Here is a 55083-nt window from a genome sequence, read left to right as displayed (position 1 = left end):
GGTGCCCAGTGCCAGCAGACGCTGCACGGCCCAGTCGTCGTTGACGGTGTAGCTCAGGGTGCGCATACCGATCGCCTTGGCTTCGGCCACCGTGACGGTGTTCCACAAACCCTGGTTGCAGACGATGGCAGCGCAGCCCAGGTGAGATGCGGTGTCGAGCCAGCCATCGGTCAAGGTGTCGAGCAGCAAGCCGCGTGGCAGATCGGGCTGAGTGGTTGCAGCGCCTTCGAGCGCTTCGACCTGAAACGATGTCAGCAGCGGTGGGATGGCCGCGTCTTGCCAAAGACGAGCGGCATGCCAGGCCACGACTTGCCCCGTCTCGCGCTCGCTGCCGGGCGTCGGCTTGATCTCGATGTTGAGGAAGTAGTCGTTCGCCAGGCAGAAGCGAGCGACGCTCTCGAGCGTGGCGAGCGGTTCGCCGGCAAAGGCGCGCGAATGCCAGCTGCCGGCATCGAGCAGCGCCAGATCGCTCCACGGTAATTTGCCGCCGGCGCCCTGACCGCTCGTGGTGCGTTCCAGCGCCGCGTCGTGCATCAGAAAAGGCACGCCGTCGGCGCTCAGCTTGGCGTCGCACTCGAACATGCGGTACCCGTGCGCTGCACCGACGCGGAACGCGGCCAGCGTGTTTTCAGGCGCCAGCTGGCCCGCACCGCGGTGCGCGACCCAGCACGGATAAGGCCACTGTTTCAATCTGCGCGCTTCCCTGAGCCGGCATCGAACCAATGCAGCTTGTCTTGCCGCGCCGCGATCTTCACGGTGTCGCCGGCAACCGGTGGATGGTCGCCCTCGTCGGTACGCATGATGATTTGCTCGTCGCCGATGCGGCCGTACACCAGGCGCTCGGCGCCCAGCAGTTCGACCTGCTCGACCTGCACCGACCATCCGTTTTCGTCGAGCTTCATGTGCTCGGGCCGGATGCCGAGAATATGACCCGACCTGACGCCCGGTGCATGCCGCAGCAGGTTCATCGGCGGCGAACCGATGAAGCTCGCGACAAAGGTGGTGGCAGGGCGGTTGTAGACCTCTTCGGGTGTTGCGAACTGGTCCATCACGCCACCGTTCATCACGATGATCCGTTGCGCCAGCGTCATTGCCTCGACCTGGTCGTGCGTGACGAAGAGCGATGTGATGCCGAGCTCGCGGTGCAGCTTCTGGATCTCCAGACGCGTTTGAGCGCGCAGCTTGGCGTCGAGGTTGGAAAGCGGTTCGTCGAACAAAAACACCTGCGGTTGTCGCACGATGGCGCGACCCATCGCCACGCGCTGCCGCTGGCCTCCGGAAAGCTCGCGCGGCTTGCGTTGGAGCAGGCTGCCGAGTTCGAGAATTTTGGCGGCCTTGTCGACACGCGTCTTGATCTCGGGCACCGGCACCTTGGCGATTTTCAGGCCGTAGGCCATGTTGTCGAACACGCTCATGTGCGGGTACAGCGCGTAGTTCTGGAACACCATCGCGATGTCGCGCTCCGACGGCTCGAGGTCGTTGACCACGCGGTCCCCGATGCGGATTTCGCCCGCTGAAACTTCTTCGAGCCCCGCGACCATGCGCAGCAGCGTCGATTTGCCGCAGCCCGAAGGCCCGACGATGACGATGAATTCATGGTCGGCAACCTCGGCGCTCACGCCGTGGATAACCTGATTCGCCTTCGGCCCGATGCCGTAGCGCTTGATGACGTTGCGTAGTGAAAGAGAAGCCATATTTTCTTTGTCTTATTTTTCAGTGTCCACGAGGCCCTTGACGAACCACTTCTGCATCAAAACCACGACCAGCGCGGGCGGCAGCATCGCGAGGATCGCGGTCGCCATCACCACGTTCCAGTCGTTGGACGCGTCGCCTCCGGCCATCATGAGCTTGATGCCGACCACCACCGGGTACATGTCTTCGCCGGTGGTCGCCAACAGCGGCCAGAGGTACTGATTCCAGCCGTAGATGAACTGGATCACGAAGAGCGCCGCAATCGAGGTTTTCGACAACGGCAGCAGCACGTCGATGAAGAAACGCATCGGGCTCGCGCCGTCCATGCGGGAGGCTTCGGTGAGCTCGTCCGGCACCGTCATGAAGAACTGCCGAAACAGGAAGGTCGCGGTGGCCGATGCGATCAGCGGGACCGTGAGGCCGGCGTAGGTATTGAGCATGTGCAGGTTCGACAGCACCTGGTAGGTGGGCAGGATGCGCACCTCGACCGGCAGCATCAGCGTCACGAAGATCATCCAGAACACGATCTTCCTGAAGCGGAACCTGAAATACACGATGGCAAAGGCCGACAGTAAGGAAATGCTGATCTTGCCGATCGAGATGACCATCGCGGTCACGAAGCTGACCCACATCATGTGGGCCACCGGCGCGTTCGATCCATTGCTGGTTTCGCGGCCGAAGAGCGCCGACTTGTAGCTCTCCCACATGTGGCCGCCGGGCAGCAACGGCATGGGGGCTTGCACGATCTCCTGTGCCGTGTGCGTCGATGCGACGAAGGCCAGGTACAGCGGGAAGCCGACGATCAGCACGCCGAGGACCATGACGACGTGGGCCAGGATGCCGTGGGTGCCGCGTTTTTCGACCATGTCAGTAATTCACTTTCTTCTCGACGTAGCGGAACTGCACCACCGTCAGCGCCACGACGATCACCATGAGCACGACGGACTGCGCGGCGGAGCCGCCCAGGTCCATCGCCTTGAAGCCGTCGTGATAGACCTTGTAGACGAGGATCGAGGTGTCTTGGCCTGGGCCGCCTTGCGTGGCCGCATCGACGATCGCGAAGGTGTCGAAGAACGCGTAGACCACGTTGATGACCAGCAGGAAGAAGGTGGTTGGCGTCAGCAAGGGGAACTGCACCGTCCAGAAGCGGCGCCACGGTTTGGCTCCGTCGATGGCCGCGGCTTCGATCAACGATTTCGGGATCGACTGCAGGCCTGCCAGGAAAAACAGGAAGTTGTACGACAGCTGCTTCCAGATGGCCGCCATCACGATCAATGCCATGGCCTGGCCCGAATTGAGCAGATGGTTCCAGTCGATACCGAACTTGCCCAGCGCATACGACACCACGCCGAGCGAGGGCGAGAACATGAAGACCCACAGCACTGCGGCCACCGATGGTGCGACCGCGTACGGCAGGATGAGCATCGTCTTGTAGAACATGCCGCCACGCACGATGCGGTCTGCGAAAACGGCCAGCATGAGTGCCAGTGAAATACCGATGCTGGCGACCAGTACCGAGAAGAAAGCCGTCGTCTTGAAAGACGCCGCATAGCTCGGGTCGGCGATCAATTGCCTGAAGTTGTCGAAGCCGACGAATTCGATCGAGGTGCCGAACGCATCCTGTTGCTGCAACGACTGAAAAACGGCTTGGGCGGCCGGCCAGAAGAAGAACACCAGGATGACCACCGCCTGCGGCAGGATCAGCAGCCAGGGCAGCCAGCTCGATCGAAAGACGACGCGTTTTTCCATGGGGTCCCTTACGTAAAAATCCCGCCCGGCCGTCCTGAGAGAAGGACCAACGGGGCGGGCGATATTAGCCGGAGCCGGGCACGGCGCCGGACGCGGGCCCGGCGAGGACGACCGCGAGAGTCAGCTCTTGTTTGCCTTCTGGAAACGCTCGAGTTGTTCGTCGCCGCGCTTGACGATTTCGTCGAGCGCTTCCTTGGCGGTTTTCTTGCCGTTCCAGACCTGTTCGAGCTCTTCGTCCTCAATGGTGCGGATCTGCAAGTAGTTGCCCAGGCGAATGCCACGGCTCTTGTCGGTCACCTTGCGGATCATCTGCGTCACTGCGACATCGGTGCCCGGCTTTTCCTTGTAGAAACCCGACTCTTCGGTCAGCTTGTAGGCCGCCGTGGTGATGGGCAGATAGCCTGTGCGCTTGTGGCTGGCCGACTGCACTTCGGGTTGCGAGAGGAAGGTGAAGAACTTGGCGACGCCCTTGTACTTCTCCGGCGTCTTGCCCGACATGACCCAGAGGCTGGCGCCGCCGATCACGGTGTTTTGCGGTGCGCCCGGTACGTCCGGGTAGTAGGGCAGCGGGGCCAGTCCGTAGGCGAACTTTGCGTTCTTGGCGACGTCGCCATAGAAGCCGGACGAGGTCTGGATCATGGCGCACTCACCCGAGGTGAACGACGCTTGCGGCACGCTGCTGCGGCCCTTATAGACGAACAGGCCCTGCTTGGCCATGTTGGCCAGGTTCTCGATGTGGCGCACATGCAATGGCGAGTTGACCTTCAGGCGCGCGTCCAGGCCTTGCAGTCCGTTGCTCTTGCTCGCGAACTCGACGTTGTGCCAGGCCGAAAAGCTTTCGAGCTGGGTCCAGTTTTGCCAAGCGGTGGTGAACGGACATTTGTGGCCGCTGGCCTTGAGCTTGGCGGCGGCGGCCACCACTTCGGGCCAGGTGGTCGGCGCCTTGTCGGTCGGCAGGCCGGCCGCTTTGAAGGCGTCCTTGTTCCAGTAGAAGATGGTCGTCGAGCTGTTGAACGGAAAGCTCAACATCTGGCCGTTCGGCGCGGTGTAGTAGCCCGCCACCGCAGGAACGTAGCCGCTCGGATCGAACTTCTCGCCGGCGTCCTTCATAATTTTTCCGACCGGCACGATGGCGCCCTTGCTGGCCATCATCGTCGCTGTGCCGACTTCGAATACCTGCAGAATGTCGGGAGCGTTACCGGCGCGAAAAGCCGCAATGGCCGCGGTCATCGACTCGGCATATTCGCCCTTGAAGGTCGGGACGATCTTGTATTCCTTCTGGCTTTCGTTGAACTGCTTGGCCAGATCGTTGACCCATTCGTTGTTGACGGCGGTCATCGAATGCCACCACTGGATTTCGGTTTGGGCGTGTGCCGTGTGGAACAGCGTGGCGGCCAACGCCGAAACCAAGGCGAGCGTCTTGAATCGCATGAAGACTCCTGAAAATTGGGAAAACGAAGGGGCGGATGCTAGGTCATCTTTGTGACGGTTCCGCGTTGCTGTTTGTCGCATGGAAGACTTGCTGCAACCAGCCGGGGAAACCCTTTTTGAAGCGCCGCCATCCCGACCGGAGCCCTGCTTGCTGCGATGCACCATGCTAGCCTTTAGATATGAGCAAGACTTCCCTCGACAAAAGCAAAATCAAGTTCCTTCTGTTGGAAGGCATCCATTCTTCGGCACTCGAAGTGATCCGCGGCGCGGGGTACACGCAAATCGAAACCGTGCCCAAGGCGCTCCAGGGCGAGGAGCTGAAAGCCAAGCTGGCCGACGTTCATTTCCTGGGCATACGCTCGCAAAGCAAGCTCACGGCCGACGTGCTGTCGGCGGCGCCCAAGCTGGTGGCGGTGGGGTGCTTTTGCATCGGAACCAACCAGGTCGATCTGAATGCGGCCCGCGAGCGTGGTGTGGCGGTGTTCAACGCGCCGTATTCGAACACCCGCTCGGTCGCAGAACTCGTGCTTGCTGAAGCCATTCTTTTGCTGCGCGGCATCCCCGCCAAAAACGCGCTGGTGCATCGCGGCGGATGGATGAAGTCCGCCGCCAACTCGCATGAAATTCGCGGCAAGACGCTCGGCATCGTCGGCTATGGGTCGATCGGCACGCAGTTGTCGGTACTGGCCGAAGGGCTGGGAATGCACGTCACGTTCTATGACGTCGTGAGCAAGTTGCCGCTGGGCAATGCGCGTCAGATTCCGCAACTGCACGACCTGCTGGCGCAGAGCGACATTGTGAGCCTGCATGTTCCGGAGTTGCCGTCGACGAAATGGATGATCGGGCCAGCCGAGATCGCCGCGATGAAGCCGGGCGGCATTCTGATCAACGCGGCGCGTGGCACGGTGGTCGATATCGATGCGCTGGCCGAGGGCATCAAGAGCCAGAAACTCTGGGGCGCGGCCATCGATGTGTTCCCGGTCGAACCTGGCAGCAACAACGAAGAATTCCAGTCGCCGCTGCGAGGTCTGGACAATGTGATTTTGACGCCGCACGTAGGCGGCTCGACGATGGAGGCACAGGCCAACATCGGCGGCGAGGTGGCTGAAAAGCTGGTCAAGTACAGCGACAACGGCACCTCGGTTTCGTCGGTGAACTTTCCGGAAGTGGCGCTGCCGGCGCATCCGGGCAAGCACCGTCTGCTGCACATCCACCATAACGTGCCGGGTGTTCTGTCGGAGATCAACAGGATCTTTTCGGACAACCACATCAACATCGCATCGCAGTTTCTGCAGACAAATGAAAAGGTCGGGTACGTGGTGACGGACATCGATGCGGCTTCTTCGGATCTGGCTTTGGAGAAGTTGGCGCAGGTGCCTGGGACCATTCGAAGCCGGGTGTTGTTTTAGTTGTCGTCGGTGGGGAGCGTTTTTGTCGATGGTTGGCGGGTGGAAGCTCTGCTGCTGCTCCCCTCGGAAAGCGGGGTCCGCGCAAACATCGGACGCGAAGCGCATCAACACCACCGCTGACCTAAAATCACAGCCCCGGCAAGAGGGTGCGCAGCGCCCGACCGAGGCCCACTTTCCCCGATGAATGCACCGACCGCTTTGACTGCGTTGTTGTCGCAGGCCGCAGAGCCCGCACGATTGCGTGAGATCCCGTACAACTACACCAGCTTTTCCGATCGCGAGATCGTGATTCGCCTGCTGGGCGAACGCGGCTGGGAGTTGCTGCAGAACCTGCGATCCGAGCGCCGCACCGGCCGCTCCGCGCGCATGCTTTATGAAGTGCTCGGCGACATCTGGGTCGTGCAGCGAAATCCATACCTCGTCGACGATCTGCTCGACAATCCGCGCCGCCGCGGTCAGCTGGTCGATGCGTTGAACCACCGGCTGACCGAGGTCGGCAAGCGCCGCACTCCTGATGTCGATGCCGAGCGCGACGCGTTGGTTGGCGAACTCACCGCGCTGGTGAGTCACGCCATCGTAGCGTTCGACGCCATGTTCCGCGATGTCGCCGCCTTGCGTCGTAAAGCCACCCGCGTGCTGCGCCGACTGACAGCCAAAGACAACATCAAGTTCGACGGACTCTCGCGCGTGTCGCACGTGACCGACGCGACCGATTGGCGGGTCGAGTATCCCTTCGTCGTGCTGTGCCCGGACACCGAGGCCGAGATGGCGGGCATGGTCAAGGGCTGCATCGACTTGGGCCTGACCATCATCCCGCGCGGCGGCGGCACTGGCTACACCGGCGGCGCGATTCCGCTGACCTGGAACAGCGCGGTCATCAACACCGAAAAGCTCGAAGCCATGACCGAGGTCCAGGTGATCGCGCTGCCCGGCCTCGACGCGCCAGTGCCGACGGTCTGGACCGAAGCCGGCGTGGTGACGCAACGCGTCGCCGATGCGGCCGAGCGCGCGGGCTACGTGTTTGCGGTCGACCCGACTTCGGCCGAAGCCTCGTGCGTCGGCGGCAATGTCGCGATGAACGCGGGCGGCAAAAAGGCCGTGCTGTGGGGCACCGCGCTCGACAATCTGGCTTCGTGGCGCATGGTGACGCCACAGGCCGAGTGGCTCGAAGTCACGCGCATCGGCCATAACCTCGGCAAGATTCACGACGCCGAAAACGCCGTGTTCGATCTGCAGTATTTCGCCGCCGATGGCACCACCAAACTGCGCAGCGAGCGCCTGACGATTCCGGGCAAAACTTTTCGCAAGGAAGGCCTCGGCAAGGACGTGACCGACAAGTTTTTGTCGGGCCTGCCGGGCATCCAGAAAGAGGGCTGCGACGGGCTGATCACCAGCTGCCGCTGGATCGTGCACAAGATGCCGGTGCACACGCGCACCGCGTGTCTGGAGTTTTTCGGCAACGCCAAGGACGCGGTGCCCAGCATCGTCGAGATCAAGGACTTCATGTTCGCCGAGCAAAAGCGCAGTGGCGTGCTGCTGGCCGGCTTGGAGCATCTGGACGATCGCTACCTGAAGGCGGTCGGCTACGCCACCAAATCGAAGAAGCACGGTGGCTTGCCGAAGATGGTGCTGTTCGGCGACATCGCCGGTGACGACGCCGACGACGTGGCGCGCGCCACCTCGGAAGTGGTGCGCATCGCCAACTCGCGCAACGGCGAAGGTTTCATCGCCATCAGCCCGGAAGCGCGCAAGAAGTTCTGGCTCGACCGCAAGCGCACGGCCGCCATCAGCAAGCACACCAACGCCTTCAAGATCAACGAAGACGTGGTGATTCCGCTGCCGCGCATGGCCGAGTACACCGACGGTATCGAGCGCATCAACATCGAGTTGTCGCTGCAGAACAAAATCGCATTCGCGGATGCGCTGGAAGCGCTTTTTACGCGCGGTAGTCTGCCGCTCTGCAAGACAGACGACGCCAACGACATACCTTCGGCAGAACTGCTCGAAGACCGTGTGGGCCAGGCGATCGATCTGGTCCGAGAAGTGCGCGCGGTGTGGGCCGGATGGCTCCAAAGCGTCGATGCGCTCTTCCCACAGTTGCAGGACCATTCGTTGCGCGCCAGCTGGAAGACGCAGATCCGTCTGCCGCTGCAAAGCATTTTCACCGGCGCGGAGTTTCAGCCGATCCTCGACGAGTGCAACGCCATTCACCAGCGTGTGCTCAAGGGCCGCGTGTGGATCGCCCTGCACATGCATGCCGGCGACGGCAACGTACACACCAACATCCCCGTCAACAGCGACAACTACGACATGCTGCAGACCGCGCACGCCGCGGTGGTGCGCATCATGAAACTGGCGCGGGATCTGGACGGCGTGATCTCGGGTGAGCATGGCATCGGCATCACCAAGCTGGAATTCCTGACCGATGAGGAACTGCAGCCGTTCACCGACTACAAGATGCGGGTCGATCCGGAAGGGCGGTTCAACAAGGGCAAGCTGTTGCGCGTGACAGCGCAGAGCGCGCTCCACGCGGACCTCACCAACGCCTACACGCCGAGCTTCGGTCTCATGGGCCATGAGTCACTGATCATGCAGCAGAGCGACATCGGCGCCATTGCCGATTCGGTCAAGGATTGCCTGCGCTGCGGCAAGTGCAAGCCGGTCTGCGCGACCCATGTGCCACGCGCCAACCTGCTCTATTCGCCGCGCAACAAGATCCTCGCGACCTCGCTGCTGGTCGAGGCCTTTCTGTACGAAGAGCAGACGCGGCGCGGCATCAGCCTGAAGCATTGGGAAGAGTTCGAAGACGTGGCCGACCACTGCACGGTTTGCCATAAGTGCCTGTCGCCGTGCCCGGTCAACATCGACTTCGGCGAGGTCTCGATGAACATGCGCAATCTGCTGCGCAAGATGGGGCAGAAGAGCTTCCGGCCCGGCAACGCAGCGGCGATGCTCTTTCTGAACGCGACCAATCCGCAGACCATCAAGGCGATGCGCGTCGGCATGGTCGGTATCGGCTTCAAGGCGCAGCGCCTGGCAAACGACCTGTTGCGCCGCGTCGCGAAGAAGCAGACCGCCGCGCCGCCATCGACGCTAGGCCCGGCACCGATCAAGGAACAGATCGTCCACTTCATCAACAAAAAGATGCCGGGCGGCCTGCCGAAGAAGACCGCGCGGGCGCTGCTCGACATCGAAGATGCGGACTACGTGCCGATCATTCGCGACCCGAAGACGACGACGTCGGAAACCGAGGCCGTCTTCTACTTTCCGGGGTGCGGATCGGAGCGATTGTTCTCGCAAGTCGGCCTCGCAACGCAGGCGATGCTGTGGCATGCCGGTGTGCAAACCGTGCTGCCGCCGGGTTACCTGTGTTGCGGCTACCCGCAGCGCGGCAGCGGCCAGTTCGACAAAGCCGAGAAGATGATCACCGACAACCGGGTGCTCTTCCACCGTGTGGCCAACACGCTCAACTACCTCGACATCAAGACAGTGGTGGTGAGCTGCGGCACCTGCTATGACCAGCTGCAGGGCTACCAGTTCGACAAGATCTTTCCGGGCTGCCGGATCATCGACATCCACGAGTACCTGCTCGAAAAAGGCATCACGCTGGCGGGTGCGGTCAATGGCGCAATGAACGGTGCCAAAGATGGCGCGGCAGGCGGCTACCTGTACCACGACCCTTGCCACAGCCCGATGAAACTGCAGGACCCGATGAAGACCGTGAGAGCGCTGGTCGGCAACGCAGCTGGAGACAACGTGCTGAAGAACGACCGCTGCTGTGGCGAATCGGGCACGCTCGGTGTCACGCGGCCCGACATCTCCACTCAGATCCGCTTTCGCAAGGAAGAAGAACTGAAAAAAGGCGAGACCGACTTGCGGGCGACCGGCACGGTCGCGGCACAAGGCAACGTCAAGATATTGACCAGCTGCCCAAGCTGCCTCCAAGGCCTTAGCCGCTATGGCAACGACCTGAACAACGGCTTGCTCGAAGCAGACTACATCGTGGTCGAAATGGCCAATCTGATCCTCGGCGCAGACTGGCTGCCGAACTACGTGGCCGCGGCCAACCATGGCGGCATCGAGCGCGTACTCGTATGAACAGGAGTTTCTGATGGCAGGTTTGAAGGTCGGCGCACCGACGCCAGAATCGATCACCGTGCATGGCCAGTCGCGCGTGCTGGAGGTCGGTTTCTCGGATGGGGCGAGCTTCCGGATTCCGTTCGAGCTGATGCGTATCTATTCGCCGTCGGCGGAAGTGCAAGGTCACGGGCCGGGTCAGGAGGTGCTGCAAACGGGCAAGCGCGAGGTGACGCTGGTCGAACTCGAATCGGTCGGCAACTACGCGGTCAAGCCGGTGTTCAGCGATGGGCACGAGTCCGGCATCTACTCATGGGACTTGCTGTACGAACTGGGCGCTAGGCAGGACGACTTGTGGGCTGAGTACGAGCGTCGCCTTGCCGCTGCGGGTGTCGATCGCGATGCACCGATGCCCGGCAAGGGCGGCCATGCCTGCGGCAGTCATTGACGCTCTGGGATCAGTGTCACTGAGGCAGTAGCCATTGGCTTTGCGGGGTCGTCGTCTTGATGTCAATGCTTCCGCCCTAACATCGGGCGCATGAGTACCACCCATTTCGGCTACGAGAAGGTCGACGAGAAAGAGAAAGCCAGTCGCGTGCGCGGCGTTTTCGACTCGGTCGCGACACGCTACGACCTCATGAACGACCTCATGTCGGGCGGCCTCCATCGCGCATGGAAGGCCTACACCGTGATGGTCGCCAACGTCGGTGAAGGCTCCAAAGTGCTCGACATCGCGGGTGGCACCGGCGACCTCGCACTTGCGTTTGCCAAGAAGGTCGGCGCAACCGGCGAAGTGGTACATACCGACATCAACGAAGCCATGCTGCGCACTGGCCGCGACCGCCTGCTCGATGCCGGCGTCGCATTGCCGACGATGGTGTGCGATGCAGAAAAGCTCCCGTTTGCCGACAACCATTTCGACGTCGTGACCGTGGCGTTCGGTCTCCGCAACATGACTCACAAAGACGTGGCACTGAAGGAAATGAACCGCGTGCTGAAGCCGCGCGGCAAGCTGCTGGTGCTGGAGTTCTCGAAGGTCGCCAAGCCGCTCGCCAAAGCCTACGACTGGTATTCGTTCAAGGTGTTGCCGGCCCTCGGCAAACTGGTGGCGGGCGACGACGCGAGCTATCGCTACCTTGCCGAATCGATCCGGATGCACCCCGACCAAGACGACCTCAAGACCCTCATGAAAGAGGGCGGTTTCGGGCACGTGGACTATCACAACATGACTGGTGGCGTGGTTGCCTTGCATGTTGGAATCAAATGTTGAAAAGGCGATTTTTCGCCGAAGAGGAGACGATATGAACAAGCTATGGACGGTATTGGTTGCAGGCGCCCTGGTGCTGGGCAGCGTGCAGGCCGACGCGGCTCGACTGGGCGGCGGCGGCAAGTCTTTCGGGCGCCAGTCGGGCAACGTGACGCAGCGTCAGGCGACCGTGCCGGCTACGACGCCAGGCTCGCCTGCGGCGCCGGCGCAGAACGCCAGCCCGACGGCACCGCGTCCGGCCACGCCCACGCCCGCCGCTGCGGCACCGAAGCGCCCTTGGGGCGCCATGCTCGGTGGCCTCGCCGCAGGTCTCGGCCTGGCGTGGCTCGCGCACTCGCTCGGTCTCGGTGCCGGCTTCGGCAACATCCTGATGATCGGCCTACTCGTGCTGGCAGCCGTGGTCGCATGGCGCATGTTCGCAGCCCGTTCGCGCAACGGCGCATCGGCTGGCGGTAACCGGCAGGGCGGTCTGGCTTTCGAAGGCGCAGGCGACCCGGCCAATGTCAGCACCCCGGTTCAGTACAGCCCCGGCAACGTCGGCAACGACGCATCGGCACGTCCTTGGGAGCGTCCTGCGCCCGCTGCTTTCGATGCGACGCCGGCTTCGTCCGGGCTTGGTGGCAGCAGCTTGTCTGCCGCTGGTGCGGCAGCCGGTGCAGCTGGTGGCAGCATGATCGGTTCAGCACTGGGCGGGTCTCAGTCGTGGGGCATCCCGTCCGGCTTCGATGTCGACGGCTTTCTCATTGCGGCCAAGCGTAACTTCGTGACCCTGCAAGATGCCTGGGATCGTACCGACGTGTCCATGCTGCGCTCGATGATGACGGACGACATGGTCGAAGAAATTCGCACCCAGTTGGCCGATCGCGCCGGTCACACCGGTGGCGCATCGAACAAGACCGACGTGGTCGCGCTCGACGCCAAGCTGCTCGGCATCGAAGAAATGCCCGACGTCTACCTGGCCAGTGTCGAGTTCTCTGGAATGATCCGCGAAGACGCTTCTTCCGGGCCAAGCCCATTCCGCGAAGTCTGGAACATGACCAAGCCGACCAGCGGTACCAGCGGCTGGCTCGTGGCTGGCGTGCAAGCCCTGCAATAGCCGACGGCCTACGCGCTGGCGGCTCACTCGAGTCGCCCGCTCACGCAATAATGGGGACATGGTCAAACCGTCGTCCCCATTCGCTTTTCTGAATGATCTGCTCAACCGCGTCGGAAGTAGATTGCAGCCGCCGCCGTGGGCCGTCCACGAGGTGCAACACCGCGCCGTTCTGTTCCTCAACCACGTCCTGCAACAAGAGCCCGAAGCTCAGCAGCGAGTGTTGCGGCAGCAGGGCAAAGTGGTGCAGTTTCAGTGGCGCTTTGTCAAGATGGCCTTGGTCGCGACGCCGGCCGGCCTGCTCGACTTGGCTGCCGAAGGCGCCGTGCCCGACCTCACGCTCACACTGACCGAGGCATCGCCTTTCGACCTCGCCCGTACCACCTTGAGCGGCGATAAGCCGCCGGTGCAAATCGTCGGCGACGTGCAACTGGCGGCAGAAGTCAACTGGCTGGTCGACCATGTGCGCTGGGACGTCGAAGACGACTTGGCGCGCGTCATTGGCGACGTGCCGGCACACACGGTCAGCAATGCGGCGCGCCGCGGGGTCCAGGCCTTGCGCAAGTTCGTTGGCGACCGCCGCGCCGCCACCGGCGCAGCCCCGGGCACCGACGCGGGCAGCGTCGGGCCCTCAGGCACCGCATGAGTCGTTTCTATCGGGGCATCTTCATCGTCTGGGTGGCACTGCGCTACGGCCTCGACGAGATGGTGCTGACGAGCTTCAAGAAGCCTTGGCTGGGCGTCCTCGCGCGCATGATTTCGGTCGGCCGCAACCTCGATGCACCTCGCGGTCAGCGCTTGCGCGAGGCACTCGAGCGTCTCGGGCCGATCTTCGTGAAGTTCGGGCAGGTGCTGTCGACCCGGCGCGACCTGCTGCCGCCAGACATCGCCGACGAGCTGGCCTTCCTGCAAGACCGCGTGCCGCCGTTTGCTTCGTCGATCGCGATTGCGACCATCGAGCGGGCGTTCCGGCGGCGGGTGAGCGACATCTTCGTGCAGTTCGACGAGACGCCGGTCGCCAGCGCGTCGATCGCGCAGGTGCACTTTGGCAAGGTGCTACTGCGCGACGGCACGTTGCGCGAGGTCGCGGTCAAGGTGCTGCGGCCCAACATGCGCGGCATTATCGAAAAGGACCTTGCGCTGATGGCCATGATGGCGGGCTGGCTGGAGAGCCTGTCGGCCGACGGCAAGCGGCTGAAGCCCCGCGAAGTCATCGGTGAGTTCGACAAGTACCTGCACGACGAGCTCGACCTGGTGCGCGAGGCGGCCAATGCCGCCCAGTTGCGTCGCAACATGGTCAAGCTGGAGCTGGTGATGATCCCGGAGATGTTCTGGGATTTCTGCCACCCGGAAGTCATCGTGATGGAGCGCATGACCGGCGTGCCGATCGCACAACTCGACCGAATCCGGGCGGCCGGTGTCGACATTCCCAAGCTGGCGCGCGATGGCGTGACCATCTTTTTTACCCAGGTATTTCGCGATGGCTTTTTCCATGCCGACATGCACCCCGGCAACATACAGGTCAGTCTGGAGCCGGCAACCTTCGGACGCTACATCTCGCTGGACTTCGGGATCATCGGCACGCTGACCGAGTCCGACAAGGAGTACCTGGCGCAGAACTTCGTCGCGTTCTTCCGGCGCGACTACAAGCGGGTGGCGGAGTTGCATCTGGAAAGTGGCTGGGTGCCCGAGGGCACACGCATCGACGAACTCGAAGGCGCGATCCGTACCGTGTGCGAGCCGTACTTCGATCGGCCGTTGCGCGAGATCTCGCTCGGCATGGTGCTGATGCGGCTGTTCCAGACCTCGCGCCGCTTCCACGTGGAGATTCAGCCGCAACTGGTGCTGCTGCAGAAGACACTGCTCAACATCGAGGGGCTCGGTCGCCAGCTCGATCCTGAGCTTGATCTGTGGGCGACGGCCAAGCCGTTCCTCGAGAAATGGATGGTCGACCAGATCGGCCCGCGCAAGCTCTTCGAGCAGCTCAAAGCAGAGGCGCCGCGCTACGCCAAGCTATTGCCGCAGCTGCCACGGCTTTTGCACGACTACCTGGAAAATCGCCCCGCCGACCATCGTCGCGAGCTGATGGAATTGCTGGCAGCGCAGAAGCGCACCAACAAGCTTTTGCAGGCGATCGTCTACGGTGGCATGGGTTTTGTATTGGGTCTGCTCGCCATGCAGTTGTTGCTGCGGGTACGGATTTTCTAGAGGAGAGCTAGCCGTGCTGCTCACGTTGGTCGCTGTCTACCTGCTGATCACCATCGCCATTGGCCTGTATGCGGCCCGGCGCGTCAAGAACACCACCGACTTCGCAATCGCCGGGCGGCATCTGCCGCTGTACATGATCGTGACGACGACATTCGCGACTTGGTTCGGCTCGGAAACGGTGCTCGGCATTCCCGCCAAGTTCATCGAAGGCGGGATGCACGGCGTGATCGAAGACCCGTTCGGCGCGGGCACCTGCCTGATCCTTGTCGGACTCTTCTTTGCCGGCAAGCTCTACCGGATGACGTTGCTGACGATCAGCGACTACTACCGCGAGCGCTACGGCCGCATCGTCGAGGTGGCGTGCTCGCTCATTATCATGCTGAGTTATCTGGGTTGGGTGTCCGCTCAGGTCACCGCGCTGGGGCTGGTGTTCAATGTGCTGTCGGCCGGTGCCATCAGCATACCGATCGGCATGACGATAGGCGTGGTGTCGATCCTGGCTTACACGCTCTTCGGTGGCATGTGGGCGGTCGCGGTGACCGACTTCATCCAGATGATCATCCTGGTGCTGGGCCTGGCCGTGATAGCGGTGTTCGCGGGCAACATGGCGGGCGGTGCCGGCAAGGTCATCGACTTCGCGACCAGCAAGGACCTCTTCAAGTTCTGGCCCGAGCCGAGCTTCAAGGACATGATCTTCTTCTTTGCTGCGGCCATCACGATGATGCTGGGCTCCATTCCTCAGCAGGATGTGTTCCAGCGCGTCATGTCGGCCAACAGCGTCAAGTCGGCAACGCGCGGGCCGATCATCGGTGGGGTGGCGTACATCCTCTTCGCCTTCGTGCCGATGTTCCTCGTGGCCAGCGCGCTTTTGATCATGCCGGAGGAGGCGGCGCAGCTGCTTAAGGACGATCCGCAGAAGGTGCTGCCGACGCTGGTGCTCGATAAGATGCCGTTCGTGATGCAAGTGCTGTTTTTTGGTGCATTGCTGTCGGCCATCAAATCGACCGCCTCCGCGACGCTGCTGGCCCCGAGCGTGACCTTCACCGAGAACATCTGGCGGCAGTTTCGCCCGGCCGGTAACGACAAGTCGAATCTCAAGACGATGCGCGTGACCGTGCTGGTATTCAGCGCTGCCGTGCTGGCCTATGCGATCCGGATGCAGGGCACTCCAATCTATGAACTGGTTTCCGGCGCTTACCAGGTGCCATTGGTAGGCGCCTTCGTGCCGTTGGTGTGCGGGCTGTACTGGCGGCGCGCGACCACGCAGGGCGCCATTGCTTCGATCGTTCTGGGCATCGGCTTTTGGCTATTGTTTCTGGCGATGCCTTGGGGAGCCGTCTTCCCGGCGCAACTGGCGGGCCTCTTTGCCTCGTTTGTCGGGATCGTGGGCGGCTCGCTCGCACCCCAGTGGGTCGGCAACACGCACACTCCGCATCGTCCGCTGGCGACCGAGCAAGCCTGAACGTCAGTAGGGGAGCGCCCTTATAATCGAGGGCTTTGCAAGCGGCGTTCTGCCGCACTTTTGCTTGCCCCTACATGCCCATTTACGCCTATAAATGCAGTTCCTGCGGCTTCGCCAAAGACTCGCTGCAAAAAATGTCCGACGCACCGCTCACGGTGTGTCCGAACTGCGGCAAGAGCACGTTCGAGAAGCAGGTGACCGCGGCAGGCTTTCAGCTCAAGGGCTCGGGCTGGTACGTGACCGACTTCCGCGAGGGTGGAGGCAAGAAGCCGGCAGACAAATCAGACAAGCCCGGCGACACGCCGGATCAGAAGTCGGATGCCAAGTCGGCCGAACCTGCCAGCGGCAGCGCCGACGCACCGGCTGCAAGCCCCGCAGCGCCGGCCGCTTCGCCCGCGCCCGCCGTGGCCAGCACGCCTGCCGCCGCGCCGCCTTCGCCAAAGCCAGCAGCCAAGGGCGACTGAGACTTTTCATGCACGCGATTCGCAAATGGCTCCTGTCAGGCTTGCTGGTCATCGTGCCGCTGGTCATCACGCTGGGCGTGCTGAACTGGATCATCGGCACGCTCGACCAGACGTTGTGGCTGCTGCCCGACGACTGGCAAAAGTGGCTGTTCGACCACAAGGTGCGCGGTCTGGGCGTGCTGCTTACGCTGGCCATCCTGCTGGCAGTGGGCGCGGTCGCCAGCAATTTCGTCGGCAAGCGGTTGCTGGGATGGGGCGACGCGGTAGTGCGGCGCATTCCGGTCGTGCGGTCTATTTATTCGAGCGTGAAGCAGGTGTCCGACACGCTGTTCTCCGAGAACGGCAATGCGTTTCGTACGGCCGTGCTGGTGCAATGGCCGCGTGAGGGTCTCTGGACCATCGCTTTCGTGACGGGCACGCCGGGTGCCGATGTGCTCGAACACATGGGTGGCGGGGACTACCTCGGAGTCTATGTGCCGACCACGCCCAACCCGACAGGTGGCTACTTCGTGATGCTCAAGCGAAGCGATTGCATTGAATTGAAGATGAGCGTGGACGACGCGCTCAAGTACATCGTGTCGATGGGGGTGGTCGTTCCAGGCGGTCCTTCCACGGTGGCGATCAAGCAGTAAACAAGACAAGACGCGCCCCGCGGGCGCCGGAAATCATCATGCTCATGCGTTCTGAATATTGCGGTCTGGTGACCGAGGCCCGATTGGGTGAAACCGTCAGCCTTTGCGGTTGGGTCAATCGTCGGCGCGACCATGGCGGCGTTATCTTCATCGATCTGCGCGACCGCGAAGGCTACGTGCAGGTGGTGTGCGATCCCGACCGTGCCGCGCAGTTCGCTATTGCCGAAGACTTGCGCAATGAGTTCTGCGTGCAGGTCAAGGGCCTGGTGCGAGCACGGCCTGAAGGCACGGTCAACGACACGCTCAAGAGCGGCAAGATCGAAGTGCTGTGCCATGAAATCAAGGTGCTCAACCCGTCCGTGACCCCACCGTTCACACTGGACGACGACAACCTCAGCGAGACGACACGCCTCACCCACCGCGTGCTCGACCTGCGCCGCCCCGCGATGCAGCGCAACATGATGCTGCGCTACAAGGTGACGATGGAGGCGCGCAAGTTCCTCGATGCCAACGGCTTCATCGACATCGAAACGCCGATGCTCGGCAAGTCGACGCCCGAAGGCGCGCGCGACTACCTGGTGCCGAGTCGTGTGCACGACGGCAGCTTCTTCGCGCTGCCGCAATCGCCTCAGCTCTTCAAGCAGCTCCTGATGGTGGCCGGCTACGACCGTTACTACCAGATCGTCAAATGCTTCCGCGACGAAGACCTGCGCGCCGACCGCCAGCCGGAGTTCACGCAGATCGACATTGAAACCTCGTTCATGGCGGAAGAAGAAATCCGCGAGATGTTCGAAAAGATGATTCGCCAGGTGTTTCGCTCGGCAGCCGCCATCGATTTGCCCGTGTTCCCGACGATGACGTACTCGGACGCCATGTTCAAGTACGGCTCCGACAAGCCCGACCTGCGCGTCAAGCTCGAGTTCACCGAGCTGACCGAACTCATGAAGCGCGTCGACTTCAAGGTGTTCTCGAACGCCGCAACGATGGAAGGCGGCCGCGTCGTCGCCCTGCGCGTCAAGGGTGGCGGCGGTGAAGGCGGCATGCCGCGCAGCGAGATCGATGCCTACACCGAGTTCGTCAAGATCTACGGCGCCAAGGGCTTGGCGTACATCAAGGTGAACGATGCAGCGGCCGGCCGTGAAGGCCTGCAAAGCCCGATCGTGAAGAACCTCGACGACGCCACTCTGGCCGAGATCATCGCGCGCACCGGCGCCCGCAACGGCGACATCCTGTTCTTTGGCGCAGACAAGGAAAAGGTAGTGAACGACGCGATCGGCGCGTTGCGCGTGAAGATCGGTCACAGCGCTTTCGGCAAGAAGGCAGGCCTGTTCGACGACCGCTGGGCACCGCTCTGGGTGATCGACTTTCCAATGTTCGAATTCGACGAAGAAGGTCAGCGCTGGTCGGCCGTGCATCACCCGTTCACCGCGCCCAAGGACGGTCATGAAGACCTGATGGACACGGCACCGGAGAAGTGCATCGCCAAGGCCTACGACATGGTGCTCAACGGCATCGAGATGGGGGGCGGCTCGGTGCGTATCCATCGGGAGGAAGTTCAAAGCAAGGTGTTCCGCGCGCTCAAGATCAACGCCGAAGACGCGCAGCACAAGTTCGGCTTCCTGCTCGACGCGCTGCAATACGGCGCGCCGCCGCACGGCGGCATCGCCATTGGTCTCGACCGCCTGGTGATGCTCATGACGGGCGCCGAATCGATCCGCGACGTCATCGCTTTTCCCAAGACCCAGCGCGCGCAGGACTTGCTCACGCAGGCGCCGAGCCCGGTCGACGAAAAGCAACTGCGCGAGCTGCACATCAAGCTGCGTAACGTCCAGGAAGCCTGACGGCATCGGGAGGCACGATGACCGAACGTGCCTGGAAAATCCCCGAGTCGGTGTTGGTAGTGATCTATACGTCTGCACTCGACGTACTACTTCTCAGACGCGCCGACGCCGATGAGTTCTGGCAGTCGGTTACCGGCAGCAAAGATGCACTTAACGAGCCGTTGGCATTGACCGCCGCACGCGAAGTCGGAGAAGAAACCGGTATCGAGTGCGGCGAAGGCAGCGCGTTGGCATCGCAACTGGTCGACTGGCGGGTACAAAACGTGTACGAAATCTATTCGCAGTGGCTTGGCCGATACGCGCCAGGCACGAGGCACAACACCGAACACCTGTTCAGCTTGCGCGTGCCCGAGAGGTTGGTGCCTAGGCTCGCACCGCGCGAGCACACCGCTTGGAAATGGCTGCCTTACCGGGATGCGGCCGACGCCTGCTTTTCTCCGTCCAACGCCGAAGCTATTCTGTTACTGCCACAATTTGCTCAATGACCGGTTCGAGTTCGACATTGCGTGTGGCCACCTACAACATCCATAAAGGTGTGCAAGGGATCGGCCCCGCGCGTCGTCTGGAAATCCATAACTTGGGGCACGCCATCGAGCAGCTCGACGCCGACATCGTGTGCCTGCAGGAAGTGCGCAAGATGAACCGGCAGGCGGCAGCGCGCTTCAGCCAGTGGCCCGAATTGCCTCAAGCAGATTTTTTGGCGCCCGAGGGATATACGGCGGTCTACGAAACCAATGCGGTGACACGGCACGGCGAACACGGCAATGCGTTGCTCACGCGTTGGCCGGTACTGCGCCAGGGCCACCAGGATATTTCAGACCACCGCTTCGAGCAGCGCGGCCTGCTGCATGTAGTCATCAACATCAACGACCGGCCGGTGCATGCCATCGTCGTTCACCTGGGCCTGATCAAGGGCAGCCGTGTGCGGCAGATCGTGCGACTGCGAGAGTTCATCGAGCGCGAGATTTCGCCCGACGAAGCCGTCATCGTGGCGGGCGACTTCAACGACTGGGGCGCGCGCATGCGCGTCGCAATGAATGCGATGGGCCTGCGTGACGTGCACGGCACGCGCACGCTGACCTACCCATCGCGATTGCCCGTCGCGCAGCTCGATTTTATTTATGGGCGCCATATCGAGCCGGTCGAATGCTCTGCCCCGCGCGGTCCCATCTGGTCGCGCATGTCGGATCACCTGCCCTTGGTGACCGATTTTTTGCTTTGATTGATAGGATTCCAGCATGTTGAAGAAAGCTGATACCGCACAGGGCGCCGACCGCGGCGATGACGACGAAGGCACGCCCGTGTCGGTCAAGATTCGTGAGCGGCTGACCACGGCGCGCAAGCGCTTCAACGCCAACGACAACATCGCCGACTTCATCGAGCCGGGGGAAATGGCGGCGTTGCTCGACGAGGTCGAGGTCAAGATGAAGGGCGTGCTCGAAAGCCTGGTGATCGATGTCGAGCACGATCACAACACCGACAACACAGCGCGGCGCGTTGCCAAGATGTACCTCAACGAGGTGTTCGCCGGCCGCTATGTTTCGCCGCCCAAGCTCACCGAGTTCCCCAATGCCGAGCACTTGAACGAACTGATGATCGTCGGCCCGATTACGGTGCGCAGCGCATGTTCGCACCACTTCTGTCCGATCATCGGCAAGCTCTGGATCGGCATCATGCCGAACGAGCACACCAACGTGATCGGGCTGTCCAAGTACGCACGGCTTGCGGAATGGGTGATGGGTCGTCCTCAGATCCAGGAAGAGGCCGTGGTGCAACTTGCCGACCTCATTCAGGAGAAGACGCAGCCCGATGGCCTCGCCCTCGTCATGGAAGCAGAGCACTTCTGCATGGCATGGCGCGGCGTGAAGGAAATGGACAGCAAGATGATCAACTCCGTCATGCGCGGCGTGTTTCTTAAAGACCCCAACCTGCGCCGCGAATTCCTTTCACTTCTGCCGCGAAAGGGCTGAATGATGCTGGTCCGACTTCTCTATGCAAGCCGCGCGGTCGACACAAGCGCGGCAGCCATCGAATCCATCCTCGGCCCCTCGCGCGCGCACAACACCGCGTGTGGCATTACCGGCATTCTTTGCTATGGGCAAGGCATCTTCTTGCAGGCGATAGAAGGCGGACGCACTGCCATCAGCGAGCTGTACGGGCACATTCAGAAAGATCCCCGTCACAAGGACGTGCTCCTGTTGCATTTCGAGGAAATCACCGAGCGCCGCTTCGGCGGCTGGACGATGGGCCAGGTCAATCTGTCGCGGCTCAACTCTTCCACGCTGCTCAAGTATTCCGAAAAGCCCGAACTCAATCCGTACGCAGTGTCAGGCAAGGTGTCGATGGCCTTGCTGGAGGAGTTGATGGCGGGTGCGGCGATCGTCGGTCGGCACTGACCTGTGGTCTGACGCCGGCTTGAATACGGCGGCCGGTTCAGTGTTCACGCTAGCTTCTGCTCCGGCGCATTCGATCGCAGGCTCGTCGTCATGCTTCTCTTAGGCTGCGACTTTTCTAGCGCGCCAACCTCGCGCAAGCCGATCGTCGTCGCGATCGGCATTCTGGACGGCAGCCATGTCGTCCTCGGCCGCTTCGAACATTTCGCTTCGCTCGATCAATGGGCCAATTGGCTCCATGCGACGCCTGAATGGATCGGAGGATTCGATCTGCCGTTCGGGTTGCCGCGCGAACTGGTCGAGCAACTCGGCTGGCCCGTTGAGTGGGCGGCCTTGATGGCGCACTATGCTGCGCTGACCCGTGCAGACATTCGGCTCGCGTTCTCTGCGTTCTGCGCAGCGCGCCCGGTGGGCGGCAAGTTCGCGCACCGCGCTACCGATGGTCCGGCGGGTTCGAGTCCATCGATGAAGTGGGTCAATCCGCCAGTGGCTTTCATGCTGCACGCGGGCGTTCCGCGACTCATCGCTGCGGGCGCTGCATTCCCGGGCTTGCAGGCTAGACGCGACGAGTCCCGGCGCATCGCCTTGGAGGCATATCCCGGGATGCTGGCGCGTGAACTGATCGGGCGCCGTAGCTACAAGAGCGACGATGTCAAAAAGCAGACGCCCGAACGTGCTGTCGCACGCGCCGACTTGCTGTCTGCTTTGGAGCAGGGAGCAACGCGGCTCGGCCTCGCGCTTAAATTGAGCGACACGCAGCGTGCCCTGCTCCTTGCCGATGCGCGTGGCGACCGCATCGATGCCGCACTGTGTCTGGTGCAAGCAGCGTGGGCGCTTGTGCGAAAAAACGAGCCACCGGTCGGGTTCGGTTTGCCCTCCGGCATCGATCCGCTTGAAGGGTGGATCCTTACGGCGTGAGCTTCGTTGTCCTACGTCGGTATGCGACCTGCGACCCCACCGGCAAACACTCTGCGCAACTAGATTTGCGTCAGTGGTTCTTATTTCTGAGCCACGTGTTCATCCACTTATTTGGAAGGAAAACGTCATGAACAAGGATCAAGTTGAAGGTCGTCTGGATCAAGCCAAGGGCAAGGTCAAGGAAGTCGCTGGCAAGGTCGTGGGCAACGAAAAGCTCCAAGGCGAAGGCTTGGGCGACCAAGCTTCCGGTAAGGTGCAAAGCACGTACGGCGATGTCAAGGAAAAGACAAAAGACGCCATCAAGTCGGGTGCTGACAAGCTCTGACTTCGACGGAACCGCGCCGTGCGCAGGTGCCCGCCAACTTGCGAGCATTTGCGGGCAAATACACGCGATGGACCAAGCGTCGCAATCGGCAGGAGCCTCTCTATGAACGAAACGATTCGCACCTTTCCGCGGCAAATGGCCGCGTTTGTCGCTATCGCGATCGCAGGGGCGGCAGCGCTTTCGGCCTGTGACAGCGGCAACAACCGAACAGTAGGCGAGAAGGTCGACGCGGGCATTGCCAAGACCGAGCAGGCGGCAGAAACGGCGGCGGCGAAGACCAAGGAAATGATAGCGGACCCCAAGCTCAAGGCTGATATCAAGGATGCGGGAATTGCAATCTCCGCCAAGGTCGACGATGCGGCGATCACCGCCGCTGTTTCTGCCGGCCTTGCGAAAGACCCTGACCTGAGCGCGATCAAGATAAGCGTCACTACCACTGCCGGCGTGGTCAACCTCAAAGGCCCGGCGCCTAACGCTGAGGCCAAGTCACGCGCCGAAGACATCGCCAAGAACGTACACGGGGTGACTTCTGTCAGGAACCAGCTGGAAGTCCGAGCCTGAAGTGTGTCGACTTCGGGCAAGAATTAAAAAGCCCGGTCACCCGGGCTTTTTAATTCTTGTGTGCAACATGTCTGGCGCAGGAATGAACTGCGCCTGCAATCACCTGTTCGCGGATTTAGATGCTTCTTCCGGAACGCGGTTTTGCATCAATGTATTCACGACATCGGCAATGTCGGATGTCTTCATGACAGCCGCAATGACCGCAGTCACCGAGAGCAGCCGCCAAGGCTTGGCCAACACCAGCACTGCACCGGCTGCAGTGGCAATTGCGACCAGCTTGAAGGGTTGCTGACGCGCGTAATGCTCCAGCAGTGGCTGGGCAAGCTGTCCCACGGTATTTGCGGGATGGCGGCGCCACCAGCGTTGGCCAACACGCTTGGCCATCGAAGTCCATGCGAAGCGATCGAGCAACCCTGGGCGATCGCCTTTGCCGACGTACGCTTCATTCTCATAGTTGGTGTTGCCGTCGCCGTCCCCAACGCTCTCGCTTACCGAAGGCTCCGGTCGTCCGCCTTGCAGCTGGTGGACCAGCGCTCTGCGAGACAGTGCAAGGCGCTCTTGCGCGGTCAACGCGAAAGATGACGAAGAGGATGCACTAGCGTCCACGGCGCTCTCCAGCTGCGTGAAGAGCACTCATGTCTGCACCGAGTTGCTCGCGGAAGTCGTCGAACGGGTGCAACGCAGAAGGCCGCGCCGCCAGGTAGGCAGATATAGCCGCCACGAACACTGCAACTCCCGGAACAATCACCAGCACCCAATTGAACGAACCATGCAGCACGCCGAGCATGACAGCAATGCCGATCAGGCCAAGCGCCAGCAGGGCGCTGACGATGGCCAGCACGCTGGCGATGATCCGGTGAAAGACACCGCGCCCTGCAGCCGCAGTTTCTTCTTTCAGAAGAGCGGCGTAATTGGCAATGTGGTCGGCGACCAGTTCCGGGTGCCCGAGCACCGTTGAAAAAATGGGATGAAGCATGTCGTGCGTTGGGCGAGAGCAAGCCTGGCTTCAGAGACTAGTAGTCGTCCCGACGGCGGCTTGCGAGCACAATCAATGCGGTGATGGCCGCACCGGCCGCTGCTGCGACAAGCACCGAACGAACCGGCTGGTCGGAGATGTACCGACCGGTGACATCGGCGGCCTTTTCAATGTTGCGTTGCGCACGTGCGCTGGTGCTCGATGCCGCGTCGAGACCGCGCTGAACGGCTTGCTGAACACGTGCCGCCAACTGTTCGACACTGGGTTCGAAGTCGCGCTTCATGTCACGTACTTTTTCACCCGCAGCATTCACTGCGTTTTGTGCGTAGGCACGGGTACTGTCGATGGCGTCGTTGGCCGTTTGGCGTGCATCGTCGGCCAGTTGCGATGCGGTCTTAGAAGCGGTGGTATTCATTGTCGAATTTCCTTTCAGTGAGTGTGACAGCGTAGCGGACGGAGGTAATCTTCGATCAGAGGCCTTTTCCGTAAGGATCCGAACTCCGGCGGTGAATTGAAACCTTTCAGGCGTTCACCCTTTGCGAGAGCGCCCGATGAAGAAGCTGATCAGGGTAAGCACCGCGAAGATAAAGAAGAGTATCTTGGCGATGCCAACGGCGCCGGCAGCGATGCCACCAAAGCCAAACACCGCGGCAATCAGCGCGATGACCAGAAAGACAACTGTGTAGTGCAGCATGACGGGCTCCTTGGAATACCTCCGTCCACCTGCTGAACGGATGCTTTACACAATAAGTGGCGCTACTCAAAACCCCTGTCAGCAGCGGCGGTCGCAGGGCGTAGGAGAGTGACGAATCGGTCAATCCGGTGAAGGAGCTTTGGTCGCGGGCAGCATGGCACTCACCAGAGTCCCTTGTCCATCCGTCGACGTGATGCTCAGCTTGCCGTGTGCTGCTTCCACGCGATGACGCATGCCGGCGAGTCCGTGCGTTGCCGGGCGTACCTTGCGCGGATCGAAGCCCTTGCCGTTGTCTCGAACTTCGGCAATCACATGGTTTTCGTAGTTTTTCAGAACGATCGTCGCCTCGTTGGCCTCCGCGTACTTGCCGATGTTGGTCAGGCTCTCCTGGACCATGCGATAGATGGTGAGCTGAAGCCCCTCGTCCAGCACCACTGGCTCCAGCGCCATCTCGACTCGGATGCCCGAGCGGTCGGCAAATTCGCGACCCAGAATCTCCAGCGATGCAACGAGACCCAGGTTCGACAGCGATGATGGCCGCAAGTCTTCGATGATGCGGCGCTTGAGCGCGATGCCGCTGTTGAGCAGGTCGGTCAGGTGCTGCAATCGCTGCGCCGCGTCGGCCGAATCCGCCAGCTTCGACTTCAGCCGCGCCACGTCCAGCTTGGCTGCGGTCAGCAGCGAGCCGAGTTCATCGTGCAGCTCGCGGGCGAGATAGCCCCGCTCGTTTTCACGGACGTCCTGCAGGTGGGTTGCTAACTCGGCGAGCATGGCCGTGCGGTCGCGCACTTCATCTTCCAGCACGTTGCGTTCTCGCTGCAAGGCTTCTTGCTGGCGCTTGCCGGCCGACTGGAGTGCATGACTCTGCCGCAAGTACAGGTAGAAGGCGACCAGGGCCGCAAGTGCGACGACCGCGATGCCGATGCGTGCCAGCTTCAGGGCTTCGGCGATCTGTGCCTGCCCCTTGAACAGCGCTTCGTTGCTGACGGCCACCAACTGGTCGGCCTGTGTGCGGATGGCGTTCATCTCTTCGCGGCCAACGTCTGTCGTCATCACGAACTTCCATGCGTCTTCAGCGCCTGACTTTCGCAGACGTACGCTCATGTCCATTTCCGCTTGCTTGCGCGCTACGTGGTTTGCCAGCAACGTCAGGCGTGCGAGTTCGGCGGGATGGTCGGCGTAGAGCGTGCCGAGCATAGCGAGCTGCCCGTCGATCTGTTTGGCCGAGACGTCGTAGGGCTCCCGATAGCGTTCTTCGCCGGTCAGCAGATAGCCCCGCTGGCCCGTTTCTGCATCCAGGATGGTCTGCATCAGCCCGTTGAGCACGAGGCGCACCTGCTGCGCGGCGCCGATTTCTGCCAGCGCGCGGTTCGATTGACGAAAGCCGACTTCATTGATGCCGACCAGCGCAAGGGCGGCCAGTGTGGCCAGGGTCAGGCCGAGGGCCATCTTCGGGAACGCTAACCAACGCATGAACTCTCAGGATGCTCCGTGTTCAATTTCGGGAATAATCTGTGGATCAGGGACCGGACAGTCAGCAGTGCATCGACCTGCGATGCAACGTAGAAAGTAACAGATGATCAAGATCGGGATTGTGGACGACCACGCCATCGTGCGCTCGGGCCTGCGCCAGTTTTTCTCCGAACATGTCGACTTGCGCGTAGCAGGAGAAGCGGCGAGCGGTCGAGAGGCCATCGAACTGGTGCGCACCACTGAACTCGATGTTCTCGTGATGGACTTGTCCATGCCGGGTCAAAGCGGAATCGACGCTCTTGCAATGATTCGCGCCAAGGCGCCCGACGTCGGAATCCTGATTCTGAGCGGATACCCTGAAGAGCACTACGCGATGAACCTGATTCGCCAAGGCGCGAGCGGTTACCTCAACAAGGAATGCGATCCGATCGAAATCGTGAACGCGATTCGCACCGTCTCGATGGGCCGCCGCTACATCACGCCGGCCGTGGCCGAGCTGCTGGCGCGTCAGCTCGACCGGAAGGACGACGCAGCGCCGCATGAGCAATTGTCGGAGCGCGAATTTCAGGTGTTCCTGAAATTGGCCAAGGGCGAAACCGCCGGCGACATTGCCAAGACATTGTCGCTGTCGGTCAAGACTGTCAGCACCTACCGCACGCGCTTGATGGAAAAGATGAACCTGTCGTCTAACAGCGATCTGACCTATTACGCATTGAAGAACAAGTTGATCGACTGATCCGGCCTGCTAAACCCTGCACGCCAGCGCGTGCAGAGCGTAGGCAATGCCGCACGCCTTATGCGGCCCGGCACCGACCTTCTTCCGGCCAACAGCCCGGTAATCTCGACGGATGAATGCAAGCGCTACGAGCCCGTCTTCTCGCCCGACGCAGCGCCCGCTCGCGCTCAAAGTGCTGGCAGTGGTCGTCGCGCTGCTCCTCATACTGGTTCTGGTTGTCGTATTCTTTCCGTGGGATGTGCTTCGCGGACCGATCAACCGGTACGTAAGCGAAAAAACCGGCCGCAAGTTCGAGATCACTAGGCACCTCGATGTGGGGATCGGCCTTCGTGGCGCGACAGTAAAGTTCGACGGCATCGAATTCGCAAATCCCTCCTGGGCGCGCGATCCTTACCTGGTGAAGGCGGACCGAGCCGAGTTCGATATCCGGCTTTGGCCGCTGCTCGCCAAGAAGGTGATGATCCCCCGTTTGTCGCTGACCTTACCCGTCCTCGGGTTACAGATGGAGCAGGACGGAAGACGTACTTGGGCGCTCGGCAAAGACACCTCGGACACCAGCACCACGCCGACGATCGGACTGCTCCAGGTCGATGGCGGCGCAGTTGACTTTCTCGCCAAACACCTGGGTGTCGACTTGCATGTCGACTTCAATTTCGACACCAGTCGCGGCGAGATGCCGCTCGACTACAAGGTCAAGGGCACCTACCAAAAGCAGCCGTTGACCGCTGTCGGCCGGACCGGCAACGTCTTGCAATTGAAAGCCGCCGGTGCGCCGCCGTTTCCGCTGGAGATCAAGGCGACCGCAGGTCACACCACCCTGAGCGTGCACGGCACGGCTGCCGAGTTGTCAACGCTGGAAGGCATCGACGCCAAGTTCGACATCAAGGGCCAGAACCTCGGCGACCTGTTCCCGTTGCTCGGCATCGCATTGCCGCAAACCTCGCCTTACGCACTCGGCGGCGAGCTTCGCAAGAACGGCAAGCTCTGGAGCGTGGCGGCCATGAAAGGCAAGCTGGGCTTGTCCGACATCGGCGGCGATATGAAATTCGACCAGGGTCAAAAGCTACCCTACCTTTCGGGTAGCTTGCGCTCGCGTGTCATGGACATGGACGATCTCGGCCCGTTGATCGGCCTACCGCCGACAGAGCGGTCTGCCAACGCGGTAGAAGGCGTTGCGCCTCCGCCCACGATTTCGCAAGTCAAGAAGGCCCAACGCGATCCGGGTACCCGCGTGCTGCCGACCGCGACGCTCGACTTCGAGCGACTGCGCGCCATGAACGCCGACGTCTCCTACGTGGCTGATCGCATCACCAACGTGCGACAGGTGCCGCTGGACCGGGGCAGCGTGAAGGTGAAGTTGGCCGACGGCGTGTTGACGCTCGATCCGCTCGACCTCGGCGTGGCCAGCGGCAGGATCGGCGGTGCGATTCGCATCGACGCGGCAAAGAATCCTGCCGACATCCGCGCGTCGCTCGATGTGCGGGGTATGCAGCTCAACCGGTTGATCCCGAAGGTCGAAACCTTGAAGACCAGCTTCGGCAAACTCGATGGGCGAGTGAATCTGTCGGGTCAGGGCAACTCGGTCGCATCGTGGCTTGCGACCTCGTCGGGCGATATCGCAGCCATCACTGGTAAGGGCCAGTTCAGCAATTTGCTACTCGAATTTCTGGGACTGGACGGTGGCGAGATCATCAAGTTCCTGCTGCGTGGAGACCACAATGTGACGCTGCGATGTGGCGCAGTCGCACTCAACGTCGACAAGGGCTTGATGAGTACACGTACCATCGTCTTCGACACCGATGACACCGTCTTTAACGCGACGGGCAATGCGAGCTTTGCCAACGAGTCTCTGGACTTCGTGATCAAGCCTCAGCCCAAAGACATGAGCATCCTGTCATTGCGTACGCCGTTGACGATCAAGGGTACGTTCGGCTCACCCAAGCCATTTATCGAAGTGGCGCCACTCGCGGGTCGCGGCCTGGTGGCCCTGGCGCTGGGCGCGATCAACCCGTTGCTCGCGCTGGCCGCCACGATCGAAACCGGACCAGGTCAGGATGCCGATTGCCAGGGCGTGCTGGCGGATGCGCAAAAGCCGGGTGCGGGTGCTGCCGCCAGCGGCGCCGCCAAGGCAAAGACTGCCAAGACCGCTGTTCCGTAAACAGGTAGCCGAGCACCGATGCATCGGTAGCGCGACGACAGCCGTCTATTTATCCGCGGCTCGCGCAGACGGGGCAATTCGGATCGCGCGCCACCTTCACTTGGTCGAAGGTCGTCGCCAGGCCATCGAACATCAGCAGCCGGCCCGCCAGGGAAGTGCCTATGCCTGCCAGTAGCTTCAATGCCTCGTGCGCCTGCAAGGTGCCAATTGTGCCGACGACGGGGGCGAAGACGCCCAGCACGCTGCACTGCGTTTCTTCGACCTCGGCATCTGGCGGGAACACGCAGGCATAGCAGGGCGACTGATCGTTGCGGAGGTCATATACGCCAAGCTGTCCGTCGAATCGAATGGCTGCACCGGCCACTAGCGGCCGGAGATGCATGACGCAGGCGCGATTGACGGCATGACGGGTGGCGAAATTGTCCGAGCAATCGACGATCAGATTCGATACAGCGACCAGCCGGTCCAGCAGGCCAACGTCCGCCCGCTCGCCGATCGTTTCGATCTTGATATCTGGGTTGATCGCACGCATCGCTGCTGCAGCGGAGTCGACCTTGCGCTGTCCGACGCGCGCGGTCGTGTGCGCGATTTGACGCTGCAAGTTGGTGAGGTCCACCGTGTCATCATCGATCAGGGTGATGTGGCCGACCCCCGCCGCGGCGAGGTAAAGCGCGACAGGGGAGCCAAGTCCGCCGACGCCGACTACCAGAACACGCGCTGCAGTGAGTCGCGCCTGGCCGTCGATATCGAGTTCTTCCAGAAGCAGGTGCCGGGAATACCGAAGCAAAGCTCGGTCATCCTCGCTGTTACCCCTGGTGTTTCCCCGGCTGTTTGCCTCATCGTCATCCATGGAAAAACAGACTCGCTCAGTTCAATCGCTCAATTTTCTTTCTTCTCTTCCTTGCGCTCGACCTGCGTATTGCTCACTACCACCGGGTTGCCTTTGAGCTTGGCCAGCGCCTGCACCAGAGCGAAGTCCTTGTCGGTGCCGAACTCAGGCACCTTGCGATCTTGCGGCGGCTTCTTGGCTTCCTCTTCGAGGCGCTTGCGCGCGTCATCGCGGGCCTTTTCGCGTTCCGGGTCTTTGACCTCCGCGCCCTGACCGCTGGAAAGATGCTTTTCGAGATCGGCTTCGCGCATACGCAGCGCGGCGAACGGGCTCCCCTCGGCGCTCTCGTCGACCAGCACGTTTGGCACGATGCCCTTGGCCTGGATCGAGGTGCCACTCGGCGTGTAGTAACGCGCCGTCGTGATCTTCAAGCCGGTGTCGGGACCCAGCGGACGCACGGTCTGCACCGAGCCCTTGCCGAAGGTCTGGCTGCCCATGACGGTACCGCGCTTATGGTCTTGCAGCGCGCCAGCCACGATCTCGCTGGCGGACGCAGAGCCTTCATTGACCAGCACCACCAGTGGCACGGTCTTGAGGCCTGCGGGCAGGCCCTTCAACGGATCGCTGCCGGCACGGCGCTGATAGAACTCGGGAGACGCCTTGTAGACCGACTTGCTTTCAGCCAGTTGACCGTCGGTCGTCACCACCGTCACGTTCTCCGGCAAGAAGGCAGCAGAGATGGCGACGGCCGCATCCAGCAAGCCGCCCGGATCGTTGCGCAGATCGAGCACCATGCCCTTCAGGTTGGGCTCCTGCTTGTAGATTTCTTCGACCTTCTTCACGAAGTCGTCGACAGTTCGTTCCTGGAACTGCGACAGGCGAATCCATGCGTAGCCGGGTTCCATGACCTTGCCGCGAACCGACTGCGTGCGGATTTCTTCGCGCGTGATGGTCACGGGAAAAGTGCGGTTCTCGTCCTTGCGAAAGATCGTGAGCAGCACCTTGGTGCCCGACTCGCCACGCATGCGTTTGACCGAGTCGTTGAGGCTCAGGCCGCGCACCGCTGTGTCGTCGATCTTGGTGATCAGATCGTTCGGCTTGAGGCCCGCGCGGAAGGCCGGTGAGCCCTCGATCGGAGATACGACTTTGATGAGCCCGTCTTCCTGAGAAATCTCGATGCCGACGCCGACGAAGCGGCCGGTCGTGCCTTCGCGAAATTCCTTGAAGGACTTCTTGTCGAAGTACTGCGAGTGCGGGTCGAGCCCGGCGACCATGCCGGAAATTGCATCGGAGATGAGCTTCTTTTCGTCGATCGGCTCGACGTAATCGCTTTTCACCATGCCGAAAACGGCCGCGAGTTGTTGCAGTTCTTCGAGTGGCAACGGGGCGAGGGAGCCCCGTGCGACCGTCTGCAAAGAGACGGTGGTCAACACGCCAGCAACGGCGCCGGCGGCGATCCAGCCGGTGATCTTCAGTTTCTGGCCCATTTGAGAGTGTCCTTGTGGCTCAAAACAATATACACAGCTTGGAAGCAATTTGCCTGCCGGGGTTCCCCAGCCTTGGCACAAACAGTCACCGTATCGACAAGCGGCATGCGCTCCTGCGTCAACGGTGGCTTCAGCCCTTGCCTTGCGATGCAACAGCGGCCGCAGCTTTGGCTGCCGCGTCTGCATCGCCGAGGTAGTAGTGTCGCAGCGGTTTTAAATCGTCGTCGAGTTCATAGACGAGCGGAATGCCGTTCGGAATATTGAGACCGACGATATCCGAATCGGAAATGCCATCTAGGTACTTGACCAACGCTCGGATCGAGTTGCCGTGCGCTGCGACGACGAGGCGACGACCGGAGCGGATGGCCGGTGCCATCGACTCGTTCCAGAACGGCAAAACGCGCGCCACCGTGTCCTTCAGGCATTCGGTCAACGGAATCTGCTCTGCCGCCAGCTTGGCATAGCGCACGTCGCCGCGTTCGCTGCGTGGGTCGGTCGGCTCCAGCGGCGGCGGCGGCGTGTCGTAGCTGCGGCGCCAGACCAGCACCTGCTCGTCACCGTATTTCTTGGCCGTCTCGGCCTTGTTCAACCCTTGCAGGCCGCCGTAATGGCGCTCGTTGAGACGCCATGAATGCACCACCGGCAGCCAGGTGCGATCGAGTTCGTCCAGCGTGTGCCAGAGCGTGCGCGTGGCGCGCTTCAGCACGCTGGTGTAGGCCACGTCGAACTCATAGCCTTCGGCCTTGAGCAGGCGCCCGGCCTGCTTGGCCTGGTCGACACCGGTCGGCGTCAGGTCGACGTCGGTCCAGCCGGTGAAGCGGTTTTCGAGATTCCAGGTCGATTCGCCATGGCGAATCAGTACCAGCTTGTGCATTTGGGGCCTTTGGCGACGCTTACGAAACATGCCATTCTAAAATCGGCGGTTTGCCATTCAAGGACTACCGTGAAATTCATCATCGACAATTGGGTGCTCATCCTGATTGCGCTCAGTTCGGGCGCGATGCTCGCATGGCCGCTGATTCGCGGCGGCGCAGGCGGCTCGCTCACAGCGCAGGGCGCCGTGCAACTTATCAACCGCGAGCGTGCAGTGGTCGTCGATGTGCGCGAGCCCGATGAGTACGCTGCCGGCCACGTGACCAACTCGCGCAACGTGCCGTTCGACCAGTTGGAGGCCAAGTTGTCGAACACGGTCAAGAACAAGTCGCTGCCGGTCTTGCTGATGTGCGCGACGGGTGCCCGCGCCGGCCGCGCGCTGGCCATCGCCAAGAAACTGGGTTACGAGCAGGCCCAAGTGGTGGGCGGCGGTCTAAAGGGCTGGAAAGACGCTAACCTGCCCATAGAAAAGGCCTGAGCGCCTCGCCACTGACATGCCTCCCACGGCCCCAGAACTGGATGACCATGCAACCCGTAAAGATGTACACCACCGCCGTTTGCCCCTACTGCATTCGCGCCAAGCAAATTTTGAAAGCCAAGGGCGTAGAGCAGATCGAAGAGATCCGCATCGACAGCGACCCGGCCGCACGCGCCGCGATGATGGAAGTGACACAGCGCCGCACCGTGCCGCAAATCTTCATCGGCGACACGCACGTCGGTGGTTGCGACGAGCTGATGGCACTCGACAGCCGCGGCGGCCTGGTGCCCTTGCTTCAAGGGACGCAGAGCGCGTCCGCCTGATTCCCTGAGTTTGGCGCGGCGATAATCTCCGGCTACCCTCCATTAGCCCGCTGCGGAAATATCTCTCCGGCGGGCATTGTTTTGATCCTCGAAAGTTAGCCATGGCAGACACCCTCGATCCCGTGTTCCAGATTCAACGCGTCTACCTCAAGGACCTGTCGCTCGAGCAGCCGAACTCGCCCGGCATCCTTCTGGAGCAAGAGCAGCCGACCGTCGACATCCAGCTCGGCGTCGATGCCCAGCCGGTGACCGAAGGCATCTACGAGATCACCGTGTCGGCCACCGTGCAGACCAAGATCCAGGACAAGACCGTGTTTCTGGTCGAAGCCAAGCAAGCCGGCATCTTCGAGATCCGTAACCTGCCCGAAGACCAGATGGGTCCGATTCTAGGCATCGCTTGCCCGCAAATCGTCTACCCGTACCTGCGCGGCAACGTCGCCGACGTGATCCAGCGCGGCGGCTTCCCGCCGGTGCACCTGGCCGAGATCAACTTCCAGGCGATGTACGAGCAGCAGCAGGCGCAGGCCGCCGGTCAGCCGTCGGCGATCACGACGCAATAAGCGTTCGGGCTTCGGTAACTCGCTGGGCCTGGAGCTCCCATGCCGTTGGAGCCATGAAGATCAGCGTGATCGGCGCCGGCGCCTGGGGCACTGCGTTGGCGGTCAACGCGGCAGCGCGGCACGAAGTGGTCTTGTGGGCACGCGATGCTGCACAGGCCGACCGCATGGCAGCCGCGCGAGAGAACGTGCGCTACCTACGGGGCATTCACTTTCCCGCAGGCATGTCGGTCCGCGCGGTTGGGCAAGGCCATCTTGTTGCGGATGCCGAACTGGTCATCGTCGCGACGCCGATGGCGGCATTGCGCAGCCAGCTCGTAAGCCTCCGTGGCACTGCGGTGCCGGTTGTATGGCTCTGCAAGGGCGTTGAGTCGGCGTTGGTGGCTTCGGGCTGTAAGCTTGGCGATAAGCCTTTTTTTGGCTTGCTCGCTCATGAAGTCCAGGCGCAGGTCGCGCCAGAACTGCTGGCCGGCGTACTCAGCGGGCCCAGCTTCGCGCAGGAAGTAGCGCAGTCGAATCCCACTGCCTTGGTTGCCGCAAGCCGTCATGCAACCATACGCACGGCGCTCGTAGAAGCTTTCCACGGTCCCAGCCTCCGCGTTTATGCAAACGACGACATCGTTGGCGTCGAGGTGGGCGGCGCCGTCAAGAACGTGCTGGCGATTGCGACCGGTTTGTGCGATGGCCTGGCGCTCGGACTCAACGCGCGTGCAGCGTTGATCACCCGCGGCCTGGCCGAGATGACGCGCTTCGGCGTGGCGCTGGGTGCGCGACCTGAAACCTTCATGGGCCTATCAGGGCTTGGCGATCTCGTTTTGACCGCCACTGGCGACCTGTCGCGCAATCGCAAGATCGGACTGCTGCTGGCAGAAGGTCGTTCGCTCGAACAGTCGGTCGCGTCGCTGGGTCACGTGGCCGAAGGTGTGTACTGCGCGCGCACTGTGGTGCAGCGCGCGCGCTATCTTGGCATCGACATGCCGATCGCAGAAGGCGTCGTGGCCTTGCTCAACGGATCGCAGAGCACGGCCGCGGTAGTCGCCGCCTTGATGGGTCGCGAGGCATCGGCTGAAGGCAGCTGAGAGGGGCTTAAAAGGCGCCTAAGGGTAACGTTGGGACCAGCCGACTTGAAGGAAATGCGTAGTGCGCGTTACGACTCGATGCGCTCGAGAAGACGGGCGCTGCGGGTCGGTGCTACCGCTTCGTATCGAACCCAGCCCCGTTCGTCGGGTGGCGTGTCTTAAGCGTGCGTCGCTGGGGCGGGCGTGTATGCCAGCCTCACATAGATCGGGGCGAATGCCTCGGCCTGCGTGATGTCGATCAACGTTTCTTTCGCAAGCTCGAGCATCGCGATGAAGGTGACGATCAGCACCGGCGTGCCGCGCGTCACGTCGAAGAGCTTTTCGAACTCGACGAACTGGCGCCCCTGCAAGTGCCGCAGCACGATGCTCATGTGCTCGCGCACGCTCAGCTCTTCACGCGAAATGTGGTGGTACTGCACGAGCTTCGCGCGCTTCAGGATGTCGGCCCAGGCGTCGCGCAGATCGACCGCGTCCACATCGGGAAACCGCGGCTTGAGCGACTGCTCGATATAAACCTGCCCTTTCCAGAAATCGCGGCCGTGTTGCGGCGCTGCGCTGAGGGCAGCGGCATGCAGTTTGGTCTGCTCATACTCTCGCAGCCGGCGCACCAGTTCGGCCCGGGGGTCTTCGGCTTCTTCGCCATCGGCCGTCTTCTTGGGCGGCAGCAGCATGCGCGACTTGATCTCGATCAGCATCGCTGCCATCAGCAAGTACTCGGCGGCCAGCTCGAGGTTGGTGTGGCGAATTTCGTCGACGTAGGTGAGGTACTGCCGCGTCAACCCCGCCATCGGGATGTCGAGGATGTTGAAGTTCTGTTTGCGGATGAGGTAGAGCAGCAGATCGAGCGGCCCTTCGAAAGCTTCGAGAAAAACCTGCAGCGCCTCGGGTGGGATGTACAGGTCTTTCGGCATTGCGAACAGCGGTTCGCCATACAGGCGGGCCAGCGCGACCTGATCGACCACCTCGGGCATGAGTGCGACGACCCCGTCGCCGTCGCTGTTGCCGCTCCGCGCGTCTCTGCGCATCGACGCTTACTTGACGATCGTCTGGTAGACGTAGGGCTGCATCGGCACCCGCGCTTCGCCGTACTCGTCGAGGAGGCCGCGGTCGAGGTGCTTGTCCCACAGCAAGGCCCGCCCGGCGCGTTGCTCAGCCTCCAGGGTTGGCTTCTTTTCCTTCATTTCCTCGATGAAGCTGGTGATCTCGGACGTGTAGTGGGGGCGGCGAAAGAAGGACATAGACTGGAACCTCGGTTGGGCCAATTTTACGGGGGGAAGCGATGCGCGGACGAAACTGGATTCACGGGTGGGCGGCCGTCTGCCTTGTGGCACTGCTGACCATGCTGGCGGGTTGCGACAACCAGGCCATCCGCGAGCTGGAAGAGGGCGTTGCGACCGAGGCGGACGTGCGCGCCCGGTTTGGGCAACCCGAGAACGTCTGGGACGCGCCCGGATCGCCTGGCAGTCGGGTGTTCGAATACAACCGCCAGCCGCAAGGCCAAAAGAACTACATGATCACCATCGGCCCCGACGGCAGAATGACCGCGCTGCGACAGGTGCTGACACCCGAGAACTTTGCCAAAGTGCAGGCCGGCATGCCGATGGAAGTGCTCCGCAAGCTGCTCGGCAAGCCGGCCAAGGTCACGCCCTATGCGCTAAAGCGCGAGACCGAATGGGAATGGCGCTGGGTGCAGCCGCCGAATTCGCCGATGGTGTTCACTGCGGTGCTGAACGACGATCAACGCGTGGTGCGCAGCGGCTCTTCTCCAGACAAGGGGACCGAGGCGCCCTGATCGATGCGCAAGTGCCGCCCGCGCGGCGCTCAGTCCTTGCCGGGAATCACCGCATCGGCTGCAGCACCGACCGCCTTGCCGGTGATGCGCGCGGTGCCGATGACCGCATCTGCCCCCAATCCGACGACCCCGGCCCCCACGCTGACCACGGTGCTCGCGACCGACACCACCGCGCAGCCCGACAGCAGCGCACAGCCGGGGAACACGAGTGCCAACGCCGACATGGTGGGTGCGAGCCGCAAGCGCATCATTTCATCGCACCCGCATCCCCGGCACCGCACCCGGCCAAGGTTCCAGCACGTGGATTCCTGGATTGGCTTTTTCGTCCGCATGACTGGCGGCGAGCACCATGCCTTCGCTGATGCCGAACTTCATCTTGCGAGGCGCCAAGTTGGCGACCAGCACGGTCAGCTTGCCGACCAGTTGTGCGGGTTGGTAGGCTGAGGCGATGCCGCTGAACACGTTGCGCATCTTGCCCTCGCCCGCATCGAGCGTGAGCCGCAGCAGCTTGGTCGACCCTTCGACTTTTTCGCATGCAACGATCTTTGCAATGCGCAAATCGATTTTGGTGAAATCGTTGATCGTGATGGTCGAAGCGATGGCTTCGCCGCCCGGCGCGAAGTCGGCGGCCACGGGTTCTACTTCGGTCTTCAGATCGGTCACGGGCACGGCCGCTTCGTTGGGCTCGAACAATACGTCGAGCACCTTGGCATCGACGCGCTGCATCAGGTGCTTGTAGTCGCCGATCACGTGTCCCGCAGCAAGGGGATGGTTGGCATCCACCCAAGTCAACGGCTCGATGGCGAGAAACGCCTCGACGTTCAACGCCAGTGCCGGTAGCACCGGCTTCAGGTAGAGCGTGAGCAAACGGAAAGCCTCGATGCAGACGGTGCATACGTCGTGCAGCCGCGCTTCCATTCCTTCTTTCTTGGCCAGCTCCCATGGCTTGTTGGCATCGACGTAAGCATTGACGCGGTCGGCCAACGCCATCGTGTCGCGCAGGGCGCGCGCGAAGTCGCGATCGTCGTACAGCTTGGCGATATCCGCCGCGCCAGCACGCAGCGCCGCGAGCAGTTCGGCGCCATCACCTGACGCCTCGCCCAGCTTGCCGCCGAAGCGCTTGCCGATGAATCCCGCCGCGCGGCTCGCGATGTTGATGTACTTGCCGACCAGGTCACTATTGACCCGTGCCACGAAGTCCTCGGGGTTGAAGTCCAGGTCTTCGTTGCGGCCGTTGAGTTTGGCCGCCAGGTAGTAGCGCAGCCATTCCGGATTGAGGCCGACCGACAAATACTTGAGCGGGTCGATGCCGGTGCCGCGGCTCTTGCTCATCTTCTCGCCGCTGACCGTCAAGTGGCCGTGCACATAGATCGCGTCGGGCGTCTTGCGGCCGCTGAAGTGCAGCATGGCGGGCCAGAACAGCGTGTGGAAGGTGATGATGTCCTTGCCGATGAAGTGCACCTGCTCCAAATCGGGGTCGGCCATGTACTCGGTGTAAGAGATGCCATCGCCACCGAGCTCGATACAGCGCTTGTCCAACAAGTTCTTTAGCGACGCGAGGTAGCCGACCGGCGCATCCATCCAGACGTAGAAATACTTACCGGGCGCGTCCGGGATTTCAATGCCGAAGTACGGCGCGTCGCGGCTGATGTCCCAGTCGCCCAAACCACCGTTACCGTCTTCGTCCTTGTAGAGCCATTCGCGGATCTTGTTCTGCACCTCGGTCTGCACGTGGCCGGGCGCGGTGGTCCAGTTCTTCAGGTACGCCTCGCAGCGCGGGTCCGACAGCTTGAAGAAAAAATGCTCGGAGCTGCGCAACTCGGGCTTCACGCCGGACAGTGCCGAATACGGGTCGATCAGCTCGGTCGGCGCGTACACCGCGCCGCACACTTCGCAGTTGTCGCCGTACTGGTCTTTCGAGTGGCACACCGGGCATTCGCCCTTGATGAATCGATCGGCCAAGAACATACCTTTGGCCGCGTCGTAGAACTGCTCGACCGTCTTCACTGTCACCAAGCCTGCCTTGTCGCGCAGGTCGCGATAGATCTCCTGTGCGAGTTGGTGGTTCTCCGGTGAATCGGTCGTGCTCCAGTTGTCAAAGGCAATATGAAAGCCGTCGAGGTAGGGCTTGCGGCCGGCCGCGATCTCGGCCACGAAGGCCTGCGGCGTGATGCCGGCCTTGTCGGCCGCGATGGTGATGGCGGCTCCGTGCGCGTCGTCGGCACAAACGAAATTGACCTCCGCGCCCTGCATGCGCTGAAACCGCACCCAGATGTCGGCCTGGATGTATTCCATGATGTGGCCGATGTGGAACTTGCCGTTGGCGTAGGGCAGGGCAGTGGTAACGAAGAGCTTGCGCGGGGACATCGAGGAGGGCGCTTTCCGGGGGGTGAAGCGCACAATTTTAGGCGGCGGGCGCAACACGGCCGACGCAGTGGGTCGACAGCGCGCCGAACGGCGATTACATTACAAGATGTAACTCAAAAGTTCTCTTCTCGAGGGGGCCGCCGTCAAATGTCGATTCTTCAGTTCGAAAGCCATTCCACGCTCGCCACCCTCTATGCCGTCGTGCTCTACGGGGTCACATTGCTCGTCGCGGCTGTGTTGACCCGGCTCCCGGCCGTGGCGCAGGACATCACGACAGGTAAAGGCCGCTATGGCGCGCTCGATGGCTTTCGCGGTGTGCTGGCCGTCGGTGTGTTCGTACACCACTCTTTCGTTGCCAACGTCTTCTTCACGACCGGCCGATGGGAATGAACGACGAGCCCGGTATTGAATCACCTTGGCCAGACGACGGTGGCGCTCTTTTTTATGATCACCGGCTTTCTCTTCGCGCTGAAGGCGATGTCGCCGCGCATCGACTGGAAGGCGCTCTATGTCTCGCGGGTCGCGCGGCTCTTTCCGCTCTACGCGCTGATCGTGCTCATCGTTTTTGCTGCTGCGATGGCATTGTCGGGCGGCGTGCTGCGTGAGCCGCCGATGTTGCTTTTCAAGGAACTCTTGCAGTGGCTGGCCTTCGTCTGCTTCGGACGGCCAGACATCAATGCGTTTCCGATGACGCAGACCTTGATCGCCGGCGTCAACTGGAGCCTTCGCTACGAGGTCTTCTTCTATGCGGTCGCGGTGCCGGCGCTGTTCGTGGCGTCGCGCTGGCTCAGCTCGCGCACGATGCTGTGGCTTTCTCTCGCAGCACTCGCCGTGCTGCTGCTCGTGCGCTTCAAGCTCCAGCAGGTTGAGGGCCATCTGCTCTTCGCGACGCATTTCTTGTGCGGCATCGTGGTCGCTTGCGCCTACCGGCAGCCGCGTTGGCTGGCAGGGATGCAGAGCACGCCTTTCCGCTGGGCGGCGGGTGCTGCTGTGTTGCTGCTCTATTTCCTCCTCACGGCCAATGGCAGCATTGCCATCGTGATCACGCTGTGCCTCTTTGCGGCCGTGGTCGGCGGCCTGTCGGTGTTCGGGCTGTTTCACACGCGCGCCGCGCTTTGGCTGGGCGATATCAGCTACGGCATCTATCTGATCCATGGGCTCGTGCTGTACGCGACTTTGTCGGCGCTGCGGGCCAGCGGAAACCTGACTTCGCTCGGTGTCGTGGGCTATGGGCTCGTGATGTGCGGCGTGGCAGTGGTCGTCGTCGCGCTGGCCAGCGTCTCTTACGTTTGCCTAGAGTTGCCCGTTATGGCAAGGCTCAAAAAATGGAGCACGGGACGCCGAATTCCCGTGGCCGCCAAGCCGGCTTGACGACGGCCTGAGCGCAGGGCTCGCGGCAGATCATCAAATAGGGCGGCGTATGCTGCCAGCCAGCGCGCCCGTCCGGGCGCTGCGCTTTGCGCCGACCTCCGAGAGAACTTTTCTGATGACGACTTCCATCCTTGCAACCCCCGTCCCAGCAACCCTCATTCCCGGCGACGGCATCGGCCCCGAAATCGTCGACGCCACGCTGGCCGCACTCGATGCGCTGCAAGCCCCGTTCGAATGGGACCGCCAGGTCGCAGGCCTCGGCGGCGTCCAGCTGGCCGGCGACCCGCTGCCGGCCGCCACGCTGGACAGCATCCGGCGTACGCGCCTCGCACTGAAAGGCCCACTCGAAACACCGTCGGGCGGCGGCTACCGCTCATCGAACGTGCGGCTGCGCGAAGAGTTCCAATTGTTCGCCAACCTGCGTCCGGCGCGCACGGTCATCCCCGGTGGCCGCTTCGACAAGATCGACTTGTTGGTGGTGCGCGAAAACCTCGAGGGCCTCTACATCGGCCACGAGCACTATGTGCGCATTGACGACGATCCGCACGCGGTCGGCATGGCCACCGGCATCAACACGCGGCAAGGCTGTCGCCACATCCTTAAATACGCCTTCGACACCGCCATCGCCACCGGCCGCAAGAAGGTGACGCTCGTGCACAAGGCCAACATCATGAAGGTGCTGACTGGGCTGTTCCTCGAGACCGGCCTGCAGATGTACGAAGACGCGCAATACAAGGGGAAGTTCGAGCTCGACACCATCATCGTGGACGCCTGCGCGATGAAACTGGTGCTCAACCCGTGGCAGTTCGACATGCTGGTAACCACCAATCTTTTCGGCGACATCCTCTCCGACTTGGTGGCTGGTTTGGTCGGTGGACTGGGCATGGCGCCGGGGGCCAACATCGGTGCGGATGCGGCCATCTTCGAAGCGGTGCATGGCTCTGCGCCCGACATCGCCGGCAAGGGCATCGCCAACCCGATTGCGCTGCTGCTGGCCTCGGCCTTGATGCTCGACCACTGCAAACTGCCCCAGCTGGCGACGCGGCTGCGAAGCGCGATCGACCAGACGCTCAACATCGACAAGGTGCGGACCGGCGACCTCGGCGGCACCGCGAACACGGCGGCCTTCACCAAGGCGCTGGTCGCCCGCATCAACGGAGGCTGAAGCGCATGGCGCAACCTCTGCCAACGCTGTCGCTGCTCGAAACCCGCGTGCTCGGCGTGCTCGCCGAAAAGCAGCGCACCGTGCCCGACAGTTATCCGCTCACGCTCAACGTGCTGGTGTCGGGCTGCAACCAGAAGACCAGTCGCAACCCGGTGATCGAGGCGACCGATACCGAAGTGCAGGGCGCCATCGACAGCCTGAAGGGCTACAGCCTGGTGAGCGAAACCAGCGGCGGCCGGAGCTTTCGGTATGCGCACAATGCCGACCGTGTGCTGCAGGTGCCGTCGCAGTCGATCATCTTGTTGACCGTGCTGATGCTGCGTGGCCCGCAGACGCCAGGCGAGTTGCGCATCGCTTGCGACCGCATGCACAATTTTGCCGATATCTCGTCGGTCGAGGGTTTCCTGGACGAGCTGGCGGCGCGACCCGCGGGCGCGTTGGTGATGAAGCTGGCACGTTTGCCCGGTGCGCGCGAAAGTCGATGGGCCCAGCTGCTCAGCGGCACGCCGGCGGAAGATGCAGCACGGCCCGAGTCGACTGCGAGCGGCGATGTGTCGCTGGGCGAAGTCGCTGCGCTCAAGGCCAACGTGGCGCGGCTCGAAGCCGAAGTCGCCGATCTGAAAGCGCTCGTCGCCCGCATTTGTTCCGAGCTCGGGATGACCTGATCCCGGCCTAAGGAATGGCCGGAGCAGCCACTGAAGACGGGGGTGCGCACTAGACTACCCGCCAATCAGGAGTTATCCATGGCAGTTACCCAAGAGGCGCTGATCGCTGCGCTCAAGCCGGTCGTCGATCCGAACACCGGCAAATCTTTCGTCGACAGCAAATCGCTGAAGAACGTGCAGATCGCGGACGGCGACGTTTCTTTCGACCTCGAACTCGGCTACCCGGCCAAAAGCCAATACCCGGTGCTGCGCAAAGCGCTCGTCGCGGCGGCCAAATCATTGCCGGGCATCGACAACGTGTCGGTCAACATCACCCTGAACGTGGTGAGCCATGCGGTGCAGCGCGGCGTCCAGCTGATGCCCAATGTCAAGAACATCATTGCGGTTGCGTCGGGCAAGGGCGGCGTCGGCAAGAGCACCACCGCCACCAATCTGGCATTGGCGCTGGCCGCCGAAGGCGCTTCGGTCGGCCTGCTCGATGCCGACATCTATGGCCCGAGCCAGCCGATGATGATGGGCATCGAAGGCAAGCCTCCCAGCATCGACGGCAAGACGATGGAGCCGATGCGCAACTACGGCGTGCAGGTGATGTCGATCGGTTTTCTGGTCGACCAGGACCAGGCCATGATCTGGCGCGGCCCGATGGCGACGCAGGCGCTCGACCAGCTCCTGCGCCAGACCAACTGGAAAGACCTCGACTACCTGATCGTCGACATGCCGCCCGGCACCGGTGATATCCAGCTGACGCTCAGCCAGCGCGTACCGATGACCGGCGCTGTGATCGTCACCACGCCGCAGGACATCGCACTGCTCGATGCGCGCAAGGGCATCAAGATGTTCGAGAAGGTCGGCGTGCCGATCCTCGGCATCGTCGAGAACATGGCAGTGCACGTCTGCTCCAACTGTGGCCAGGTGGAGCACATCTTCGGCGCCGACGGCGGCAAGAAGATGGCGGCGCAGTACGACATGGCGTACCTGGGCGCGCTGCCGCTCGACATCAATATTCGCCTGCAGGCCGACAGCGGCAAGCCGACGGTGGTGGCCGATCCCGATGGCGAAGTGGCGGGGCTCTATAAGGCGGTGGCGCGCCAGGTCGCAGTCGGCATCGCCGAAAAGGCCAAGGACTTTTCGGCCAAGTTCCCGACCATCTCGATCAGCAAAAACACCTGAAGACTCAGGGCTCGTCGAAGCAATGAACCTGCTCGCCTCGATGCGCTACCTGGTCGCGTTGAGCGAGCACCGTCACTTCGGCCGTGCGGCCGAGGCGTCGCACATCACGCAGCCGGCGTTGTCGAACGCATTGCGCGCACTCGAAGACGAGTTCGGCGTGGTCATCGTCAAGCGGGGCCGCGCGTATGTCGGCCTTACTCACGAAGGCGAGCGCGTGCTGGCGACAGGCCAGCGCATGCTGCGCGACAACGAGGTGCTGCAGCAGGAACTGCGCAGCGACGAGGCGCACCCGCGCGGGCACCTGCGCATGGCGGCGGTGCCCACCGCCATTCCGATGCTGGCACGCTTCGCCGCGATGCTCCAGCAGCGGCAGCCGGGCATCGTGCCGACGGTTCTTTCGATGAGCTCGCAGCAACTCGAAATGGGCCTGGAGAACCTGTCGCTCGACCTCGCGCTGGGCTACACCGAACGCATGCGGCTGAAAAACGTGAAGCTCACCGCCTGGCCGCAGAGCATCGAGCACTACTACCTGTTGCGCCTCGCGGCCAAGCCTTCGAAAGACAAGCTCGCCATCGGCCCACCGATGCGATGGGCCGATGCCGGCGCGCTGCCCCTGTGCCTGCTCACGCCCGACATGCACAACCGCACGATCATCGATCTGGCACTGCGCGAGGCCGGCGTGGAAGTCGCGCCGGCGATCGAGACCAACTCCGTCTTGACGCTGGCGCTCGCGGTGATCGCAGGCGACGTGTGCAGCGTGCTGCCGGGCGCCATGGTCGCTGCCGTGCGCGGGTTGCGCGAGCTCGAGGCACTGCCGTTGGTCGCGCCTGAAGTGCGCACACCGATCGGCTTTTTGACGCAAGACGGCGTGCGGCCGTCACGCGCGCTCGGCGCGGCGCTCGAATTGCTGCAAACCCCCGAGTGGAAGGCGCAGATCGCCCAGCACAGCGGCGCGCTGGACGCGTAGCAGACGACGCGCCGTTCGGCTATCGTGACGACGATGTCAGTTCCAGCCACCGCTCTCACCGTCCCCACCTCGGCCACCGCACGACGCAACGCTTCCGGCGAGCTGTCGATCCCACCGGTCGAGCGCCGCGCCGTTCGCGTCTACGGCGAAAAATCCGTACCCGCCGAGGGCCTGGTGCGCGACGACACGCTCGCCGCCGAAGTGCCCGTCGCACTTGTCTTCAACGGCGTTTCGCACGCGGTGATGATGGCGACGCCGCAAGACCTCGAAGCCTTCGCACTCGGCTTTGCACTGAGCGAAGGCATCCTCGACACTGCATCCGATTGCCGCGGTATCGAGGTCGTGTCGATCGCAGCGCGCGATGCTGGCTTGCCCGACGGCATGCCCGGCATCGAAGTGCAGCTCGATATTTCGACGCGCAGCTTCGAGCGCCTGAAAGACCGGCGCCGCAGCCTCGCGGGCCGCACCGGTTGCGGCATCTGCGGCGTCGAAAGCTTCGCGGCGCTCGACCTCACGCCGCTGCCATTGCCACCGCGCGACTGGATCGAGCGCATCGACCTCGCGACCGTGCTGCGGGCTTTCGAAGCGCTGCCGCCGCGGCAGACGCTCAACCGGGAAGCCGGGGCCATTCACGCAGCCGGCTGGGCCACGATCGAAGGCGATCTCGTCGAAGTGATGGAAGACGTCGGCCGTCACAACGCGCTCGACAAACTGCTCGGCCACCTCGCACAAACCGGGCAGCTGGGCGAGCCAGGTTTCGTGCTGATGTCGAGCCGCGGCAGCCACGAGCTGGTGCGCAAGTGCGCGCGATTGGGATTGAGCGCGATGGCGACCATCTCGGCGCCCACCGCGATGGGCGTGCGCATGGCCGAACTCACTGGCCTGCGGCTGTGGGGCTTGTGCCGTGCGCCGCGCGCAGTGCTCTATGCATCGGGCGCTTAAAGCCCCAGTACCGCTTCTGCCGCCCGGTCGATCCCTTCCGCCGACAACTCCGCCGCAGGCACTTTGGCACGCCCCGTCCACTGCGCGAAGTGCAGTGATTGCGACTTCTCGTAGTGCGGGTCGTAGTGCAGTGCCATCAATTCAGCGAACAACGACGACAGCTCACCGCCCCTTGCCCATGCCTGCCAACGCGCCACCGTCTCCTTGCCCTGCGCCTCTTTGAGCTTGCCGAGCTGCGTTGCCAGCAACTCTGCGTCATCGCCGAGGTACGCGTAGTCGCGCAGCAGATAGGCGAGGCGGGCTTCGGCACTGGCTTCGATCTCGATACACGGCGCCGCCCGCATATTGCCGACCAACGGGATCGGCACCGACAACCGCCCGATGCGTGCGCTCTCGCCCTCGACATACAGCGGCTTCGACAGATCGAGTGCTTCAAACGCCGTCGCGATGAGCGTCTCGAAGTGCTTTTGCGATGGCTGTTCGATGCCGGGTAGCGCGCCGAGCAGCGACCCCTTGTGGCGCGCGCAATCTTCCAGGTCGAACACCTGCGCACCACGCGCAGCCATGGCTTGCAGCACGCGCGTCTTGGCGCTGCCGGTCGGCCCGCAGATGATGCGCAGGTCGAGCTGCGGCGACATCGTTTCGATCACTGTCAGCACCTCGCGCCGGAAGCTCTTGTAGCCGCCGGCCAATTGCTTGGCGTCCCAGCCGACCAGCCGCAACCAGCTGACCATCGACCCGCTGCGCAAGCCCCCGCGCCAGCAATAGACCAGCGGCTTCCACTTGGCCGGCTTGTCGGCGAACTGTTCGCGCAGATGCTTTGCCATGTTGGCCGCGACCATCGCGCCACCCACGCGCCGGGCCTCGAAAGCGCCGGTCTGTTTGTAGATCGTCCCGACAATGCGCCGCTCGTCGTCGTCGAGCACCGGACAGTTGATGGCACCCGGAATATGGTCGAGCGCGAATTCCGCCGGCGAGCGGGCATCGATGACCGTTTCGAAGGTCTTGCGGTCTCCGACTTCGGTGGGTTTTCTATGCATAGGCTGGCCCCACAACGCGCCGCAACCGGGCGCTCGCGAAATCGACGATGGCCACGAGCACGAACATCGCGATCAGCACGGTCGTCGCCTGTTGTTGTTGAAAGATCGAAAGGTGAAAGTACAAAAGTTGCCCCAAGCCGCCACCACCGACGAAGCCGAGCACTGCGGCCATGCGAATGTTCATCTCCCAACGGTACAGCGTATAGGCCAGCCATTGCGGCATCACGATGGGCAAACTTGCGTAGCCGAAGGCGGCGATGCTGCCCGAGCCCGCAAGCACCAGCGCCTGTTCGGGTTCGCGCGGCGCGTTCTCAAGGCTTTCGGCAAAGAGGCGGCCGAGTACGCCGGTCGTGTGCAGCGCCAGCGCCAGCGCGCCGGCAAAAGGCCCGATGCCGGCCGCCAGCACCATCAGCGCAGCCCAGACCAACTCGGGCACACTGCGCAAGAAATTCAGCAAGAAGCGCGTCGCGCTCTGCGGCACCACGCCCCAGCGACCCGACGCAGGCAAGGCCAGCACCGCGCCGACCAGTGCCGCGAGCAGCGTGCCGAGGGCCGACACCGCGAGCGTCTGCAGGGTGCCCCAGCCGACCTTGCCCAAGAACGCCGGCGACACGTCCGGTGGAAAGAACTCGGCGATGAATTTCGCTATGAGCCGCAGCGATTCGCCCGAGCCCAGCGCGCGAAAGTCGATGCCAAGATAAGCGAAGCTGGCGACCACCGCCACGAGCACCAGCCCGATGGCCGTCCAGCAGCGCAGGCAAGGCGATGGCGCGGGGGGCAAGTCAGGAGAAGCGCTCATGCGAGCAGCTTGCGCAACAGGGTGCTCAGCATGTCGGCAAACAACACGAGCGCCAGGAACACCAGCAGGATGCTGCTGGCCTCGCCGCCGGCCAGCATCTTCATCGACTGGTCCATCAGCTGGCCGAGCCCGCCGGCGCCGACGAAGCCCATCACCACCGACGCGCGCACCGCGCATTCCCATCGATAGACGGTGTACGACGCCAGCTCTTGCCCGGTGTTGGGCAACAGGCCGTAGAGCAGCGCGGCAACGCGCCCGCTGCCGCCTTCGAGTAGCGCGCGCGCTGGCCGCGTGTCGGTCGACTCCAAGATCTCCGAGTAAACCTTGCCCAGCATGCCGCCGTAGGTGATGGCCAGCGCCAGCACACCCGCGGCGGGGCCGAGCCCGAGTGCGCGCACGAAGATCAGCGCCCAGACGATTTCAGGAATGGCGCGCAGCACCATCAGCACCGATCGGCCTGCTTGCCGCACGACCACAGATCGCACCCGGCCCGGCCCCGGACCGATGCGCGACACCGACAGCGCCCGCGTGGTGATGAAGGCGAGCGGCGCTGCGATGACGAAGGCAAGGGCTGTTCCGGCAGTCGCCATCGCCACCGTTTCGAGCGTCGCCTTCTGTAGCAGCTTCAGGAACTCGGGTTCGGTCGATGGCGGAAAGAAGCCCGCCAGAAAGCCGCTCATGACCGACAGGTTGCCGGGCGCGAACAGCGCAGCCGGGTTGAACTCGGCCAACTGCAGCATTGGCCAGCACAACACCAGCGCGAAGACGAGCCAGCCGAGGCGACGCTGCGCCAGCGGATCGCGCAGAGTGCGCTCCGGGGCGCGTGCCGGGATAGGCACCGGGACAGTCATGCGCGGCAGACCGCGAGATGCATCGGCACTGCGCTGTCGGTAGCGCCTTGCGCGGTGTGCTCGTTCGCATACAACGCCGTCAACATCTCCTGCGTGACCTCGTCCCTCGGCCTGTCGAACACGACGCGTCCTTCGCGCATGCCGACGATGCGCGGGAACCAGTGCAGTGCCAGGTCGACCGCATGCAGCGAGGCGATGAAGGTGGCACCGGTCGCTTCGCTCTGCGCGACCAACTCGCGCAGCGTGGCATCTGCCAGCGTCGGGTCGAGGGCGGAAACGGGCTCGTCGGCGAGCAGCAACGCCGGTCGCTGGTACATCGCCCGCGCCACGCCCACGCGTTGCAACTGCCCGCCGGAGAGCCGGTCGCAGCGGTCGAACAACCGGTCCTGGAGCGACACACGCGTCAGCGCTTCGTGCGCGCCGGCGATGTCCGATGGGTGCAACAGCGACGCAATGGCGCGCGGCAGCGTCCATTCCCCCAAGCGCCCCGACAGCACCGCAGTCACCACGCGCAGCCGCGGCGCGATGGGCGGCGCCTGGTGCACGGTCGCGATGCGTGCGCGCAGTTTGCGCAACGCGGACGGCGACAGTTTCCAGGGATCGACGCCGAGCACCGCGACACGCCCTTCGACCGGATGAAGGGCCGCACCCAGCACGCGCAACAGCGTCGTCTTGCCTGCGCCCGAAGGCCCGATCACCGCCAGCCTTTCGCCCGCACCCGCCGACAGCGAAATGCCGGTCAGCGCACGGTGTCCGTTGGCATGAACGAAACCGACGCCGTCGAGCGCGACGCTCACTTGATCAGGCCAGCCGATTTGCCCGCGGTCTCGATGCTGTCGTAGTTGGACGATTGGGTCGGAATGAACTTGCTGGCGCGTTGCAGGCCCATGATTTCCTTCTGTGCCGGATTGGCCGGGTCCAGCTTCAGGAAGGCATCGGTCAGCTTCTTCTGCAGCGCCGGGTCCATGCCGGGGCGCACCGTCCAGTTGTAGTCGTAGAAAGGCGGCGTGGTCGCCAGCACGCGCACCTTGGCGGCATTCGGGTTTTTGGACTCCACCAGCTTGTCCCACACCGATGCGTTGAGCACGCCGGCCTCGGCGCGCGACGCGGCCACGAAGGCCACGGTGGCGTCGTGCGCGCCCGAAAACGCGACCGTCTTGAAGTCTTTTTCCGGGTCGATGCCGGCCTGCAGCAAAAAGTAGCGCGGCATCAGGCTGCCCGAAGTCGACGACGGCGCGCCGAAAGCGAAAGTCTTGCCTTTGAGGTCGGCCAGCGTCCTCGCGGTGCTGTCGATCGGCACGATGAACTTGCTGGTGAACACCTCATCTTCAGCGCGCTGCACGATCGGCACCACGCCGCCGTTGGTGCGAATGCGCGCCTGCACATAGGTGAAGCCGCCAAGCCACGCCAAGTCGATCTTGTTGGAGGCGAGGCCCTCGACCACGGCGGCGTAGTCGGTCACGGGCGTGAACACCACGTCCATGCCCGTTTCCTTCTTCAGGTAGTCGCCCAGTGGCGTGAACTTGCGCTGCAGCTCGGTCGGCGCTTCGTCGGGGATGGCGGACACGCGCAGCACGTTGGCGCTCTGGGCGAGCGCACCGAGGGCTGCGAACGAAACGGAAAACGCGAGCACGAAACGAGCGATTGCGTGGGGAAATGTCTTCATGGGGGAAATGTCCTGCTTAGATAATGCACGTCATGAAACCAACGCTGATGAACCCGCTGGCGCCGCTGCGCCTCACGAACTTTTCTCATGGTGGCGGCTGCGGCTGCAAGATCGCGCCGGGTGTGCTATCGCAAATTCTAAAGAGCGGCGGCAGCGGACTGATTCCGAAGGAATTGATGGTCGGGATCGAGACCGCCGACGACGCCGCCGTGTACCGCCTGAACGACGAACAGGCGCTCATCGCGACCACCGACTTCTTCATGCCGATCGTCGACGACCCGTATGAGTTCGGCCGCATCGCAGCCACCAACGCCATCAGCGACGTGTACGCCATGGGCGGAAAACCCATCATGGCGCTGGCGTTGGTCGCCATGCCCATCGACAAGCTGCCCGTCGAAGTCATCGGCGAGATCGTGCGCGGCGGCCAGGACGTGTGTCGCGCGGCCGGCATCCCCATCGCGGGCGGCCACACCATCGATTCGGTCGAGCCGATCTACGGCCTGGTCGTGATGGGCCTGGTGCATCCCGATCGCGTGCGCCGCAATACCGGCGCCAAGGCCGGCGATGTGCTGATCCTCGGCAAGCCGCTCGGCGTCGGCGTGCTGTCGGCGGCGCTGAAGAAAGAGCAGTTGTCAGAGGCTGGGTATCGGCAATTGATCGACACGACGACCAAGCTCAACACGCCAGGGATTGCACTGGCGCAACTCGACGGCGTGCATGCACTGACGGATGTGACCGGCTTCGGCCTGGCCGGCCATGTGCTGGAACTGGCGCGGGGTGCGGGGCTGACTGCCGTGATCGAGTGGTCGAAGGTGCCGCTGCTGGAGGGCGTCGAAGCAATGGTGGCGGAAGGCTTCGTGACCGGGGCTTCGGGGCGGAACTGGGAAGGCTACGGCGCTGATGTCCAGTTGGCGGAGGGACTTCCGAAGACTGCGCAGAGTCTGTTGAGTGATCCGCAGACTTCGGGGGGGCTGTTGGTGAGTTGTTCGGCTGAAGCGGTGCACGCTGTGCTGGAGGTGTTCAGGGCCGAAGGGTTTGGCGGCGCTGCTGTTGTTGGGCGGATCGAGAGCGGGTCTGCGGGTCTGCAGGTCCACTTCTGAGCCGTGAACGCCAGCTTCAGAAGGCAGACTCAACCGGTCTACGCCAGAGATTCATAAAAAATTCCATCCAAAAGCTGCCGTTCCATTCAAATCAGATCGGCTTTCTTTGAGCGCGCGAGGAGTACGCCCTCAATTGCTTCACAGATGGGTACGGTATCTGAAGCTTTCGCTAAGCGCATCGCGGCAGCCTTGCATCGCGCATTGACCGAGTCCGATGACAGCAACGAGGCCAACGTGGACTCAAGAACTCGGCCTGACGCGCTTGCAGCCTTGATCGAGTGGCCGACCCCAAGCGCTTCCACACGAGCGCCGTTGTCAAACTGGTCATGTGCGAAAGGCATAACCACCTGCGGGATTCCAGATCGCAAGGCCTCGGCGGTGGTTCCTATTCCCCCATGATGAACGATGGCCGCCGCATGAACAAGAAGGCGTCGAAGGGGCACGTACGATTGCCACAGCACCTCACCCGGTAGAGCGGTGGGCAACTGCTTTTGAAATGGCGTCAAAAAGATCGCACGCCGACCGAGTCGAGTGACCGCGTCCAATGCCCTGGAGAAATAGGCGCTGCCGTGCTTGTGTCCGGTTCCTGACGTGAAAATGATCGGCGCGTCACCGTTCGCGAGAAATTGGCGAATTTCATCAGATAGCTCATGTTCCGGATGCGGGTCGAAGAGCGGAAACTCCCCGCTGTGGCGCGGTTGCGGCCAATCCGGCTGGTCCTTGGCAAACCACGACGGAAACAAGGTCAGCGAAAGATCCGCGACGGTATGCATATGCTCGACCAAGTGCGCCACTGGCTCAAGCCCTTTGCGTTGACGCTCTTTGTTCAAGTCTGGGACGGCGATCCGATCGATCAGTTTGGCGTCAATGCCGTTCCAGATCCAACGACGCCAACTCATCGGCAGCCACGCAGGAATACCAATCGGCCCTATCGTCAGAGGATCGTGGAGGGTTCGCATATTCGCCGGCGCCAGATAGCCGCCAACGATCGGCAAGTCGGGCCGTTCAGCCCGCGCCAGCGATGCCGCGGGCAGCGCGAAGGGATGAGTGAGCAGCAGGCACTGCTCATCTGCTGGCAAGGCTCTGATGAAGGTCGGGATCTCCACCAAGATGGAAAGGACACCGCGCCACAGCGTTTCGAACGCCTTCCGTGAATCCCAAAGGTCGGGATTATTGATGAGAGCGAAATAGTCCTCGCGGCTCCCAAGCGCATGAAACGCGAATCCAGCCTCTCGAACTAGTTCTTCATGAACGGCCGGGGCCAGGAACGTGATCCGGTGTCCTCTCCGTTGCAGGGCCTGCCCAAGGCTGATGAATGGATTCACATTACCAAGTGTGCCAATTGAGACCACGACGATATGAGCTGGTAGGCGCGCAGATTTTGTCAAAGGAATGAAAGTTGACCGACGGTACGTTTTTTCGTACGCTATCGAATGTTTGGAGAACACCATGATCACCCCTATCACTGCGAGCGAAGCTCGTGCAAGCTTGTACCGTCTGATCGATCAAACCAGCGAGTCGCATCAGCCGATTCTTATCTCGGGCAAGCGCAGTAGTGCGGTCCTTGTTTCGGCCGATGACTGGCAGGCGATACAGGAAACGCTGTATCTGCTGTCCGTCCCCGGCATGCGCGAATCCATCAAGAAAGGCATGGCCGAGCCGTTGGACAAGAGCGCCAAGAAGCTTTGCTGGTGATGTGGGAAGTCGTTTATGCGAAGCACGCAACCAAGGATGCCAAAAAGCTTGCTGCGGCGGGCTTGAAAGGCAAGGCTCTGGAACTGCTCGAAGTACTGGTCGTCGATCCATTTCAGAATCCGCCACCGTACGAAAAGCTTGTCGGGGATCTTGATGGCGCGTACTCGCGGCGAATCAACATCCAGCATCGCCTTGTGTATGAAGTTTTCAAAAAGGAGCGCATCGTTCGCGTGCTTCGAATGTGGAGTCACTACGAATGAATCAGGTTCGAATCGGCGGCGGGTCTGAATATGTTCTCTTCGAACTCCTTTCGCACGAAGTGACTGATGGCTGGTATGAAATGCGGGCAAGTGTCGCTGTCCCTGGTTTCACTTCCGCAGTCAACGCGTTCCTTGAACCGACCGACTTCGCTCAATTCGAGCAGCAACTCAAAGTGCTGTACGACACACTTCAGGGAACGGCTGAACTTCATCCACGTGAGTCGCAAATCAACGTCGTTCTCACTGGAAACGGCCGCGGCGGCATTGAAGTGACCGGCGACATTTCTTCAATCAGTTGGACGAACAAGCTTCAATACGGCTTCACGATCGACCAGACCTTTCTGGTAGACACACTGGCCCAGCTTGAGCAACTCGGTTCAGGCGTTTGAGGCTTGCAGAATTGGCTTGCTTGCCCGCATCACTCATACAGGAACTGCGTCCGAAGACTCCGCTCCACCTTCTGTGCAAACACTTTTTGCGCTTCCATGTCCGTCCCCGCACACACCGGCTGCGTCGCGACCATCGTCATGGTCCGCACGAGCTTGAGTGATCCGGCTTCGCGCTGAACTGTCTGCCGATACTCGATGCGGCTGCCGGTCAAGTCGAGCGTGTGGTGTTCGGAAGGCGGGTCTCGCAGTAGGCGCACGTTGTCGGGTAGCTTGAGCTCGACTGTCTCGCTGACTTCGCCGTTGGGGCAACCGTAGGGATAGTGGCGCTCCGTCCTCAGCGATGCCACCCAGGGCGCCAGGGCATTGAAGCCTGACGGGGGCATGCGGATCGCACCGGGTCCGGGCAAGTCCAGAAAGCTTTTTGTGTCGTAGTCCAGGCCGAATTCTGCTTCTGCGCTGTCTGCACGCAGGTCAGGCCGGCGCAGTACGCCCGTGCCGTTGGCGCCTGCTTGGGCGAGCATTGACGTCACCACCTGCGCATCGGAAATCGATTGCATCGCCGCGAATGTCCCGCGCAATGTGGCGGCACCCAAGCCGGTGCCACGAACGGAAGTCTTGACGGCGGCCGATTCATCTCGCGCGACATCGATCACCTGCTTCACCGCCGTCAACCCGCCGTCGGACAGCGGGGTGCTGGCCCATTGGCCCGACTGCACATGGAGCACCTGCTTGCCGCCGTCGGCGAAAGGCAAGGTGCCAAAGGCGTTGTAGCGTGCCGTGCTGTCCAAGTACAGGTTCAGCTGTGGCACGTAAGTGATCATGTGGTTGAACGCCTGGAGTGTTCCGGCGCGCGGCATCCAGAACGCGTTGCCCGCGCCGATCAACACGGGCGTGCTGTCGATTCCCTTGGCGCGCAGCAATGCGCCGAGCAAGACCGCCTGGTCCTTGCAGTCGCCATAGGCGTTCGAAAGAATGCTGTCGAGCGGTCTCGGAATGAAGCCACCGCGTTCGAGGACAACGTTCACATAGCGGATGTTCAGACGCACCCAGTTGTAGAGTGCCTCGGTCTGTTTGCGCGGGTCCGACACGCCCTGGGTCAGTTGATTCGCCAGCGCAATGACGCGCGCAGTGGGCGCAGAAATATCGCCAGTCAATTGACCGTAGGCGGTGGCAAGGGCAGCACCGTCGGCCATGGTGCTGACGACCATCCTCGGGCTGTAGTCGCTTCGCGCCACGCTGCCTGCTTCGGGCGCGACCGCCTTTGCGTTGTCGCTGCTAAAGACATGCTTCACCCGGCCATCGGCCAGCGTTTCCTGCACATGCGGAAGGTCGATGGTTTGCACGTCCAGCGGCATGTCCGCAGGGGCGGTAACCGTAAAAACAAAATCCTGTCGCGCGGAGTGCGGCGAGATGAACTCCATGGCGCTGAACTGGCCTGGCAGGATCGGAACGCGCTGAGTCACACGCGTCTTCAACAGGATTTTTGCGCCTGGCGTGACTTGTGGAAAAACGATGGTCTTGACCTTCTGGTCACTGAACATCGGCGCGGCCTGCGATGCATAGGGTTCCTGCACGAAGATGGCGGAAGTCGGGACGTCGATCTCCTTGCCGTCCGGCGTGATCAGCCGCGCCAACACGATTTCGGCGGTTTCCAGGCTG

The 55083-nt window shown here is 62.4% G+C and carries 60 protein-coding genes (2 of these 60 only partly in view); 36 read left to right on the top strand and 24 right to left on the bottom strand.

Annotated elements, in window-relative coordinates:
* From ugpQ to ugpB, 5 genes are all read right to left on the bottom strand, one after another.
* Positions 1–690 carry the 5' portion of a glycerophosphodiester phosphodiesterase gene (ugpQ, locus tag QN413_RS04910; protein ID WP_323495517.1) on the bottom strand. The gene continues 48 nt to the left of window position 1, outside the view, so 690 of the gene's 738 nt are visible here — the first part of the coding sequence; its start codon is at positions 688–690; the stop codon falls past the left edge of the window.
* Entirely contained in the window at positions 687–1694 is a 1008-nt protein-coding gene (gene ugpC / locus QN413_RS04905; RefSeq protein ID WP_323495516.1) for a sn-glycerol-3-phosphate ABC transporter ATP-binding protein UgpC, read from the bottom strand. The genes ugpQ and ugpC overlap by 4 nt, the downstream gene beginning before the upstream one ends.
* Positions 1695–1706: 12 nt before the next feature.
* On the bottom strand, positions 1707–2558 hold the full coding sequence (ugpE, locus tag QN413_RS04900) for a sn-glycerol-3-phosphate ABC transporter permease UgpE (protein WP_323495515.1): 852 nt from the start codon (positions 2556–2558) through the stop codon (positions 1707–1709).
* A 1-nt stretch (position 2559) separates the two neighbouring features.
* Positions 2560–3441 carry a sn-glycerol-3-phosphate ABC transporter permease UgpA gene (gene ugpA / locus QN413_RS04895; RefSeq protein WP_323495514.1) on the bottom strand — a complete coding sequence of 294 codons (882 nt, stop codon included), beginning with the start codon at positions 3439–3441 and terminating at the stop codon, positions 2560–2562.
* 120 nt (positions 3442–3561) lie between these two features.
* A complete protein-coding gene (gene ugpB / locus QN413_RS04890; RefSeq protein WP_323495513.1) occupies positions 3562–4872 on the bottom strand; it encodes a sn-glycerol-3-phosphate ABC transporter substrate-binding protein UgpB in 1311 nt (436 codons plus the stop codon).
* Between the two features lie 179 nt (positions 4873–5051).
* Between ugpB and serA the strand changes: the two genes are divergently transcribed.
* The 18 genes from serA (at position 5052) to QN413_RS04800 (ending at position 23522) form a co-directional block, all read left to right on the top strand.
* The gene (gene serA, locus QN413_RS04885) at positions 5052–6281 is read left to right on the top strand and encodes a phosphoglycerate dehydrogenase (RefSeq protein WP_323495512.1); all 1230 of its coding nucleotides are present in this window, start codon (positions 5052–5054) and stop codon (positions 6279–6281) included.
* A 180-nt stretch (positions 6282–6461) separates the two neighbouring features.
* On the top strand, positions 6462–10379 hold the full coding sequence (locus QN413_RS04880; RefSeq protein WP_323495511.1) for an FAD/FMN-binding oxidoreductase: 3918 nt from the start codon (positions 6462–6464) through the stop codon (positions 10377–10379).
* 13 nt (positions 10380–10392) lie between these two features.
* On the top strand, positions 10393–10806 hold the full coding sequence (locus tag QN413_RS04875) for a DUF971 domain-containing protein (protein WP_323495510.1): 414 nt from the start codon (positions 10393–10395) through the stop codon (positions 10804–10806).
* Positions 10807–10896: 90 nt separating this feature from the next.
* On the top strand, positions 10897–11628 hold the full coding sequence (ubiE, locus tag QN413_RS04870) for a bifunctional demethylmenaquinone methyltransferase/2-methoxy-6-polyprenyl-1,4-benzoquinol methylase UbiE (RefSeq protein WP_323495509.1): 732 nt from the start codon (positions 10897–10899) through the stop codon (positions 11626–11628).
* Between the two features lie 31 nt (positions 11629–11659).
* The gene (locus QN413_RS04865) at positions 11660–12721 is read left to right on the top strand and encodes a Tim44 domain-containing protein (protein WP_323495508.1); all 1062 of its coding nucleotides are present in this window, start codon (positions 11660–11662) and stop codon (positions 12719–12721) included.
* A 58-nt stretch (positions 12722–12779) separates the two neighbouring features.
* Positions 12780–13364, top strand: a complete 585-nt coding sequence (locus QN413_RS04860) for a hypothetical protein (protein ID WP_323495507.1) — start codon at positions 12780–12782, stop codon at positions 13362–13364.
* Complete coding sequence (gene ubiB, locus QN413_RS04855) at positions 13361–14926, top strand: ubiquinone biosynthesis regulatory protein kinase UbiB (RefSeq protein WP_323495506.1); 1566 nt, start codon at positions 13361–13363, stop codon at positions 14924–14926. Before QN413_RS04860 ends, ubiB begins: the two co-directional genes overlap by 4 nt.
* Before the next feature lie 13 nt (positions 14927–14939).
* On the top strand, positions 14940–16388 hold the full coding sequence (locus QN413_RS04850) for a sodium:solute symporter family protein (protein ID WP_323495504.1): 1449 nt from the start codon (positions 14940–14942) through the stop codon (positions 16386–16388).
* Positions 16389–16462: 74 nt separating this feature from the next.
* Positions 16463–16852 carry an FmdB family zinc ribbon protein gene (locus QN413_RS04845; protein ID WP_323495503.1) on the top strand — a complete coding sequence of 130 codons (390 nt, stop codon included), beginning with the start codon at positions 16463–16465 and terminating at the stop codon, positions 16850–16852.
* An 8-nt stretch (positions 16853–16860) separates the two neighbouring features.
* Positions 16861–17484: a DUF502 domain-containing protein gene (locus tag QN413_RS04840; protein ID WP_187054608.1), complete on the top strand. Its 624-nt coding sequence runs from the start codon at positions 16861–16863 to the stop codon at positions 17482–17484.
* Positions 17485–17522: 38 nt separating this feature from the next.
* Positions 17523–19325 carry an aspartate--tRNA ligase gene (aspS, locus tag QN413_RS04835; RefSeq protein ID WP_323495502.1) on the top strand — a complete coding sequence of 601 codons (1803 nt, stop codon included), beginning with the start codon at positions 17523–17525 and terminating at the stop codon, positions 19323–19325.
* A 17-nt stretch (positions 19326–19342) separates the two neighbouring features.
* A complete protein-coding gene (nudB, locus tag QN413_RS04830) occupies positions 19343–19810 on the top strand; it encodes a dihydroneopterin triphosphate diphosphatase (protein ID WP_323495501.1) in 468 nt (155 codons plus the stop codon).
* Complete coding sequence (locus tag QN413_RS04825) at positions 19807–20547, top strand: endonuclease/exonuclease/phosphatase family protein (protein WP_323495500.1); 741 nt, start codon at positions 19807–19809, stop codon at positions 20545–20547. The genes nudB and QN413_RS04825 overlap by 4 nt, the downstream gene beginning before the upstream one ends.
* Positions 20548–20563: 16 nt before the next feature.
* Entirely contained in the window at positions 20564–21295 is a 732-nt protein-coding gene (gene folE, locus QN413_RS04820) for a GTP cyclohydrolase I (RefSeq protein WP_323495499.1), read from the top strand.
* Between the two features lie 3 nt (positions 21296–21298).
* The gene (locus QN413_RS04815; RefSeq protein ID WP_187054902.1) at positions 21299–21721 is read left to right on the top strand and encodes a BLUF domain-containing protein; all 423 of its coding nucleotides are present in this window, start codon (positions 21299–21301) and stop codon (positions 21719–21721) included.
* 90 nt (positions 21722–21811) lie between these two features.
* Positions 21812–22636, top strand: coding sequence for a DUF429 domain-containing protein (locus QN413_RS04810; RefSeq protein WP_323495498.1), 825 nt, complete (start codon positions 21812–21814; stop codon positions 22634–22636).
* Positions 22637–22763: 127 nt separating this feature from the next.
* Positions 22764–22961, top strand: a complete 198-nt coding sequence (locus QN413_RS04805; RefSeq protein WP_323495497.1) for a CsbD family protein — start codon at positions 22764–22766, stop codon at positions 22959–22961.
* Between the two features lie 102 nt (positions 22962–23063).
* On the top strand, positions 23064–23522 hold the full coding sequence (locus QN413_RS04800; protein WP_323495496.1) for a BON domain-containing protein: 459 nt from the start codon (positions 23064–23066) through the stop codon (positions 23520–23522).
* A gap of 99 nt (positions 23523–23621) precedes the next feature.
* On the opposite strand, the gene QN413_RS04795 is transcribed toward QN413_RS04800, so the two are convergent.
* The 5 genes from QN413_RS04795 to QN413_RS04775 form a co-directional block, all read right to left on the bottom strand.
* On the bottom strand, positions 23622–23906 hold the full coding sequence (locus tag QN413_RS04795; protein WP_323495494.1) for a hypothetical protein: 285 nt from the start codon (positions 23904–23906) through the stop codon (positions 23622–23624).
* A 211-nt stretch (positions 23907–24117) separates the two neighbouring features.
* Positions 24118–24498 carry a hypothetical protein gene (locus QN413_RS04790; RefSeq protein ID WP_323495493.1) on the bottom strand — a complete coding sequence of 127 codons (381 nt, stop codon included), beginning with the start codon at positions 24496–24498 and terminating at the stop codon, positions 24118–24120.
* 37 nt (positions 24499–24535) lie between these two features.
* Entirely contained in the window at positions 24536–24913 is a 378-nt protein-coding gene (locus QN413_RS04785; protein WP_187054618.1) for a hypothetical protein, read from the bottom strand.
* Positions 24914–25027: 114 nt separating this feature from the next.
* A complete protein-coding gene (locus tag QN413_RS04780) occupies positions 25028–25192 on the bottom strand; it encodes a DUF1328 domain-containing protein (protein ID WP_323495492.1) in 165 nt (54 codons plus the stop codon).
* Positions 25193–25312: 120 nt separating this feature from the next.
* Entirely contained in the window at positions 25313–26665 is a 1353-nt protein-coding gene (locus QN413_RS04775; protein ID WP_323495491.1) for a CHASE3 domain-containing protein, read from the bottom strand.
* Between the two features lie 103 nt (positions 26666–26768).
* Here QN413_RS04775 and QN413_RS04770 point away from each other — a divergent pair, with 103 nt between their 5' ends.
* Positions 26769–27401 carry a response regulator transcription factor gene (locus tag QN413_RS04770; RefSeq protein ID WP_187054620.1) on the top strand — a complete coding sequence of 211 codons (633 nt, stop codon included), beginning with the start codon at positions 26769–26771 and terminating at the stop codon, positions 27399–27401.
* 112 nt (positions 27402–27513) lie between these two features.
* Positions 27514–29559, top strand: coding sequence for an AsmA family protein (locus tag QN413_RS04765; protein ID WP_323495490.1), 2046 nt, complete (start codon positions 27514–27516; stop codon positions 29557–29559).
* 49 nt (positions 29560–29608) lie between these two features.
* On the opposite strand, the gene QN413_RS04760 is transcribed toward QN413_RS04765, so the two are convergent.
* The 3 genes from QN413_RS04760 to gpmA form a co-directional block, all read right to left on the bottom strand.
* On the bottom strand, positions 29609–30409 hold the full coding sequence (locus QN413_RS04760) for a molybdopterin-synthase adenylyltransferase MoeB (RefSeq protein ID WP_323495489.1): 801 nt from the start codon (positions 30407–30409) through the stop codon (positions 29609–29611).
* Between the two features lie 29 nt (positions 30410–30438).
* Positions 30439–31875, bottom strand: coding sequence for a S41 family peptidase (locus tag QN413_RS04755; RefSeq protein WP_323495488.1), 1437 nt, complete (start codon positions 31873–31875; stop codon positions 30439–30441).
* 130 nt (positions 31876–32005) lie between these two features.
* Positions 32006–32749, bottom strand: a complete 744-nt coding sequence (gene gpmA, locus QN413_RS04750; protein ID WP_187054624.1) for a 2,3-diphosphoglycerate-dependent phosphoglycerate mutase — start codon at positions 32747–32749, stop codon at positions 32006–32008.
* A 69-nt stretch (positions 32750–32818) separates the two neighbouring features.
* On the opposite strand from gpmA, the gene QN413_RS04745 reads away from it, so the two are divergent.
* The 4 genes from QN413_RS04745 (at position 32819) to QN413_RS04730 (ending at position 35185) form a co-directional block, all read left to right on the top strand.
* On the top strand, positions 32819–33226 hold the full coding sequence (locus tag QN413_RS04745) for a rhodanese-like domain-containing protein (protein WP_187054625.1): 408 nt from the start codon (positions 32819–32821) through the stop codon (positions 33224–33226).
* 47 nt (positions 33227–33273) lie between these two features.
* Positions 33274–33549: a glutaredoxin 3 gene (gene grxC, locus QN413_RS04740; protein WP_323495487.1), complete on the top strand. Its 276-nt coding sequence runs from the start codon at positions 33274–33276 to the stop codon at positions 33547–33549.
* A gap of 101 nt (positions 33550–33650) precedes the next feature.
* Entirely contained in the window at positions 33651–34109 is a 459-nt protein-coding gene (gene secB / locus QN413_RS04735; RefSeq protein WP_323495486.1) for a protein-export chaperone SecB, read from the top strand.
* A gap of 53 nt (positions 34110–34162) precedes the next feature.
* A complete protein-coding gene (locus QN413_RS04730; protein ID WP_323495485.1) occupies positions 34163–35185 on the top strand; it encodes an NAD(P)H-dependent glycerol-3-phosphate dehydrogenase in 1023 nt (340 codons plus the stop codon).
* 158 nt (positions 35186–35343) lie between these two features.
* Here the strand turns inward: QN413_RS04730 and QN413_RS04725 are convergent, their stop codons facing one another.
* Positions 35344–36210: a ScpA family protein gene (locus tag QN413_RS04725; protein ID WP_323495483.1), complete on the bottom strand. Its 867-nt coding sequence runs from the start codon at positions 36208–36210 to the stop codon at positions 35344–35346.
* Positions 36211–36216: 6 nt separating this feature from the next.
* Positions 36217–36423: a DUF3460 family protein gene (locus tag QN413_RS04720; RefSeq protein ID WP_323495482.1), complete on the bottom strand. Its 207-nt coding sequence runs from the start codon at positions 36421–36423 to the stop codon at positions 36217–36219.
* A 41-nt stretch (positions 36424–36464) separates the two neighbouring features.
* Here QN413_RS04720 and QN413_RS04715 point away from each other — a divergent pair, with 41 nt between their 5' ends.
* Complete coding sequence (locus tag QN413_RS04715; protein ID WP_187054631.1) at positions 36465–36977, top strand: outer membrane protein assembly factor BamE; 513 nt, start codon at positions 36465–36467, stop codon at positions 36975–36977.
* Positions 36978–37006: 29 nt separating this feature from the next.
* Here QN413_RS04715 and QN413_RS04710 read toward each other — a convergent pair whose 3' ends face one another.
* A complete protein-coding gene (locus tag QN413_RS04710; RefSeq protein WP_323495481.1) occupies positions 37007–37219 on the bottom strand; it encodes a hypothetical protein in 213 nt (70 codons plus the stop codon).
* Positions 37220–37229: 10 nt separating this feature from the next.
* Complete coding sequence (metG, locus tag QN413_RS04705) at positions 37230–39344, bottom strand: methionine--tRNA ligase (protein ID WP_323495480.1); 2115 nt, start codon at positions 39342–39344, stop codon at positions 37230–37232.
* 147 nt (positions 39345–39491) lie between these two features.
* Here metG and QN413_RS04700 point away from each other — a divergent pair, with 147 nt between their 5' ends.
* The 7 genes from QN413_RS04700 (at position 39492) to fdhD (ending at position 45624) form a co-directional block, all read left to right on the top strand.
* The gene (locus QN413_RS04700; protein ID WP_323495479.1) at positions 39492–39734 is read left to right on the top strand and encodes a hypothetical protein; all 243 of its coding nucleotides are present in this window, start codon (positions 39492–39494) and stop codon (positions 39732–39734) included.
* Between the two features lie 15 nt (positions 39735–39749).
* Positions 39750–40715 carry an acyltransferase family protein gene (locus QN413_RS04695; protein ID WP_323495478.1) on the top strand — a complete coding sequence of 322 codons (966 nt, stop codon included), beginning with the start codon at positions 39750–39752 and terminating at the stop codon, positions 40713–40715.
* 115 nt (positions 40716–40830) lie between these two features.
* The gene (locus QN413_RS04690; protein WP_323495477.1) at positions 40831–41880 is read left to right on the top strand and encodes an isocitrate/isopropylmalate dehydrogenase family protein; all 1050 of its coding nucleotides are present in this window, start codon (positions 40831–40833) and stop codon (positions 41878–41880) included.
* A 5-nt stretch (positions 41881–41885) separates the two neighbouring features.
* A complete protein-coding gene (locus tag QN413_RS04685; RefSeq protein ID WP_323495476.1) occupies positions 41886–42545 on the top strand; it encodes a YceH family protein in 660 nt (219 codons plus the stop codon).
* Positions 42546–42623: 78 nt separating this feature from the next.
* Positions 42624–43715 carry an iron-sulfur cluster carrier protein ApbC gene (apbC, locus tag QN413_RS04680; protein ID WP_323495475.1) on the top strand — a complete coding sequence of 364 codons (1092 nt, stop codon included), beginning with the start codon at positions 42624–42626 and terminating at the stop codon, positions 43713–43715.
* 22 nt (positions 43716–43737) lie between these two features.
* Positions 43738–44682: a LysR family transcriptional regulator gene (locus QN413_RS04675; protein WP_323495474.1), complete on the top strand. Its 945-nt coding sequence runs from the start codon at positions 43738–43740 to the stop codon at positions 44680–44682.
* 33 nt (positions 44683–44715) lie between these two features.
* The gene (gene fdhD / locus QN413_RS04670; RefSeq protein ID WP_323495473.1) at positions 44716–45624 is read left to right on the top strand and encodes a formate dehydrogenase accessory sulfurtransferase FdhD; all 909 of its coding nucleotides are present in this window, start codon (positions 44716–44718) and stop codon (positions 45622–45624) included.
* Here the strand turns inward: fdhD and mnmH are convergent.
* Genes mnmH through QN413_RS04645 form a run of 5 tightly spaced genes read right to left on the bottom strand, consistent with a single transcriptional unit; the run spans position 45621 to position 49980 of the window.
* Positions 45621–46664, bottom strand: a complete 1044-nt coding sequence (gene mnmH / locus QN413_RS04665; protein ID WP_323495472.1) for a tRNA 2-selenouridine(34) synthase MnmH — start codon at positions 46662–46664, stop codon at positions 45621–45623. The two genes, fdhD and mnmH, sit on opposite strands and share 4 nt — an antisense overlap.
* The gene (gene phnE, locus QN413_RS04660; protein ID WP_323495471.1) at positions 46657–47463 is read right to left on the bottom strand and encodes a phosphonate ABC transporter, permease protein PhnE; all 807 of its coding nucleotides are present in this window, start codon (positions 47461–47463) and stop codon (positions 46657–46659) included. Before phnE ends, mnmH begins: the two co-directional genes overlap by 8 nt.
* Entirely contained in the window at positions 47460–48314 is an 855-nt protein-coding gene (locus QN413_RS04655; protein ID WP_323495470.1) for an ABC transporter permease, read from the bottom strand. Before QN413_RS04655 ends, phnE begins: the two co-directional genes overlap by 4 nt.
* Complete coding sequence (locus QN413_RS04650; RefSeq protein ID WP_323495469.1) at positions 48311–49111, bottom strand: phosphonate ABC transporter ATP-binding protein; 801 nt, start codon at positions 49109–49111, stop codon at positions 48311–48313. Before QN413_RS04650 ends, QN413_RS04655 begins: the two co-directional genes overlap by 4 nt.
* Positions 49108–49980, bottom strand: a complete 873-nt coding sequence (locus QN413_RS04645; protein ID WP_323495468.1) for a putative selenate ABC transporter substrate-binding protein — start codon at positions 49978–49980, stop codon at positions 49108–49110. Before QN413_RS04645 ends, QN413_RS04650 begins: the two co-directional genes overlap by 4 nt.
* A 32-nt stretch (positions 49981–50012) precedes the next feature.
* Here QN413_RS04645 and selD point away from each other — a divergent pair, with 32 nt between their 5' ends.
* Positions 50013–51080, top strand: coding sequence for a selenide, water dikinase SelD (gene selD / locus QN413_RS04640; protein WP_323495467.1), 1068 nt, complete (start codon positions 50013–50015; stop codon positions 51078–51080).
* Between the two features lie 86 nt (positions 51081–51166).
* Here the strand turns inward: selD and QN413_RS04635 are convergent, their stop codons facing one another.
* Positions 51167–52531, bottom strand: a complete 1365-nt coding sequence (locus QN413_RS04635) for a glycosyltransferase (RefSeq protein WP_323495466.1) — start codon at positions 52529–52531, stop codon at positions 51167–51169.
* Between the two features lies 1 nt (position 52532).
* On the opposite strand from QN413_RS04635, the gene QN413_RS04630 reads away from it, so the two are divergent.
* The 3 genes from QN413_RS04630 to QN413_RS04620 are packed head-to-tail and all read left to right on the top strand — an operon-like array spanning position 52533 to position 53424.
* Positions 52533–52775: a type II toxin-antitoxin system Phd/YefM family antitoxin gene (locus tag QN413_RS04630; RefSeq protein ID WP_187054905.1), complete on the top strand. Its 243-nt coding sequence runs from the start codon at positions 52533–52535 to the stop codon at positions 52773–52775.
* Positions 52772–53035 carry a Txe/YoeB family addiction module toxin gene (locus QN413_RS04625; protein ID WP_323495465.1) on the top strand — a complete coding sequence of 88 codons (264 nt, stop codon included), beginning with the start codon at positions 52772–52774 and terminating at the stop codon, positions 53033–53035. The genes QN413_RS04630 and QN413_RS04625 overlap by 4 nt, the downstream gene beginning before the upstream one ends.
* Positions 53032–53424 carry a hypothetical protein gene (locus QN413_RS04620; protein ID WP_323495464.1) on the top strand — a complete coding sequence of 131 codons (393 nt, stop codon included), beginning with the start codon at positions 53032–53034 and terminating at the stop codon, positions 53422–53424. Before QN413_RS04625 ends, QN413_RS04620 begins: the two co-directional genes overlap by 4 nt.
* Positions 53425–53453: 29 nt before the next feature.
* Here the strand turns inward: QN413_RS04620 and QN413_RS04615 are convergent, their stop codons facing one another.
* A protein-coding gene (locus tag QN413_RS04615) for a DUF3857 domain-containing transglutaminase family protein (protein ID WP_323495463.1) crosses the window boundary here: on the bottom strand, positions 53454–55083 show its 3' portion. Its footprint extends 245 nt past the window's final position; the window shows 1630 of its 1875 coding nt (coding positions 246–1875); its start codon lies off the right edge, out of view; it ends in the stop codon at positions 53454–53456.

This window comes from Variovorax sp. LG9.2 (assembly GCF_035018885.1).
Lineage (GTDB): Bacteria > Pseudomonadota > Gammaproteobacteria > Burkholderiales > Burkholderiaceae_C > Variovorax.
The sequence above is the reverse complement of the archived record's forward strand: the minus strand, read 5'-3'. Positions and strand labels throughout refer to the sequence as shown.

Excerpts from the sequence above, each read along its gene's own strand:
- ugpC (WP_323495516.1), bottom strand. The coding sequence starts at position 1,694 with ATGGCTTCTCTTTCACTACGCAACGTCATCAAGCGCTACGGCATCGGG.
- ugpE (WP_323495515.1), bottom strand. The coding sequence starts at position 2,558 with ATGGTCGAAAAACGCGGCACCCACGGCATCCTGGCCCACGTCGTCATG.
- ugpA (WP_323495514.1), bottom strand. The coding sequence starts at position 3,441 with ATGGAAAAACGCGTCGTCTTTCGATCGAGCTGGCTGCCCTGGCTGCTG.
- ugpB (WP_323495513.1), bottom strand. The coding sequence starts at position 4,872 with ATGCGATTCAAGACGCTCGCCTTGGTTTCGGCGTTGGCCGCCACGCTG.
- serA (WP_323495512.1), top strand. The coding sequence starts at position 5,052 with ATGAGCAAGACTTCCCTCGACAAAAGCAAAATCAAGTTCCTTCTGTTG.
- QN413_RS04880 (WP_323495511.1), top strand. The coding sequence starts at position 6,462 with ATGAATGCACCGACCGCTTTGACTGCGTTGTTGTCGCAGGCCGCAGAG.
- QN413_RS04875 (WP_323495510.1), top strand. The coding sequence starts at position 10,393 with ATGGCAGGTTTGAAGGTCGGCGCACCGACGCCAGAATCGATCACCGTG.
- ubiE (WP_323495509.1), top strand. The coding sequence starts at position 10,897 with ATGAGTACCACCCATTTCGGCTACGAGAAGGTCGACGAGAAAGAGAAA.
- QN413_RS04865 (WP_323495508.1), top strand. The coding sequence starts at position 11,660 with ATGAACAAGCTATGGACGGTATTGGTTGCAGGCGCCCTGGTGCTGGGC.
- QN413_RS04860 (WP_323495507.1), top strand. The coding sequence starts at position 12,780 with ATGGTCAAACCGTCGTCCCCATTCGCTTTTCTGAATGATCTGCTCAAC.
- ubiB (WP_323495506.1), top strand. The coding sequence starts at position 13,361 with ATGAGTCGTTTCTATCGGGGCATCTTCATCGTCTGGGTGGCACTGCGC.
- QN413_RS04845 (WP_323495503.1), top strand. The coding sequence starts at position 16,463 with ATGCCCATTTACGCCTATAAATGCAGTTCCTGCGGCTTCGCCAAAGAC.
- QN413_RS04840 (WP_187054608.1), top strand. The coding sequence starts at position 16,861 with ATGCACGCGATTCGCAAATGGCTCCTGTCAGGCTTGCTGGTCATCGTG.
- aspS (WP_323495502.1), top strand. The coding sequence starts at position 17,523 with ATGCTCATGCGTTCTGAATATTGCGGTCTGGTGACCGAGGCCCGATTG.
- nudB (WP_323495501.1), top strand. The coding sequence starts at position 19,343 with ATGACCGAACGTGCCTGGAAAATCCCCGAGTCGGTGTTGGTAGTGATC.
- QN413_RS04825 (WP_323495500.1), top strand. The coding sequence starts at position 19,807 with ATGACCGGTTCGAGTTCGACATTGCGTGTGGCCACCTACAACATCCAT.
- folE (WP_323495499.1), top strand. The coding sequence starts at position 20,564 with ATGTTGAAGAAAGCTGATACCGCACAGGGCGCCGACCGCGGCGATGAC.
- QN413_RS04815 (WP_187054902.1), top strand. The coding sequence starts at position 21,299 with ATGCTGGTCCGACTTCTCTATGCAAGCCGCGCGGTCGACACAAGCGCG.
- QN413_RS04810 (WP_323495498.1), top strand. The coding sequence starts at position 21,812 with ATGCTTCTCTTAGGCTGCGACTTTTCTAGCGCGCCAACCTCGCGCAAG.
- QN413_RS04805 (WP_323495497.1), top strand. The coding sequence starts at position 22,764 with ATGAACAAGGATCAAGTTGAAGGTCGTCTGGATCAAGCCAAGGGCAAG.
- QN413_RS04800 (WP_323495496.1), top strand. The coding sequence starts at position 23,064 with ATGAACGAAACGATTCGCACCTTTCCGCGGCAAATGGCCGCGTTTGTC.
- QN413_RS04795 (WP_323495494.1), bottom strand. The coding sequence starts at position 23,906 with ATGGCCAAGCGTGTTGGCCAACGCTGGTGGCGCCGCCATCCCGCAAAT.
- QN413_RS04790 (WP_323495493.1), bottom strand. The coding sequence starts at position 24,498 with ATGCTTCATCCCATTTTTTCAACGGTGCTCGGGCACCCGGAACTGGTC.
- QN413_RS04785 (WP_187054618.1), bottom strand. The coding sequence starts at position 24,913 with ATGAATACCACCGCTTCTAAGACCGCATCGCAACTGGCCGACGATGCA.
- QN413_RS04780 (WP_323495492.1), bottom strand. The coding sequence starts at position 25,192 with ATGCTGCACTACACAGTTGTCTTTCTGGTCATCGCGCTGATTGCCGCG.
- QN413_RS04775 (WP_323495491.1), bottom strand. The coding sequence starts at position 26,665 with ATGCGTTGGTTAGCGTTCCCGAAGATGGCCCTCGGCCTGACCCTGGCC.
- QN413_RS04770 (WP_187054620.1), top strand. The coding sequence starts at position 26,769 with ATGATCAAGATCGGGATTGTGGACGACCACGCCATCGTGCGCTCGGGC.
- QN413_RS04765 (WP_323495490.1), top strand. The coding sequence starts at position 27,514 with ATGAATGCAAGCGCTACGAGCCCGTCTTCTCGCCCGACGCAGCGCCCG.
- QN413_RS04760 (WP_323495489.1), bottom strand. The coding sequence starts at position 30,409 with ATGGATGACGATGAGGCAAACAGCCGGGGAAACACCAGGGGTAACAGC.
- QN413_RS04755 (WP_323495488.1), bottom strand. The coding sequence starts at position 31,875 with ATGGGCCAGAAACTGAAGATCACCGGCTGGATCGCCGCCGGCGCCGTT.
- gpmA (WP_187054624.1), bottom strand. The coding sequence starts at position 32,749 with ATGCACAAGCTGGTACTGATTCGCCATGGCGAATCGACCTGGAATCTC.
- grxC (WP_323495487.1), top strand. The coding sequence starts at position 33,274 with ATGCAACCCGTAAAGATGTACACCACCGCCGTTTGCCCCTACTGCATT.
- secB (WP_323495486.1), top strand. The coding sequence starts at position 33,651 with ATGGCAGACACCCTCGATCCCGTGTTCCAGATTCAACGCGTCTACCTC.
- QN413_RS04730 (WP_323495485.1), top strand. The coding sequence starts at position 34,163 with ATGAAGATCAGCGTGATCGGCGCCGGCGCCTGGGGCACTGCGTTGGCG.
- QN413_RS04725 (WP_323495483.1), bottom strand. The coding sequence starts at position 36,210 with ATGCGCAGAGACGCGCGGAGCGGCAACAGCGACGGCGACGGGGTCGTC.
- QN413_RS04720 (WP_323495482.1), bottom strand. The coding sequence starts at position 36,423 with ATGTCCTTCTTTCGCCGCCCCCACTACACGTCCGAGATCACCAGCTTC.
- QN413_RS04715 (WP_187054631.1), top strand. The coding sequence starts at position 36,465 with ATGCGCGGACGAAACTGGATTCACGGGTGGGCGGCCGTCTGCCTTGTG.
- metG (WP_323495480.1), bottom strand. The coding sequence starts at position 39,344 with ATGTCCCCGCGCAAGCTCTTCGTTACCACTGCCCTGCCCTACGCCAAC.
- QN413_RS04700 (WP_323495479.1), top strand. The coding sequence starts at position 39,492 with ATGTCGATTCTTCAGTTCGAAAGCCATTCCACGCTCGCCACCCTCTAT.
- QN413_RS04690 (WP_323495477.1), top strand. The coding sequence starts at position 40,831 with ATGACGACTTCCATCCTTGCAACCCCCGTCCCAGCAACCCTCATTCCC.
- QN413_RS04685 (WP_323495476.1), top strand. The coding sequence starts at position 41,886 with ATGGCGCAACCTCTGCCAACGCTGTCGCTGCTCGAAACCCGCGTGCTC.
- apbC (WP_323495475.1), top strand. The coding sequence starts at position 42,624 with ATGGCAGTTACCCAAGAGGCGCTGATCGCTGCGCTCAAGCCGGTCGTC.
- QN413_RS04675 (WP_323495474.1), top strand. The coding sequence starts at position 43,738 with ATGAACCTGCTCGCCTCGATGCGCTACCTGGTCGCGTTGAGCGAGCAC.
- fdhD (WP_323495473.1), top strand. The coding sequence starts at position 44,716 with ATGTCAGTTCCAGCCACCGCTCTCACCGTCCCCACCTCGGCCACCGCA.
- mnmH (WP_323495472.1), bottom strand. The coding sequence starts at position 46,664 with ATGCATAGAAAACCCACCGAAGTCGGAGACCGCAAGACCTTCGAAACG.
- phnE (WP_323495471.1), bottom strand. The coding sequence starts at position 47,463 with ATGAGCGCTTCTCCTGACTTGCCCCCCGCGCCATCGCCTTGCCTGCGC.
- QN413_RS04655 (WP_323495470.1), bottom strand. The coding sequence starts at position 48,314 with ATGACTGTCCCGGTGCCTATCCCGGCACGCGCCCCGGAGCGCACTCTG.
- QN413_RS04645 (WP_323495468.1), bottom strand. The coding sequence starts at position 49,980 with ATGAAGACATTTCCCCACGCAATCGCTCGTTTCGTGCTCGCGTTTTCC.
- selD (WP_323495467.1), top strand. The coding sequence starts at position 50,013 with ATGAAACCAACGCTGATGAACCCGCTGGCGCCGCTGCGCCTCACGAAC.
- QN413_RS04635 (WP_323495466.1), bottom strand. The coding sequence starts at position 52,531 with ATGGTGTTCTCCAAACATTCGATAGCGTACGAAAAAACGTACCGTCGG.
- QN413_RS04620 (WP_323495464.1), top strand. The coding sequence starts at position 53,032 with ATGAATCAGGTTCGAATCGGCGGCGGGTCTGAATATGTTCTCTTCGAA.